Below are 57,671 nucleotides of genomic sequence, written 5' to 3'. Positions count from 1 at the left end.
CTTTATTTTAAACGCTGACGATACGCATCATTTAACCCTGTGACAACCAATGCAAGCATTTCACTATCTCCTTCTCTGGCAGCTTTACGCATTAGCTTTGAGGGAGCATGGGTCAAAGTTTGGGTTAAACGCCGAGTCAACTCGGTCATAATAGCTTCAGGTGACTCATTGCCCTGTCTAAGCTGAACTAAGGACTCTGCTAATAACTGCTCTGCTCGACTGTGCGCAGCATTTCTATATTCATGAATCTCACTACCCACCTGACGCACTTGAAAACGATGCTCAATTTCCACCACCAGATGACTGACCAGAAGCTCTGCTTCAACCGCAGCCTGACGACGTTGCTCCAGATTGCCTTCGATGACATGTTGTAAATCATCAATGGAGTATAGATACACATCATCCATACGACTAACGGCAGGCTCAATATCGCGAGGCACAGCTAAATCTACCATTAACATTGGCTGATAACGACGCTGTTTTAGTGCATGACGTGTCATATTTTTATCAATCAGAGCATCCATACTACCACTACAACTGCTGACAATATCTGCCTGTGGTAAGACTTCAGCCAGTTGTGATAATGGATAAACTTCAATATGCCTACCTGCTCTGGCAAGCTGGTCAGCTAATAATTGCGCACGCTCAGGGCTACGATTACAAATAATAATCCGAGAGACACCAAGCTCTGCAATATGGGTTGCGACCAGACGGTTCATCTCACCAGCCGCCACAACCAACAGTGTGGTATGCTCTGGCTTATCAAAAATCTGTGTCACCAACTTGGCAGCAGCAAAACCTAAAGAGACTGCCTGTGAGCCAACTTCCGTATCATTACGGACTTGTTTGGCAGCACCAAAAATTTGCTCAATCACCCAGTGCATCTCACTGGACATATCACGCACTTGTTGTGCCAGATTCACGGCTTGTTTTATCTGACCAAATATCTGTGGCTCACCCAGAATCATTGAGTCTAAACCAGCTGCCACCCGCAACCAGTGATTTAATGCTTGTGTGGTGGTATGGATATATAAATAGGGCTTAACATCTTCAATAGTCAGTCCCTTAAAGTGAGCTAACCACTCAATCAGCCGTGTAATGGTGGCTTTTATCAAAACCTCATAGCCACCATGTCCATCTTGTATATATGCTGTCTCAGACGCTATCTTCTTATCTGGCTGTTTATTTTGAGAAGTTGCTGACTCATTTAAAGCAGATAAAGATAAGGGTGCAAGGGCGTAAATCTCTGTACGATTACACGTAGAGACAATCACGCTACCATCGGTAAAATGGTCGATTTGTTGTAAGGCTGTCGTCAGTTCATCACCCACAAATGCCAAGCGCTCACGCAAAGCAACAGGCGCTGTTTTGTGATTAACCCCAATGACCACTAATCTCATATGCGAAATAGACCATATCGATGTCAGTTATAGTAATTTTTTAAATATCTATCCAATATTTAAAAATTTAGCCAAAATTAAAATGAATTGATAAAAACATGTTAAATTAAAAACTGCCAATTATACCACTGAATAAATAAGGAGTTCATAATATTACAGGTTGTTAACCTTATCAGTGTTTATCTTAACAAGTTCACTATTGTATCCCACATCCATAATTATATAATGCCAATTGGTCTGTCAGCTTTTATTTTACTTATGTCTTTATCAACTTTATCTTCTCATCCACAGCACCAGCCTAAACATCTTCTTGGGCAGGCAACAGCTATTGGGCTAAAAAACAGACTGTCTTTGCCCAACACAGCAACATCTTCCCAAATAATAGATGGTGAAAACTCCTCTCAAAAAAAACTTATGCCATTCATGATGGGGATTTGTATCACACTAAGTAGCAGTTTTTATCCAAGCCATGCCCAAGCCAATGTATTTGACTCATTGTTAAGAATCTTACTGCCCTCTTATTCACAAGGTAACCAAACAGATACTGACCAGCCTGATACAGATAGCCAGCAACACACAACCCAAAATGATAATACCGAGAGTGGCGGCATCCGTAGTGTAGCAAATCCTACAACAGATGTAATGAATGACTCCTCTCAACAAACAACAAGCCAGACTTCAGCAAATATAATACCTACTCGCCAACCCAGCTTATATGCACTGTTGCAGGCTGAGTTTGATGCTGATCGTGGAGATATTACTAAGGCTCTACAAATCTATAAACAGCAAGCTTTTAATGATAACGCCACCGCTGTCTTTGAGCGCGCATTAAATCTATCATTAAAAAATGAGCCTGTCCAAGAGTCACTTGCATTTGCTCAAGCATGGCAACAACAAAACCCTGATCACATTCCTGCATGGTTTTATGTTGCGCACTTAGCACTCAAAGCCCATGATTACAATACTGCCAGTGATGCGCTTAACCAAATACTTACCTATGATCCACAAGCAGATTTAAGTGAAATATTAATTGGTATTTATCCCAATAATGCAAGTGACCAACAGCAACTATTATCCTTATTACAACAGTTGCCTGATCATGAAAATCCATCACTACTTGTTATGCAAGCTGGTTTACAATTGCAGTTCGGTCAACCAGAGCTTGCTTTAGTTAATATTAGTAAAGCACTAAAGCATCAACCGGATAATGAACCTTTTATTACCCTAAAAGCAGATATTTTACAAAAAATATTGCCTGCTACGGATGTCATTGACTATATCAGTACAGAAAGGCAACGACTACCAGATAGTAAGGGATTATATCTTTATGAAATCCGCTATCGACTTGCACGAAAGCAGTCTCAGCAAGCATGGGAGCTACTTCTACAAGCGCATCAACGCTTTAAACAAGATGAAGAGATTACCCTGCTGGCAGCCTTAGTGGGTATTGATATCGAAGCTTACTCACAAGCGGACGAGTTACTACTTGATTTAGCAACCTCACCATATTACCTAGATCAGGCATATTACTATCTTGGCATCAGTGCTGAACGGCAACATAACTATGCCATGGCTGAGCGCTATCTATCGAAAGTGATGCAAGAGGATTTAGTGCTATCTGCACGGCGCAAAGTGGTCGCTATCCAACTGCTTAATAATGACCCTGATGCAGCACTAGCAACACTTGATAAACTGAGCGCACAGTTTGATATTTATGCTCCCGAAAGTGCTGTTTTACAGGCTGAGATACTTCGGCATTTGGACAAAACAGAGCAAGCACAGCAAGTATTACAAGAAGCTAGCCAGCGCTACCCTGACGATGTGGACGTTCTATTTGCTCAAGCACAACTATTTGATAATAAAGCAGACTATGATGCAAAACAAAAGGTACTATCGCACTTGTTGGCATTAGACCCAGAAAATACAGAATACCGACTGGCATATGCTACTTTATTATTTGAATCGGGCAAAGACAGCGCACAAGGATTGCGCATTGCTCGTGATATCGTTGCGATTCCTTTTGGTAATCCAAACTATGATAGCGATAGCTATTTGCAAGCGCTTAATTTATTAGCATCAGATGCGTTAGCCCAATCAAAATACCAAGAAGTCATTGACCGACTCAGTATTCCTTACGAAGTCATGCCAACCTTAAAAACAGGTGTCTTACTGTTACGTGCTTATCAAGGCTTAGGCAACGATGAACAAGTCAGCGTACTGCTACAAGATTTGCAAAACCGCTTTGCCTTTGGACAAAAAAATGTCGCTGACCAAATACAGTCATATTAACGCAAAGCTCTAAAATACTCACACTAAACCACTCTAAATACACTTAACACTTCATATGATTTTAGGATGATTTTGACCATGTATGATATAACCCACAAAAATATACATCAACGCTATGCTTCTCTTATTCAGCCTATTCTTAAACACAGTCGCTTGGTTATTACAGCCTCCATGTTTGGACTCCTTGGACTAACTGGATGCCAAACCACAACTGGTTTACATCAGCCAACTGCAACCAGCACCTTAGCTGATAGCAAGACGCCCAGCCGTCTACAGGCTTTCAGTATCCGTGGAAAAATTGGTATTATCGTGCCACAAAATACCCAAAACAATGCACAGTCAGGCAGTGCTTTTTATGTGTGGGCGCAAGATGGTGACCGCTTTACCATAGATCTCACGGGAGCTTTAGGCATTGGGCATACCGTCATAGAGTATAATGGTCAAACGGCAACACTAATCAATGAACAAGCAGGTACCATCACTGCCAATAGTCCTGAAGAACTGCTACAACAAGCCACTGGCTGGCAAGCACCCATCTCTCAACTTCCCTACTGGATATCTGGGCGCCCAACGCCTTCGGATAGTGACCTAGACTTTAATAATCAGAATCAGCTAACCAGCGCAACCAATGGTGACTGGGTTGCCAGCTTCGAATACCCGAACAGCAATACACCTAATACGACACTACCCAATCGAATTACAGTCAAAAAACAAGATGGTCATAAGGTGGTTATGACCATTACGCATAGTGAACCAGATTTTCAAACTGCCAATGAGCCTACATCAACACAAGAAAACAGCATCCCTGATACTGCTAATACTGATATCTCGGGTGATGACGAATAATGAAACAGTTTGATACGCCACCATCATTACACATGCGAAGTGTTGCTAAACTCAACCTGTTTCTACATATTACAGGGCGACGTGATGATGGTTATCACAACCTACAAACGGTCTTTCGTTTATTAGACTGGGGCGATACCTTATCATTTTGGCAGACTTCACACTATATAAGCCCGAACTTAACACCCGTGAATGATGCTACAGAGCTAAGTACACAACTCATCACACTACACTGTGATATTGAGCTAACGACCAACCCGCAAGACAACCTAATTATCAAAGCAACACAACATCTGTTGCAGTGGCTATACAAACACCAGTGTCTACCGACACAGCTGCCTATTATCAAGATTCATCTTGATAAACAGCTACCAACCGGCGCAGGTCTGGGTGGAGGCTCATCTAATGCCGCCAGCACACTACTGGCGCTAAATCAGCTTTGGCAACTTAATTTAACCACCAAACAACTGCAACAAATCGGCGCATCCGTCGGTGCAGATGTACCTATCTTTTTATATGGTCAAGATGCCATTGCTGAGGGGATTGGTGAAAAGTTAACTGCCATCCACCTACCAGCACAGCACTACGTCTTGCTCACACCTCAAGCTCACATTAGTACTGCGCAGCTATTTGCCCACCCCGATTTATGTCGCAACATGTCGTCTGTGCCACTGACAGACATTCACCATCAATATACAGACTATCTATATCAGCTCAATCCACCGTATTGCAATGTGTTTGAGCCTGTCGTATGCCAACTTAGTAACCCTGTCCAACAGGCACTAGACTACTTACGCACACTTGAAGGTATTACCCATAGCACAGCACGAATGACTGGCTCAGGTAGCTGTGTCTTCTTGCCTTTTGAGGCACAATATTTGAGCGATATCAAAGATGCCATCCATCAAGCTCCCTGCACAGCGATAATTACAAACACAATCACCAATACTTTCAGTCAAAAGTAAAATAGCAACTTTTGACAATAAAGAACCTATTAATAAGATAAAAATGTGATAACACCAGATTAAAAAACTTGCAATCAAAAAAAATATATGTATAATAGGTCGCCCATACAGGGGTATAGCCAAGTTGGTAAGGCACCAGGTTTTGATCCTGGCATTCGTTGGTTCGAGTCCAGCTACCCCTGCCATTTATACTTTTTTGTATCACCCATCACAGTAGTTAAGCAAAATTAACCACTATGATTGACAACTTAGTCCTAAGTTCGGTATAGTTCGCAACGAACGCCACTAGGAATTATTACAGTATAATGTCTATATTAGACTCTGTAATAATAAGTTTTCCAACCTTTACAGGGGTATAGCCAAGTTGGTAAGGCACCAGGTTTTGATCCTGGCATTCGTTGGTTCGAGTCCAGCTACCCCTGCCATTTTTATCATCCTTTGCGTTCAGTATACTTTTCTAATCATATTTCTTATTTTGAGCAGTTAGACACTGCTTAGTCGTCACTGCTTGAGTCAATCAATAGGACGTTTGTCATGCCTTATTTGGCGATTTTTACTGGTAATGCCCACCCCGAACTGGCAAAAACCGTTGCCGACCACCTTCATATACCCCTTGGTAAAGCTGATGTTACTCGATTTTCTGATGGCGAAATTGCTGTCGAAATCAAAGAACATGTTCGTGGTAAAGACGTTTTTATCCTACAGCCTACCTGCGCGCCTACCAATGATAATTTGATGGAAATCATGGTCATGGCAGATGCGTTGCGTCGCTCTAGTGCTGGGCGTATCACTGCGGTCATGCCTTACTTTGGTTATGCTCGCCAAGACCGCCGTCCCCGCTCTGCTCGTGTACCTATCTCTGCCAAAGTCGTTGCTGATATGTTAAACATCGTTAGCATTGACCGTGTCATGACTGTAGATTTACATTCAGACCAAATTCAGGGATTCTTTGATATTCCAGTCGATAATATCTACGGCACACCTGTGTTATTAAGAGACTTATTACAGCAAGACTATGATAACTTAATGGTTGTCTCACCGGATGTTGGCGGTGTGGTGCGCGCCCGTGCCATGGCAAAACAGCTTGGTGATACCGATCTGGCGATTATTGATAAACGTCGCGCACGTGCAAATGAGTCACAAGTGATGAATATCATCGGTGATGTTCGTGATCGTGATTGTGTGATTGTCGATGATATGGTCGATACCGCAGGAACTCTGTGCAAAGCAGCGCAAGCGCTAAAAGATAATGGCGCACGCCGAGTACTTGGCTACATCACTCATCCTGTTTTATCTGGTAATGCCCTAAAAAATATCAGTGAATCAGCACTGGATGAGATTGTGGTCACAGACACTATCCCATTATCTGCTGAAGCCAAAGCCTGTGATAAAATCCGTCAAGTAAGCATTGCCTCAATGCTGGCAGAAAGTTTACGCCGGATCAATAACGAAGAGTCTATCAGTGCGATGTTTGAATATATCAACTAAGCACGACTCATAAACACAATTCAAGTGCTTTAAAACGAGTTATAAAAACCGTTATCTCTTATAGATAGCGGTTTTTTATTGGATTCTTTTTAATAAAAGGCGTATAATACCGCCTCTTCTTTTATCCAAGTATCAGCAACTGCGAGCTTGGGTATGTATGCCGATGCAAGATACACTTATCCTAGCTGATAACTCATATCCATCGCATGCAACAACTTTTGATGTACACAATAGCAAAGCTGGTCGCAAGTTTTATATTAAGTGCATCCCCTTTCATAAATTAAGGATACTCCCATGAGTAACGAACTATACACTGTAACGGGCATTGCTCGTACTAAAGAACAGCAGGGCAAAGGTGCGAGCCGCCGCCTGCGTAAGCAAAACCTAATTCCTGCCATCATCTATGGTGGTAATGAAGAGCCAACTGCTATCGCTATCCGTGCCAATGAGCTAGTTAAACTTCTTGATAACGAAGCATTCTTCTCAAACATTCTAACCATCAATGCTGATGGCGAAGAACATCAAGCAGTTATCAAAGACTTACAACGCCACCCAGCCAAAGGCTACCCAATGCATGCTGACTTCCAGCGCGTTGTAAAAGGTCAGAAGATTCACATGAATGTTCCAGTTCACTTTGTGGGCAAAGAAGAAGCGCCTGGTACAAAAGAAGGTGGTATCTTATCTACATTGGTATCAGATATCGAAATCGTTTGTATCCCATCACAACTGCCAGAATACTTGGAAATCGACGTATCAGGTATGTCTATTGGTGATTCTTACCACTTGTCAGACATCAAGCTACCAGAAGGCGTTGTTATTCATGAGCTTGAAATTGAAGACGGTACAGACCGTACTATCGTCAACATGCAGCCACCTACTGTGGAAGAAGTTGATGAGCCTGCTGAAGATGTTGATGCAGATGAAGTACCAGCCACTGAGCAAGGTGGTGACAGCGCTGAAGACAGCGAAGGTGATGACGCAGAATAATCATTCTGTATATTTCACAATATCGTAAATAGCATTACTTGCAAAAGTACTGTCATTTATCTGTCGTTTTATCTTGGTCAAGTCTCATACTTGACCCCACTAAAGGCATATGGATATGATATGCCTTTAGTTGTATCTACCTTTTATAAAAATATTTCGTTTGGAAGTCAGCATGTCACCATTAAAACTTATCGTTGGTCTAGGCAATCCAGGGCAACAATATGCACAGACTCGTCACAATGCAGGATTTTGGTTTGTCGAGCAACTGGCAGATAAGTTTAATATTGACTTATCACTCGACAAAAAATTTCACGGGCTGACTGGACGTGGGCGGATTTTTGACCATGATGTGCGCTTATTATTGCCCGTCACATTTATGAACAAGTCCGGACAGTCTGTTGTACCAATGGTAAATTTTTATGATATTGCCAATACCCAAATTTTGATTGCGCATGATGAGTTAGATATTCCTGCTGGTAGCATTAAGCTAAAAACAGGGGGTGGACACGGAGGTCATAATGGACTGCGTGACATCACACCACATATTGGCAATGATTTTCATCGTTTACGCATCGGTATTGGGCATCCAGGTCATAAGTCCAAAGTCAGTGGTCATGTTCTTTCAAAGCCATCACCTGATGATCAGGTTGCCATTAATTCTGCCCTAGATGCTGCTCATGATGCACTATCGCTACTTATCAGCGGTGATATTGAAAAAGCACGCAACCACATTAACGGCTTTAAGCTTCCAGATTAGTACCACAGTCCACCAAGCCTATCATGATGTATAATGATGATAGTAGCAAATGACTTTAAATCTCAAATGCTACCCCCATAAAGAAGTTACTACCACCACTTTTCCACATCGTGTTATTGTTTTACTACTCTTTGTGTACCCTATCAAGGAAACCCTTATGTTACTTACCATGCTCAAATGCAAGCTACATCGCGCCCGTGTCACTCATGCAGACCTCCATTATGAAGGCTCTTGTGGCATTGATGGTAATCTTTTAGATTTGGCTGGCATTAAAGAAAATGAGTCTATTGACATCTATAACGTCAATAATGGCAAGCGTTTTCGTACTTATGCCATCCGTGCTGAAGCTGGCTCAGGTATCATCTCTTTAAATGGTGCTGCGGCACATATGGCTGACCTTGGTGATATTGTGATTATCTGTGCCTATGCACAGCTTGATGAAGCTGAAGCAGATAACCATAAGCCAAAGCTGGTTTATTGCAATGAAGACAATACAGTGAAAGATACTGCCAATATCATCCCTGTACAAGTGGCTTAAACGACATTTTGTACGCTCCCAATTAAAAAGCCATTTACTTATTTAGTAAATGGCTTTTTTGCTGTTATTCACCTATGCTCTTCATATCCCTACCTAAAATACATGTGGTAAGGCTACAACTGCTTACTTACTCGCTGGCATGTGCTTTTTCGTATTCTTCATGCTCGACTTGATATAATGCACCCAAACGCTGCTGTAAGTCTGTATCGAGGATTTTTTTGGCTTGTTTGAAAAACTCATCTTCCTCTTCTTTGAGGTGATGGCGCACTTTATCAATCAGCTTGGCACATGCTTCATCCCAAGTCTCTTGCCCGACTCGTCCATCTTCTAAGGTTTCAATCAGCTCATCCATCTCATGATGCTCTGTAATGGCATGACGAGATAACTCTAAGCCCTCATCATGTTGCATCACAGGGATATACAAATGACGCTCTTCAGCGGCAGCATGGGCATGTAACTCTAGCTTTAGCTCAGAAAATATGGCTTTGCGCTTTTGGAAATCTTGCTCACTTTCTAACTGCTCACACATATCACGCTGTACTTCGTGATTGGCAATCAATGCTGCAAAAATATCTTGTTCTAAATCAACACTGGCTTGCTTATTCATGGCTATTTCCTCTCTTCGCTAGAATATATCGCTAAAAAAGATACTATAGCTGATTTACACAATAAACACTGTCATGACATTACTTCAGTTTTATGTGAAAGTGTGAGTAACGCAAGCCATTCTTATTTATATTAGTGCTAAGCGCTATCACATGCGATAGTCTATGAGCTGCCAGACATCATTTATTCTTTTTTTTGCGATTTTTAAAGGATTGCCATAAGCTTTCATGCTGAATTTTTGGCATTTTCAAGGTCACGGTATTGGATAATATGTCATGCACTGCCAATCCGCGCCGATTAAACAGACAAAAGGCATAGTTAAAAATTAATCCAAAAAAAGCACTGCTTAACATGGCTGCCCGTGCTTCACTAGAAAAACCATGCAATAAACCAGCAACGATGGCACACAGTACAGGTATCACACACGCTGATAAAATACGTTTGATAGTTTGCCCCCAGTCAAGTAATTTGCCTTGAGCTGTCACCGTTTTTAATCGCCATGTTTGCATGCCTAATGTCTGTCCAGAGCGCCGCCAAAATACGCCATAAAATCCAATCAAGGTTAATACAAACGAAGGGGTCATCACCAAGTTTTGGTACCAATTTGGTAGCTCTTGTGCCTCATCAGAGTTAACGCCGATATCCATCGTTAAGTTTGTACCAATGACAGTTAATACTGTACCAACCAAAAAAAGCAACGCCAAAATCAACATACCATCGTATACAATGGCAATCATTCGTGTACTAGCACGAGCAATTTTTGGCTCATCGGATGTATTTCTACGAGACGTCTGCATAGATGGTAACCTAAAAGAGAGTCAGGCGTATCAATAGCCTGATAAAGGGGTTATATGGTATGAAAAATTATATGCGTTGATACGCGTTGGATTATAGCAACTCTGGCATAGAGAAACCAATCCTTCGTATCAAGTGCATCTTGAAGAGTATGATGATGAGCTAATAATTTTTAGACACAAAAAAATCGCCGAAGTCATTAACTGGCGATTCAATATCATCATATATGATGGGTGTATTTAGCAAATGGTGCGCCCGGAGAGATTCGAACTCCCGACCCCTTAGTTCGTAGCCAAGTGCTCTATCCAGCTGAGCTACGGGCGCATGATATTGCTATTTTCATTATCTGTTATCAAATATTAATTTTGATTACTGGATAATGAGTTGGTTATTATAGTGATTATTTTCACTGTGTCAACCACTTTTTACTCTATTTTTTATTTTAACCGTTATAAATAACACTCTGTCTATTTATAACTTGATAAAATCATCAAATAGATAAATGGCGGTGAAGGAGGGATTCGAACCCTCGATACGCGATTAACGTATGCACCCTTAGCAGGGGTGTGGTTTCAGCCACTCACCCACTTCACCGTGGTCAGTTATGTTGTTATGATTAACTCATATCATCATATGCTGTGGGCGTGTATTATAACAAAGCAAAAATAAATTGCAAGTGTTGTGCTAAGATTTCTAATAAATGACTTCTCGTAAATATGGGTATTTTACCTTTATAGTTGAAGAATACGAAAACAGATACTTTTAAACTTTATATCAAAGGAGGATTTATGCGTCCAGTTGTGTTGTGTTTTTCAGGATTAGACCCCTCTGGTGGGGCAGGTTTACAGGCTGATATTGAAGCCATCGGTGCAAGTGGCGCACATGCAACAGTGGCATGTACTGCCATTACCGTTCAAAGCTCTCAGCAAGTCTTTGGCTTTGAGACCTGCTCGGCAGAGTTAGTCAAACAACAAGCACAAGCTGTCCTTGATGACTTACCTGTCGCTGCCATTAAGTCAGGCATGCTCGGCTCAACCGATAATATCACCATGCTTACTGAGCTATTTCGCTCAGGCGTTATTCCCACATCGACACCTTTTGTATTAGACCCTGTGTTAGTTGCCAATAGTGGGGGTAGTCTTGGTGATGAAAAGACCTTAGTTACTGCCTTTGCAGAGTTGCTCCCCTATGCAACTTTAATAACACCCAACACTCACGAGTTACGCGCCTTGAGTGGTGAGCAAGACTTACATATGGCAGCAAAAAAACTATGCTCTCAGGGTGTCAAGGCGGTATTGGTCAAAACGTCACATGACTTTGAGACTGGAGATATTGACCAATATTTATATGTGAATGGTGAGATGGTACATCACAGTGTTTTGACTCGATTACAGGGTGAGTTTCACGGCTCTGGCTGTTCACTTGCCAGCTATCTGGCAGGACGCTTGGCTCAGGGAGAAGCATTGATTGAGGCTGTTAAACAGGCAGATAACTGGATACATCATGTCTTATCACATGCTGATGTGCCACATCCACAAGATGATAAAGCACAGCTAATACCCAATCGCTTTGCGCATCATACAGAAACTATCTGATACTGTCTTTCATTCGGTATGTCTGCAATAACCTACCAACCAAGATTTGAAGAATAAAATAAGGCGTGGTAACTATTTTATTACCACGCCTCTATAAAAATCCATTGTATTGTTAAGTATGATTAGCCAAGCATTGGAATCATATTACTACCCACGGTACGTATGACTATCTCTGCCAAATAGATGACAAAGAAGGCAACGATGGGTGATAAGTCCAACATACCAAGATTGGGGGTAATCCGACGAAACGGTGCTAAAATTGGCTCAGCCAACTGCATGATGATACCTAAAATGGGGTGCATCTTTTGGGTAAAAACCACAATCCAACTGATAATGATAGAGCCCATAATCAGATATCGACACATACTTAAAAAGTCTAAGGCTAATGTGGTGGTGGCAAAGAAAAACAGCTCAATTGGTGAAACACCCTGCCCGCCCAATGCAGCATTACCAGAGATGCTAATCAGACGTAATAAGAACATCAAGACAATCGCCGCTAAACTGACCCGACCTTGGGCGATGGTTGGAAAAATACGCCCAAACAAATCCACTACCTGTGTTGCTTTATATGCTGGCATTGCATAAGGGTTACGACGGTCTATACCCGCAAACTGCAACATAAAACGTATAAAAATCAGCAACATGGCAAACCTAATGACCATGTTAAATATATCACTCAAAATACTATCCATTCATGCTTACTCATCATCTGGTTTGATTAATTGTAACTTTTTCTTCGTTCATATTTAGTCATGATTATGATAACTAATTCATCTCATCACTAATCTGCTGACTACGTGTATAGCATGCTTGCATGGCTTTTTGAATCAATGCACCAACTTCATCGCTTTGCATCGATTCAATGGCAGCTTGGGTTGTACCATTGGGTGAGGTCACATTTCGACGTAATTTTTCAGGTGTATCCTCACTGGTGATGCTCATCTGTGCTGCACCCAATACGGTTTGCATTGCCAATGCTGATGCCTGTTTGCGAGATAAACCAAGCTCAACGCCACCTTCAATCATCGACTCAATAAAGTAAAAGATATAAGCAGGGGCTGAGCCAGAAACTGCGGTCACGGCATGCATATGCGCTTCGTCTTCTACCCATAGCACCAATCCAGATGCCGCCATCACTTCTGTCGCCAGTTGCTTTTGCTCACTACTGATATCATCTGTGGCATATAGCCCTGTTGCACCCATTTGAATCATTGCTGGGGTATTTGGCATGGCACGAACAATTTGTGTATAACCACCAAGCATCTGGCTCAAGCTTTGAGTTGATAAGCCAGCAGCAACAGAGATAACCAACTGATTATTTAATGCTGAAGCAAACTCTGCAACCACACTTTTCATCACTTGCGGTTTGACTGCCAATACGACAACATCCGCACCTTCAATGGCTTGGGCAATACATTCTTCTGGTGTCGCAGTATTAAGCCCTTTATTCTGTAGATATTCTCTTTTATCCAAGTTTGGGTCAACGACGGTGATATGCTTGGGTGGCACGCCTTTGCCCAATAAACCACTAATCAGTGCCTGAGCCATATTGCCACCACCAATAAAGCTGATTTTTTTATCTTCCAACATAGTGCTTTGCCCCTAAGTTTATATTAAAAACTTTACAATCAAACAAAATATCACCAGATATTGCATAGGTTACATCGTTACTCATATCCAAGTTGATATCTTGTCAAAATGGCGTTTAGTGTAGCATATCGCAGGTTACTTCGTCATGAACATCAACCGTGAGCATCAACTTGTGAAATAAGCTGATGGGACTGCACCAATGCGCTTAACTGCTCTGCATAGTCGCTTTGTAAAACTGCAATACCTGTGATACTGACAAGAAACAAAGGTTGCCACTTCTGTATATCATACTTGTCTACTTTGTCCTGCTCTGTATTTTCTTGCACACATAATGAGCATAATACGACTGAAGGACGATAAAATACGGGCTGATGTAGTGCTTGCAGTAGCTTTTTTCCCGACTTGCTACCTTTACGCCCTGCCAGTCTTAATGGCAAGTCTTTGGGCAATGGCTCAAACTTTAATCGTATCTCCCTAGGCTTTGACTGAGCGCATATCTCAGTCAGATAGACCAGTTGAGACATACCTTGGATAGACCACTCTATCTGGATGCTATCACAACGGGCAGTTTTTAAAAGGACGCTATCCATCATCTGTGACTTTTGGGGCGTTAGTACAAGCTGTTGCTCATTTGGTCGCTGTGCTAACCAGTCTTCCCATTCAGCCCGAAGCCGATATAACTGCCCTTGATGACGGCGAATATGATACGACTGCGTGCCACTTTGCCAATATAGACAGGTTTGGTGGTCACCATCTGTACGCTGACACAGCCGTAGAACATCATCGACCAGACGTTTTGGCGGTGGCAATCCCACCATCAATGCCGATGAAGAAGCACGATTTTGACACTGCGGGGTAAGCCATAAATGCACCAATGCAGACTGACGAGCAGATGGCAACTGTAGCAAGGCTTCAATATCCAGCACTGCTTGCCAGTCAGCAAGCTGTCGATTCTGTCGATGCCCTAGCTCTGTTAGCTTCTGTTTATCGGCTTGCACCTGCTCAGTGACTATCTGACTGGCATCAAGGCACAATAATGCACTACGGGCAATGTTATTACTCAACTGTGGGTAACGTTGGTGCAACTGTGGCAAAATAACACTGCGCAACCATGCACGCTCATTACCTTGCTCTGCTATGCGCTGAGCATTCATTTCTATTTGTGGTGTTGGGTCTGCTAATGTGTTGGTCGGGTCATCAATATAAGGGAGATTGGCTTGCTGAGCATAAGCAGTAATTTGCGCTCGGCTGACTGTTAACCACGGTCGCCATAGACAAATGTGTCTTCCTGCGTGGCTTTTGCTTGACCATGTGCGCATACCTGCCAGTCCTGATACCCCTGCCCCATTAAATAAGCGCATCAGCACCGTCTCAGCTTGGTCGTCACTATGATGCGCCAATATAAGTACATCCTCTTGGTTCATCACCTGCATCATGGCAGTATAACGCCCCTCTCTGGCTGACTGCTCATTGCTTCCTGTCAACTGCGCCTCTAATACACGGCACGGCAATCCCTGCGACTGCGCCCATGCTTGCACCTGTGTCGCCCATGTGGCATTGGCAGACTGCAAGCCATGATTGACATGCAGTAGCTGTGGCAAAAATGGCAACTGCCCCGCCAGATATAACTGCTGACAAATGGCTGACAAACTGAGCGAATCCCGTCCGCCACTACACGCCAGCCACACTCGCCTACCCCGCAACTGCTGACGATGTGCCTTTACACTGTCCAGCAATGCTGTCAACAACGGCATGGCTGTGCGCTCTTTATACATCTGAGAAATCGCAATCTCGGTCATATTGGCATCCTCATCGGAGGGCATAAACTGGCAATCCCATACTGGAAAACCTATAGTCGGCTAGTCGGCTCAATATAAATCAATACAAAACTATTACATCGTCAAAGTCGCTTGCAGTACCTGCTTTTATAAGAATATAAGAGCTGTTACACCTACGCTCGTTTTGCTGATAACAGTATTATCTTGAATTGACTATATCATATAAAACCATGAAGCTGTGTTGAACTCTGGACAGCAAAGCCCCATTAAATATCTAATTCCTGAAAATATATTTTCACAAAAACCATTTTAGCATTGAATGAGAAATTATGACGCAAACACAAGCAACTCACAGCCCACTTCCTGCCACCAATGACTTACGTCAGCGTTTTTTTGTGCAGAACTCACCTGTTCGTGGTGATGTCGTACGCCTAGAGCGCAGTTATGGCAGTATCATTGCACAAAAAGACTATCCCGAAGCCATCAAACGCCTACTTGGTGAGATGCTCACTGCATCAAGCCTACTTATCGGCACACTCAAAATCAACGGCAGGCTCTCAATACAGCTCCAGTCCTCTGACCCTGACAGCCTACTTAACTGGGCAATGGCAGAATGTGACAATACAGGTATTATCCGTGCGCTTGCCAGTTGGAAACATGAAACCGATGCACAAGCGGACGCATGGCAACAAAAAACCACGGCTAATGAAGCCTTTGCTGAGCTTGGTGCAGTGGGGCAAGGGGTATTATTTATCAACATCCAGCCTGAAAAAGGGGAAGCCTATCAAGGCATCGTTGAGCGTGGTCATGACAATCTGGCAGACTGTCTGGCACACTATCAATACCAATCAGCACAAATCCCGACCCTAATTTCTCTTACCTGTGATGGCTTGCAAGCAGGGGGCATATTGGTACAGATGCTACCGCAAACTGCCGAAGAAAAAAGAGATGCCGAGCTGAATGAAGGCATCAGCGAAGACGATGATTTATGGTCACGCCTGACCATGCTCACACGCACGGTCAAAGACAGCGAGCTAACCCAAGAGACTGCCAACGAAATACTCTATCGCCTCTATCATGAGGAAGACGTCGTTGTTCCTGAGGCAGTGGCATTACAATTTGGCTGTACCTGCTCAGAAGAAAAGTGCCAAACTGCCATTATCCAGATTGGTCAAGCCGAAGCCTTAGATATCTGCGTAGAGCAAGGCGGAATTGAAATGGATTGCGGATTTTGTGGGGCGTTATATCACTTTAATCAGACACAAATAAATGCTTTATTTGCTGATGACTAGGGTCTATTGAGCCTTACCTTTTACTGGCTTAATAAAATAAAGGTAGGATAAAAGTGGGTGGGAAAAAAGTAGGATGCAAATAGGATAAAAGTAGGATAAAAGTGCAACAAAGCCTAAATAAGCTGTATAAACATGACAACAACAACCACACTTTTTTCACTCTATTTTTATCCCATTCACTCCAATCAGTCCAATCAGCCCAATCACTGCATTTACCGCATTCACTACATTCACTTTTGTGGCTAAGTGAGGCTAACTACTAAGCATTTATTTAATCCCAACCCATTCTTCTACGAAACTCTTCTATTTCTCTTGTATCTTGCCTGTATTGCTCAGCATTCTGCCTGTGTTGCTCAGCATTCTGCCTGTGTTGGTCTATTGTGTCATAGACACTGATATCTCCGAGCATTTCTCTATTATATCTTCCCCGTATGTCACTGGTATTGTCGCCATTTGTTAGCATCTGTGCATCTATCGTTGCCCTTTGTTCAGCCGTCAGTAGACTTGGTATAAAAAATTGTCCATCTTTTACCATATCTTCCCACATAAAATCTCTGAGTGCCAAAGTGCAGTATCTTAAGATTTTCTGCTCACTAAGGTCTGGATATTTTTGTTTTAAGGCGGTGCCATACACCGTCTTAAACGCTATCGTCCCTTGTGGCTTATCTGTTAACAAAAACGCAAACAATGAGCGTGCATCATCCTCAATCGGGTCATTGGTCGCTGGTAGGGCATCAAGCTGTTGGCGTAACTGTGCTATTTGTTGTATCTCTGCGGGGGTGAGATTGCTTGTGATAGTTGTAGTGGTAGACGTTGGATTGGCAGTATTAGTATTGTTGGTATTGGCATTAGCACTGTTAGTATTAGCATTGGCACTGCTAAACGCTAACGGCATGGCAACTGCCAGCATACATAGCCCTGCTTTTATCACGGCTGGTCTGCGTGGTTGGCTGTTTATCATGTTTAGCATGTTTAGCATGTTTAGCATGTTTAGCATGTTTAGCATGTTTAGCATGTTTAGCATGTTTAGCATCGGCTGTTTTATCGTATACTTTTTCATAATGTGGTTACTCATATTGGTCATAAGCATTGTTATAGACAATCAAGCTCTGTACTTTTTATTGCTTATGGACTTTTGATTAAATTTAGGGGCTATGGTCATTTTAAGCAACAGACATAACAAATAATTTGATAAATTGCTGAATAGACGCTTTAGGGCCTGCTGAACTTTCACCACGTCAGGTTAATATCTGAAAGGGATGTAGCTATTTTGTACTTTCATGTAAAAATTGGCTAAATTTGCCTTATTCTGCGTTAATGAACTTGTTAATATCTCGATATTACCTGCATTCATTGCCTTGACTAAGTCACTTCTTGCTAAAATCAGTATCTCAATTTTTCCTATGAAGGTGAATGTTCAACAGACCCTAATAAAAAACTTAAAAGACATTAAAATATTTTATAACACGTTTTGTTAGTTGATAACAGGATAGAATAGGTAAAATAACAAACCATCAGCAAACGCATAAGAACAATGTATAAAAACAGTATAAAAACATGGTTAGTTTATTATCCAAACTTTTTTAATCGGTGATTGAGCATGTTAAATCAAGTGAGTAATTATTTTGAGCTGGATTTGGGGGCATGGCAATTAACCGATGTCAGTCAGCAGTCGTTTCGGGTTGCCCCAAAGCGTAAAAACTGGTCGGGCTATGGTGATTATCACTTTTTAAACAACGGCTTATTGCTTGGGCGGGGGGATATTTATAACGGTACTGGCGTGGTTGAAGAGAGTATGCCGTTTCGCTGTTTTTTTGGGATTCATATTCTAATTGATGCCAATTATGATTTAACTGCCAGTAATCTAAAACAGACAATATCAGCACGTCCAAAACAGATTTGGGGACGTTATGGAAATTTTGGTGAGATTTGTACCACTTGGCAAGAAAACAGCCGTCAGCAAGTGGTCAGCCTAGATTTCCCCGAAGAATTATTGCTACGTTGGCAAGAGGACTTTGCCCTACCCGATTGGCTCAATCTACCCAAGCATGGTATGAGGGGTGATGATGGCGGTCTGATGTTGTTGTCTGATTTGCCCATCAAGCCTGCACTGATATTACAAGCTTTACGAATTATCAATCAGCCAAGCGATACGTTGACAGATGTGCTGACCTTAGAGAGTTTAGCGTTGTCATTATGTGGTCGATTGTTATCACCATCATCTGATGGTGCATCTTCAAGTCAGACGCAAACCACGACTAAAAAATCGCTACTGATTAAAAATAAAGTCGATGATGTAATCGATATTATCCATGAGCAGTATCATTTACCGTTGACCATTTCGGGGTTGGCTCGGCAAGTGGGGATTAATGAATGTTACCTAAAACAGGGCTTTAAGGCACGCACAGGGCAGACAATAGCGACTTATATCCGCCAGTTACGCTTGCAACAGGCGTTGCGATTATTGCTTGATGAGGGTATGAGTGTTCAGCAAACGGCGTATTATGTGGGCTATCGCGATGTGGGGCATTTTAGTCAGATTTTTAAAAAAGCGTTTGGTTATTTGCCAAGTGAGTTGTGAGGGGTGGGTTTATAGGGCGTATTTGTCATCGTGTGACATGTCAGTTTTATAGTATTAATCACGATACAGGGCTATGCTATCTATAGTGCCATATATCTTAATCTTCGTTAATTGCATGATAAAAAAGCTGTTCCACACTCAGAACAAAACTCAATAAAATAGGGTAAATCAATATGAAAGATATTAAGCCCATGTGGCATGAACCTCCTATCAGTCACAAGGATATAAAGAAGTTTATTGATAGTTTTAAATATCGTTTACCAGAAAGTTTTATTAGTGTCGTAAGCAAGTATGACTTACTTACTCCAGTTAACAATATTTTTGATTTTACTAATGTTTATAATCAACCTGATGAGAGAGATGTAAACTTTTTAAGTCTAAAAGAAGAAGAGTTAGAAAATATTTACGAATCTCAGTATGTTTCTAATCCTTTGCATTATGGAACTCCGCATCTAGTTGCATTTGGTATATGTGCAAACGGTGATAATATCTGCTTTGATTATAGAGATAATCCAACAGGTAATAACCCCAAGGTTGTTCTTGTTTACCATGATGATTATCAGGAAAAAGATGATGGAACCAGTTATGCAACGATTAATCATGTAGCAGACTCTTTTGAAGAATTTATGGATATGTTACATGAATAGTCAATTATTTAAGAGATGAAACCAAAGGATTTGTTAGTCTGAGGAATATACTGGACAAATGATTCGTCCAGTAAAGGACGAGAAGTCGCTTACCCTTTATTTTAATAAAGTATCATACATCACAATATAGATAGCAGTATCACAGAGTCAGGTAATAGACAGAACCAGATCATGAATTAACTAGCAATGAAAAAAAGAACTGTAAAATAATGCTACAACTTATAGAGTTAGCAAAAGATATTTGTACTGCTGGGAGAACATATCGAGGTAAGAATACCACAACACAAATAGTAAACGATACTAAAAATATTTATAAAGCAAAAATATATAGTTTAGACAGTCATAGGGCAAACCCAACTAATGATGGTTATAATAAAAAAGGTGTAAATAAATTTATTGATGATAATATTAAAAAATAAGGAGATTGAGGTTGAATGAAAAATCCAACAGGTGAGGTCGAAGTTTTTTTAAAGTGTGTAGGTAAGTCAGAAGGTGATTCTAGTATTTTAGATGCGATGGTTTTACCCGGAACTAACTTTATAATTGATTCAATGTGTATTGACGGATTAGAGTACGATACATATATGTTTTTAGACAATGGGATTGAATTTAGTTTTGAAGATAAAATTCTTAAGGCTATATTTATATATGCAGTTAAAGTAAAAAAATATAGCCAGTATTATTTTATTAATAGACTATTTGATAATGTTATCAACATTCATGATAAAGACTCAATAATAAAATCAATTGGCAATCCAGATATAATGATAAATAACTATATAAAATATTACATAGACAAAAATAAATATATTCATTTTGAGTTTGAAGGCTCTAAAAGGCTAAAAATGATTACTATAGGTATAGTTACATAATAAGCATAAACTAGAAACTCCCCCTTATCCCCTATATATTAAGGTCATTAGTATGGACAATTCATGATGATTTCATGGATTATGAAGGTAGTAGTAGTCACAATCCAGTCTTTTCTCTGCTTCTTTTGAAACTGGTATTACTATAATCCTGCTTTTCATCATCTACTTCCCATTTATTTTTATTAGCACGTATAAAATATGCTAATCATGCTACCCCACTATATTGTAGCAACTTTTCCCATTTCCCCCATCATTTTTCCCAATTGCCCATGATGGTTTTATTGAGAATAAATATCATTTACCTGTAGAATGGTTATTTAGAATAATAACTGTAGGTGATGATATGAGCCAGTCCACAACAACAAAATCTTCCCAACCACCATCAAATAATTCATCAAAAGATCCTTCAAAACCATCTGCAAAATCCCCTTCACATTGGCAAATCATTGAGCCAGTGAAGTCAGGAATTTATGTGGCGATGGCATTTGCGGTGCTTGGGGTGGCGTGTTCGTTGGGGGCAATGCTGGCGTTGGCGTTTTTGTTTCGCTCGTCCTTTGCTGGTTCTGGTGCTGATTTTGGGATTGGTTCGGCGGACGCTGTGGTGCAGTGGCATTGGTTTTGGTGGGCAGTTGGCTTTGTAGTGCTGGGGTTTTTGTTTCGGGGCTTGGCGTTTAGGCGGTCGCATTTATCAGCGTTTCGGTTAGAGGTGGTGCTACGTGAGCAGTTAAGTGAGCATTTGGCTCGCTTGCCGTTGGGGACATTAAGTATGCAGGGAACGTCTGCGTTGTCTAAGGTGTTGCAAGATGATGTGAAGGATTTGCACGCTTTTGTGGCGGATAGTACGCCGTTATATGCTCGGGCGTATGCGTCGCCATTGTTGGCGTTTGCGTTGATGTTATGGATAGATTGGCGGTTGGCTTTGGTGGCGTTGGCGGTGCTGGTGGTGGGTATGGTTGGGCTGTCGCTGGTGATGAGCCAGTCGGTCGATATTCAAAAAGAATATAATTCGGCTCGTGAGCAGGTGGTGCAGGCGGTGGTTGAGTTTGTGCAGGCGATGCCTGTGGTACGTACGTTTGATGGCGGGCAAGCCTCGTTTGGGCGTTATGAGCAGGCGTTAAGCCATTATTTGCAGATTTTGATGACGTGGTGGAAACGCTCGGGGACGGCATCTCGGTTGTCGATGATTGTGTTGCACCCGTTGCCAACGTTGGTGGCGATATTATGGGCTGGGCTGTATTGGTGGTGGCATGGGCAGTTGGCGTTTGATACGTGGCTGGCGATTTTGCTATTGGGCACGGGTATGGCTGAGGCGATTATGCCGTATATGGCGTTGTATCATTTGATTGAGCAAGCGAAGGTAGGGATTGCTCGGATTGTTGAGGTGCAAAATTTGGCAGAGTTACCAATTTGTCGCAATCCCCAAACGCCACAAGATGGGTCGGTGGTGTTTGAGCAGGTGAGTTTTTGTTATGAAAATCGGCAAAAAAATGCGTTAAATGAGGTCAGTTTTAGGGTGCCTAGTGGCAGTTTTACGGCTTTGGTGGGTGGCTCTGGGGCAGGTAAAAGTACGGTGGCTCGTTTAATCCCACGTTTTTGGGACGTGGATAGTGGTGCGGTAAAGGTGGGCGGGGTTGATGTGCGTGAGATTGCCCCTGAGGTGCTGATGCAACAGGTGGCGTTTGTATTTCAGGATAATTTTTTGTTTTCGGGCAGTATTTTGGACAATATCCGTTTGGGTTTGCCCGATAAGTCGCTTGATGAGGTGATACAGGCTTCAAAGTTGGCTCAAGCTGATGAGTTTATTCAGGCGTTGCCACAAGGTTATGACACGCTGGTCGGTGAGCGTGGGGCGAGTTTATCTGGTGGGCAACGGCAACGTATCACCATTGCAAGGGCGATTTTGCAAGACCGTCCGATATTGGTGCTTGATGAGGCAACGGCATTTGCTGATGCGGAAAATGAGGCACTACTCATGCAAGCATTGCACAATTTAATGCAGGGCAAAACGGTGTTGATGATTGCTCACCGTTTAGCAAGTGTGCAGGACGCTGACCAAATTTTGGTGTTTGATAAGGGCAATTTGGTTGAGGCAGGCACGCCACAGCAACTTTTGGCTCAAGATGGGGCGTATGCGGATTTATGGCAGGCGTACCAACAAGCCCAACATTGGCAGATTGGTGAGCCTTGTTAAACTGCTGATTTAATTGGGGTTTGAACGCTATTTTTGCCATATTTCCTCTTTTTTGCCCTCCCCCAGCCCCTCCCTTAGGGAGTGGAGAAAGTTCCCTCCACATTCGGGGGAAGGTTCAGGGAGGGGGCAAGATACTTTTGATAACTTGATGAACTCAATATAAGGACAATCATCATGTCTTATTCTCAAAATCTAAAAAATAACCATACGCAAGCCAATACAACAACGCCCAAAACTTTACCGCCCTCACAAACAAACATTGGTCAGTTATGGCATATCATCATGCAATCGGCTGGCGAGCAAGCTCCGATATTAAAACGCTGTATTGCCATTAGTGTTTTAACGGCGGTGTTGCGAGGTATGGCGTTTACTTGTTTTATTCCGCTATTTTTGGCAGTGGCAAGTCGTGATGGTGGGCAGTTACTATTGTGGGCAGGAGTGATGACGGCATTGATTGTGCTATCGAGTATCAGTGATTGGTTTAGCCGAGATTATGATTATAAAGGTCATGCTGCCCTTGCCAGCGATAAAATGCGGCGTGAATTGGGGCAACATTTACGCCGTATCCCATTGCAAAAGTTGTATGCCAAACGCTCAGGCGAGCTGACTGCCACCATTGCAGGCAATGTTGATGATGTCATTCAATATACAATGACGCTGGCACTTATGTTGATTGCGGCGGTGGTGACACCGATTGTGGTGGGGTTATTGGCGATTGCATACGACTGGCGGTTGGGCGTGGCAATTTTGTTGTTATTTCCCAGTATTTTGCCGATTTATTTTTATGTGTTGCCTCGTCTTAACGCCAATAAACAAAGGCTGTTGGGGGTGTTAAGTGAGCTAAGTGCCGAGACGGTGGAATATTTGCAAGGCTTACCTGTATTAAAAGCCACTGGTAGCTTGCAAGACAAAGCCTCACGCTATATGCAAACGGTCAAACATATTGAGCAAGAGCAAATCACTGCGATGAAAGATGAAACCTTACCCAATCTGGCATTAACCTCTGCGGTAGAATTAGGGGTGATGTTGATTGTGGCATTGGGGCTTTGGTTGGTCAGTCAAGGCGATATACAACTTATGTTGATGGCAGGGCTTTTGGTGGCGGTGGTTCGTTTTGCCGAGCCGTTATCAACCTTTATTAGTATGATGAGTGTCTTTGAGATGGTGCGGTCAGGTTATGCCCGTTTGCAAGCGTTACTTGCCATTGAGCCATTACCCCAACGTCAGCCAATACAAACGCCTGATAACTTTAATGTGCATTTTGAGCAGGTAAGTTTTGCGTATGAAAATAGCGATAATCCTGTTCAACCCATTCACCCCATTCAAGTTGGTCAAGCTAGTCAAGCTAACCAAAACACCCCTGTTTTAAATCAACTTAGCCTAGATATTCCTGCCAATGCCATGACGGCGTTGGTCGGTGCATCAGGTTGTGGTAAGACCACCCTTATTCGTTTGCTAATGCGATATGCCGACCCTCAGCAAGGCAGTGTTAGCATTGGTGGGGTTGATATTCGTAATATTGAGCCTGAACAGCTAAATCATCTGATGGCGGTGGTGTTTCAAGATGTGTATCTGTTTGATGATACCATCATTGCTAATATTCGTATGGGCAGGCAAGACGCCAGTGATGAGGAAGTGATAATGGCTGCCAAATCCGCCCAATGTCATGACTTTATTGAGCAGTTGCCTGATGGCTATCAAACCCGAGTCGGTGATATTGGTAATAATCTATCAGGGGGAGAAAAACAACGTCTATCCATTGCCCGAGCATTGCTAAAAGATGCCCCGATTATCATTTTGGACGAACCCACCGCCGCCTTAGATACCCATAGCGAACGAGCAGTGCAAAAAGCGATTGACGTGCTGGTACAAAATAAAACGGTGATTGTTGTTGCCCATCGTCTATCAACCATTGTTGGGGCAAAAAATATCGTGGTGCTGGATAATGGCACGGTGGCAGAGCAAGGCACTCACCAACAGCTATTGGCAAAACAAGGGATTTATGCGAAATTGTGGGGATTGCAGGGACAGTGATGGGATTGTAAAAATAGGTTGGAGTTGGTAGATTAGCAGTTATTATTGAGCAATATATTTATAGAAAGCTAATACTAAAAGTAAAGTAAATAACCATTTAGCCCATATACATATCATAAGAATGGCACAGGCTAAATGATAAATATAAGATTGATAATTAACTATAAGGTAAAAAATAGAATTTAACCAGTGTTTATTTATTTTTTAGTTGCTGATTTAATCAGCATTTGAGTTCCAAACCAACCCCAATATATTCGATGATGCTGTATTTTATCATTTTCAATATCCATTAGTTCCAAAATATCAATTTGATTTCCTGTTGGTGTTTCTCTTGGGTACTCCCAAACTAAAGTATTTCCATTTACTAAATAATTGTCAGTTCTGTACCACTTTACTAATTCATTTGGTCGTCTTTTTGTTCCTTCGATTAAAAATTCGAGTATTTCATCTCGCCCATTTAGGATACCATTATTTTTTTTCATAATTATTGGCACTAATGGGCTTTCAAAAATAGCATTATGGGCATATAACTCGATTAAATTTTCTGTTTGTCGTGTCTTTGCGAACTCATGCCACTCTTTATAAATTTTTTCAGCTATGTTTTTCATTTTTTAATGTTCTCTTGGTTTGTAGATAACAAAAAGTAGTCTTATATCAATAATATAACAGTTTTCTATTAAAGTATGACCAAATTGATTTAATACATCTTGATTTTGATTGTATAATCCTAAAACAAAACAGGTGTCTAATATAGTCACTCCTTAACTATACCTGCTCTACGCCACACTTGCCTGCCATTGATACTCACCCAGTACTAGCTTTAGCTTATCCCCTGCCTTTAGCATACCTACGCCTGCTGGCGTACCTGTCATCACTACATCACCCGCTTGTAGTCCAAACGCATGGCTAATATCAACCAACAGCTCATACACAGGAAACAGCATCAGGGCTGTATCACCATCTTGAGTTAAGGTGTCATTGATATATAGCTGATACTGCACATCGGTAAAGTCGCCAAAGCTCTCAGGACTGACCCACTCACCTAATACACATGAGCCAACAAAGCATTTTGCCCGCTCCCACGGATGTGCTTTATCTTTAAGCTTGGTTTGTAAGTCACGTAGAGTCAAATCCAGTCCCACTGTGACTGCACTGATGGCGTCTTTAACCTCATTAATACTGGCATTATTTAGATTTTTACCAATTTGTATACACAGCTCTGTTTCATAATGCACATCGTATTTATGGTTACGTGGGATATCATCAAAACTAGAAGCAATCGACGCTTGACTAAATGCACACACACTAGAAGCAGGTTTGATAAACAATAATGGCTGAGTAGGCACTTCATTGCCAAGCTCAGCTGCATGTGCTACATAGTTACGCCCCACGCACACTACTTTACCGATATCTATCGCCAAATCTGTCATTATTTTATCTGCCCTATCTATACTGTGAAGCCATATCATCAATAGCCAATCAGACGATTTATATTATGGAATGGTACTGGTTGCTACATCTGGTGGTACATAGCTGGTATGACGATTCATACGCTTTTCTAAGAAACGGAAAGTCAGCAAAATCACCCATGACAACACCAGATAAATAATACCTGCTGCAAAATATATTTCTATCGGAGTGTAAGTTTTTGAGCTGATGTATTTTGCTTGTCCAGTCACATCCATTAGTGCAATGGTCATCGCCAAAGCACTACCTTTAAGCATAAAAATCACTTCGTTACTATAAGCAGGTAGCATGATACCAAACGCACGTGGCAACATAATACGGGTCAGCTTTTGACGATAAGACATACCAATAGCATCAGCCGCTTCTAGCTCACCTTTTGGAATAGATTGAATCGCACCACGGATAATCTCAGCAATATAAGCACTGGTGTTTAGAGTAAAGGCAATGATGGCACACCAAAACGGCTGTTTGAGTACAGGCTCCCATAAAAAGGATTCTTTAATAAAATCAAACTGCCCCAACCCAAAATAGATTAAGAAGATCTGTACCAGCAGGGGCGTACCACGAAAAAAGAAAATATAGGCAAAAGGCAATGCACGTACAAGTGGGTTGGACGAGATACGCAGCAATGCCAGTATCAAACCCAGCCCTAATCCTAAGATACCTGATATTAATACCAACTGTACCGTTAGCGGAACACCGCTTAGCAATGTTGGGAAATAATCAAAAATAACTTGCCAGCTCCAATCCATAACAACGCCTCCTAAACTTTACTCGTGGGTGGGTTCACACCCTTGTTCATTTGGTTTTTGAGACGTTTACTATAACGCTCGGCAGGATTGGCTCGCCATTCTAACCACATCATCACCCCTGTAACAATCACTGTTAAACCCAAATAAAGAACGGCGGCTGCCATATAAAAAGTAAAAGGCTCTTGAGTTGCCTGCCTACCACGTGTTGCCTGATACATAATGTCATGTAAACCAATAACAGATACTAGTGCTGTATCTTTGAGTAGTACCAAAAATAGATTACCTAACCCTGGTAGTGCCAAACGCCACACTTGTGGAATGATGATACGAAAATAGATTTGCATCGGACGCATACCGACGGCTTGTGCTGCTTCCCACTGACCATCAGGTATCTCTTGAATTGCCATGCGAAATACTTCGGTCGCATAAGCACCAAAAGCCAGAGATAAAGCGGCTACCCCTGCAATAAATGGGTTAATATCAATGTACTCGTTATAGCCAAAACGTGACATGACACTCATCAGAATGATAGAGCCACCATAATATAAAAATAGTACTAAAAGCAGCTCAGGGATACCACGCATTGTCGAAGTATATATCGTTGCTAACTTACGAAAAATCCATACCTTCGATAACTTAGCCGTTGCACCAAGTAGTCCAAAAATTAGACCGATGACTAAGCTAGCTAAAGCCAGCTCAATGGTCACAACCGTACCTTTGAGCAAGAGATGACCAAAACCTTGTAAATCAAACACGGGGAAGACCTATCTTGAGTGAAAAAGTATCAATGCAAAAGGAATTTGCACAGCATATATAAAGATCAATGCAGTATGGTTTATCTGATATGTTCAAAGAAAAATTGCACATACTGGCTTTAAATACTGGCATTGTCATTGATATATAGAGCAGAGCAGCGATTTTAGCATAATTGTTAAGTTTGTTACTAATCTAGAGCTGAACACAACAGGTGATATTTGCAACAAATAGCTACATTGACTGTATTAACCTAGCCCTATCCCCTACTCTAAAAATAATTTTAATCTATTTTTTATCAATAAATAAAAAAGACGTGCAGCATTTGCTAGACACGTCTTTAGTTGATGACTTAAGCAATACAAATATCAATGTTAATAGCAGAGTCTATTAAACATTAGCACCAATTATAAATGCAGTTTAGTTCGCCGTATCTGTCGCCGTATTACTGTCTGCATTATCTAGATTAAAATAAGACTGACCAATTTGATCATACTGACCATTGGCTTTTATCTCTGCCAATGCAGCATTAAACTGACCAACTAATGGATCACCTTTGCGTAACGCAATCCCCATCGTATCGTCACCAGTATTAATCTCATTACCTTTTACTTCAAAGTCTAGACCCGGCTCTGTTTTTAACCAATCCAAACCAATCACTTTATCAGACAGCAAACCACGAATACGTCCAGAAGTTAAATCTAGATAGGCACTATCTTGACTATCATACAGCTTAACATCTGCTTTTGGATAAGTATCTTCTAAATATTGCGAAGAGATAGTAGAGCGCTGCGCACCCACTGGTACACCATCCGTGTCTGCCAAATCTTCAATTTTTAAATCATCACCTTTTTTGGTAATAAATATCAAACTATTTTCGAAGTAAGGGTCCGTAAAATCAACCACTTCTTGACGCTCAGGGGTAATTGACATGCCAGCGATAATGGCATCAAACTTTTTCGCTTTTAGCCCCGGAATCAGACCATCCCAGTCTTGAGAGATAATCTCACACTTGGCTTTCATTTGCTCACAAAGTGCATTGGCAAGGTCAATCTCATAACCAATAAGCTTGCCATCAGCGTCTGTATAGCTAAATGGTTTATAGCTAGATTCTGTCGCAATGGTAATCTCTTGTCCTTCAGTAGCAGTTGCTTCAGGGGAAGCTTGTGCATCTGTTGCTTCCGTATTTTGGCTACTATTACAGCCTGCAAACAGCAGTGCTGATAAAGTAATAGGAAGTAAAGCAAGTTTGTATGACATGATAATATCCTTAATACAGGTCAGCCAGAGCAAATCAAAACATCAATATATTTGCTATTTGTCTCTGACTGATAAAAAATTGTTGCATTCTTTCTTGATAACAATATGCTGGTACAACTAAGCTCATAAGATAAGCTCATTAACCTTATTGACCAAAGTTAGCTTGTTCAAGTTTTGCTAACTCACCATTTTCACGGATAGCAGTTAATGCCTGATCAAACTCTGCTTTTAATCCATCACCTTTACGTACAGCGATGGCAATATTGTCATTATTGTCAATTTCATCACCAATAATGGCAAAATCAGGATTATTTTTAAGCCAATCTTTTGCAGATACTTTCTCTGCCAATACAGCATCATTACGACCAGAAGCCAAATCTAAATAAGCATTATCATAACTATCATACAAGTTAACATGGTTGCCATTTTGACCTTCGTAGTTTTCTTGTAGATAAGTACCGGGTGTGGTTGAACGCTGTCCACCTAAGTTTTTATCACTAACATTAGCAGGATCAAAACCACTATCACCTTTGGCTAGCCACACCATCGTATTAGCAAAATAAGGCTCTGTAAAATCTACCTTTTCTAAGCGCTCAGGTGTGATAGACATACCTGCAACCACAGCATCATATTTTTTAGCTAATAGTCCAGGAATGATACCATCCCAATCTTGAGCCACAATCTCACACTTAGCCTGCATCTGATCACACAAAGCCTGTGCAACTTCAACATCAAAACCACTCAAACTACCATCAGGATTGGTATAGTTAAATGGAGGGTATGCACCTTCTGTTGCAATACGAAGTGTTTTTTTCGCACTTGCTGCATCATCGGCTGTTGCTGATGCTGACTGTTCCTCTGTCGCCGAGTTACATGCACTCATACTCAATGCACCAGCCATCAATAATGATGACCACAATACCTTAGACTTCAACATAGAATAGAATCCTTATCCAAATAAAAAACCACTGTCAATAAACCCCAGTGTCGGTGTCATGACTAAAAATAATACCTGAGCGCTGTTGCAAAAACAAACGATTTAATAAATTAAGTTCACTAAACTGTCATAAAACAATGATAAATCACCCACTCAACACACCATTGCCTTCTTTATCCATCTTCTTCAGCAATAAATACAAAATAGTACAGTTGTATAGAAACGGTTATACAAGCAGTGAGGACAACACCATCGCTGTTGAATCATTCTTTAACTGTAGCTACCGTTATATCCCAGCTTATAGAGTCTACACTTGATACTAGAACACAAAAATGAACAACCATAAAAAATGCCACGAAGACTTTCATGGCATGATAAATCATAACAATTGTACTAATATCTAACTATAAAAAACGATAGGTAGTCTTTAATACTTATGAGCCACTACTGATGTGACGACATAAAGTCGCGTACCCGTTGTGACGTTGGGTTATCAAATACTTGCTCAGGAGTGCCTATTTCCTCAATCCGCCCTTGATGTAAAAACACCACTTGGCTGGAGACTTCTCGAGCAAAGCGCATCTCATGGGTAACAATAAGCATGGTACGCCCTTCTTCGGCAAGCTCTCGCATTACTGCCAATACTTCATTGACCAGCTCAGGGTCAAGTGCAGAGGTCGGCTCATCAAATAAAAGCACTTGCGGACGCATCGCTAAAGCACGGGCAATGGCAACACGCTGACGTTGACCACCTGACAAGTTAGCAGGATACGCATCTTTTTTATCAAGTAGCCCGACTTTATCCAATAGTTTTTCAGCATCACTAATGGCTTGGTCTTTACTGATTTTTAAAACTTGTGTTGGTCCTTCAATGATATTTTTTAAAATAGTCATGTGTGGCCATAGGTTAAAGTTTTGGAATACAAAACCGACCTTAGCACGCAACTGCTCAAGTTGGCGCTTATTAGCAGCCCTTAACTCTCCTGACTTATCAGCAACTAGTTGTAAAGACTCATTACCTACCGTAATTGCCCCTTGTGTTGGATGCTCTAGCAAATTGATACAACGCAACAAAGTAGATTTTCCAGAGCCGGAAGACCCCAAAATTGAAATTACGTCACCATCATATGCTGTCAATGAAACCCCTTTTAGCACTTCAAGTGAGCCGTAGCTTTTATGAATGTTTTGTAAGTCAAGAGCAACAGGACGTTTGGCTAAAGTATGTGAGGTATCAAGCATGGGGTAGACGGATTCCATTGGCTAAAAAAGAAGGTAAAAACACTGTATTGTCTCATAAAATAGGACTATTTGAAATATGGAATATATTTATGGCAACGATAGTCTCTCATTTTAGTATCACTGAATTTACCCATCATACAGTGTATATATACTAAAAAAGCCAGCAATATGCTGACTTTTCTGATGTAACTAATTCTAGGCAACGAATTAAGTACCTGATATATGCTACTGTATAGTCATTATATAACAAACATAAAACAGGGTACTAATCAAGGATTAGTGTTGAACACCACCTGCACCGTGGATATGACCATGGCTTAGCTCGTCTTCAGTAGCTGCACGTACTTCGACAATCTCAACATCAAAAGTCAAGGTTTTACCAGCTAGTGGATGGTTTGCATCAACGATGACAACATCATCTTGAACATCTTTAACTGTCACTAACATCACCTGACCGCCTGCTTGTGATTGAAACTGCATACCCGGCTGAATATCTTCAACACCTTGGAAGTTTTCACGAGGTACTTCTTGTACTGCTTGCTCTTGATACTCACCATAAGCTTGTGCAGGCTCTACAACAGCTTTTAGCTTTTCACCAGCAGACTTACCTTCAAGCTGTGCTTCAAGACCTGGAATAATGTTGTTATGACCATGCAAATACGCTAATGGCTCACCTTGTGACTGGTCAAGAACGTTACCGTCCTCATCAGTTAATGTATAATTAAATAATACCGCAGTATCTTTTGTAATAGTCGTCATAAAAAATCCTAGTTTAGAGAAAAAGTTCAGATAAAATTAAGAATGTGCTGATATACAGCTACAGCATACTAAACTTGCATAATAAAAAAAACCGTCGAATCCATCTAATTTCATTGAATCCATGTCATTATTTTTATGGCAGGTAAGCATGAATAAGATAGGGTATCTTCAGATACCTAATATCATATATATCATACAGCAATCTATCCTAATTACTGCTATTAATTGTGATGATTATGATGAGTTTCAAGAAAAAACACTAAAAAATTAGCAATAAATCTACTAGAATTGATAAAAGACACACTTTTAGTTTCTAAAATTACCAGTATCCATACAAACTTAAGATAATGAGCTATGACACAACAAACCTCCCATAATCCCCAAGCAACAGCCAACCAAACTCCCCACTACCAAATCAGCTTTGAGCGATTTACTCAGCATTTGGTTGATGTCACCCTCACCTTTATTGCGGATACTGACAGTCCAGTATTGTGGCTACCCTCATGGATTCCCGGTAGCTATCTGATGCGTGAGTTCTCTCGTCATATCACTGCGGTGCATTATCATAACTTTAATACTGATTCTGACAAAACCGAAATATCCACCCACCTTGCCCCCAAAATCAGCAAAAATGAATGGCTACTCACCAACGTACAAGCAGGTGATAGTGTCAGTGTGCATTATGAAGTGTACAGCTATGATTTGTCGGTGCGTACCGCTTATGTTGACCAGTTTCGCCTGTTTGGTAACTTTACCTCATTGGCACTTGCCATTGAAGGGCAAGAACAACAAGCGGTTAATGTCACTTTAAGCGTACCCAAGAGCTTTTATCAATTTAATATTAATCAGTCTGATGATAGCCAAGACAGTGATATTAATAAAAATGATATCAAATTTGCTTGTGGCTTACCTTATACCCACCTGCAAAGCTCTGATTCTAGTAACAATGACCAACAGCACTATCATCTACAAGCGGATAGCTATGAGCATTTGATTGATTATCCTTTTGAAATCGCCAAACAAGATGAGTTTCACTTTATCATCAATGACAATCAGCAAAGCACCTTACCGCACCGCTTTTTTATCTCAGGCACACACCATGCCGACTTAGGGCGACTGCAAACCGATGTCACCAAAATTTGCCAAAGCTATCTTAACTGGCTTGGTGACGCACCATTTAGTGATTATACCTTTTTGACTTATGCCAGTGGCAATGACTACGGCGGGCTTGAGCATATCAACTCCACTAGCCTGATTACCCCCCGAGATGATTTGCCCAAAACCAATGAGCCAAGCGAGCCATCCGAGAACTACCAACGCTTTTTGGGCTTATGTAGTCACGAATATTTTCATGCGTGGTGGGTAAAAACCGTGCGCCCTGATGTGATGATGGAAGTGGATTTACGGGCTGAGGCTTACACGCCTTTGCTATGGGTATTTGAAGGCTTTACCTCATATATTGATGATTTTATGCTACAAGCCTCAGGTGTTATCAGCCCTGATAGTTATCTAAAACTGCTGGCAGGGCAAATCAACCGCTATCAACAAACGCATGGACGTACCCAACAAAGTGTGGCGGACTCAAGTTTTGACGCATGGATAAAACTCTACCGTAGCGATGAAAATACAGGCAATGCAGGTATTAGCTACTATAACAAAGGGGCATTGGTTGCCTTATGTCTGGACTTGACCTTACTTGAGCTAAGCGAGGGTAAATATCGCTTATTTGATGTGGTCAAAGCCTTTTATACGCAAGCCAAACAGCAAGATAACCGCCGTATTGGTATGACAGATAGCAATCTTGCGGAGGTGATTCATCAATTTATTGACCCTGCCGACTGGCGTTATTTTGTTGAGCATTATATTAATGGTGTCAGTGAACTGCCCTTACAGCGATTATTGCAAAATAATGGTGTGAGTCTAAATCATGACAAAACAGATGATGAAACAAATCAACTGCCGTGGGGCATTCGAGTTGAAGAAACGGCAATGGGGTTAAAAGTTGCCCGAGTCTTACGTGACAGTGTTGCAAGTCAAGCAGGGCTATCAGCAAATGATGTCATCATTGCCATTGATGGGCTAAAAGCCAATAAAAAACAACTACAACGGGTTGCCGAGCGTCAACAAGCTAACTTGGAAACTGGCAATGAAGATGGCAATATCACTTGCCATGCCTTTCGCCGAGATGAGCTTTTAACCTTAAATGTGCCTGCCAAAACTGAGTCAGGACAAACCGCCAATCCTAGCTTAGATAAGGTGACTTTGAGCTTACAAAAAGATGGTTGGCAGACGTGGCTTAACTATATTAGGTAAAAGCGATTAGGTAAAAGTAAAAAAATAGCTAAGCGTAAAAAGGCAATGATACATGATTTGTATCATTGCCTTTTATTTTTAAGATGATTATTGATGCTTTTTAGCTTCTTCTAATGCCCGTTCAATATAGTCTTGTTTGATATAGGGTACAAAGCCCATTCGATTACCTTGCTTAAAGTTTTCAAGATACTCGGCTAGTTGTGTGGTCTGTCCTGCTATAGCTAATGATGCTAAGTGATAAACAGGGTAAGTTCCTTTGGAATCGGTTGGCAACTCACGGTATTTCTGTAACCCCGCTTCTATATCCTGCTGTTGTGCCCATGTTTCGATTTTTTGTAGATAGTCTTCGACAATTTGTCTTGTCGGTACTTTGACGTCAATACCTTGTTCTATCCCTCCATCAAAAATACTATTAATTATACAAGAATGTACGATTCTTCTTGACTTTTTATTGTGGCGTATATATTCAGCTATTTTACTAAATTCTTTGGTACTCACACCTGGTATCATAATAATCTTATATTTATCTATCAATTTTTTAATATTAGGTATGAGTTGTATTTGTCGGTCAGATAATTGCTTATAAGCACAGTCATCAATGCCTTTGCGTATCGTCCAACCGTTATCTATTAGAATGTTGTATAGCTCTGCTTTAGTCATTGTTTAATCCTCATCATTACCTATCTTTCAGTTCGAGCAAAGGTAAGGTCATAAACTGCTCCATACCATATTCAAAATCATGGTCTAGTTTGTCTTCATCAATTACTTCATCAAGAGTCATAACTTTCTCTTTTAGCATCTGATAGCAGGTTCTAACGCCCTCAGCAATATATGTACGTAACTGTGTATCGGTTTTGTTTTGCCAACGCTCTTCAGGTATGGCAAAGTCAATGGTATAAACATTTCGACTATCCGATTTTTGTAGAAACTCCGCCCCTTCAGAGCCAAAATCTCTATGTTTGCCACTGACTCGCAATACTATCGATAAAAACAGTAAGGTCTTAAAATAATCACTACTATCTTGCTTTTGATAGAATATTCTATTGAGAAGAACATGGTAATGAGCTATTGCTTTGCCAGCTTGGGAACTACCACATTGAGCACCAAATTGAATCATATACATTGGCTTATCTCACTCCATTATTCATCAATTATTGATGTTATTTTGTATATAGGGTGATATATAGCATTCATAAGGCAGGTTAACAAATACATGACCACCACATTAAGCAGTTAACTTGGTGAGTTATTAGCAATATTAAACAAAAACACCTTTGATGTAAAATATATAAAAAACATAAGCAAATACACTCAAAAGAGAAGCAGTGATGAAATAGAAAAAATAATCCAACTTTGAACTTACTTTATAGAAAAAAATTATTCCTAAAAATAAAAAAGCTATTGATGAAAGTATTCCATATAAACACACACTCATTAAAATAATAAGAAACACAATTAATTTGGTAATTTTCTTATGAAGAAAGATATTTTGGTAAATAAATGGAATACACAATAAAACCAACCAAGCATACTCTATTGCATAAAAATACGTACATCGCCTCATTGGACAGCAACTGTTAATTAGCATTACTGATATACAGCATAATAAAATATAATAAACAATTAGTGAAAAAACACTTTGCATATATAGAGACTTTTGCTTTTAAAAAATCTACTATACTAGACCTCTTGCAAAAATCATAGAGAGATTTCAAAATTAATAAAATCAGCAAATAGCTTCATTCTGAGGTCATAATGCTGACAGCGATTCCGATACCTATTAGCAACAATCTTGAACAGCTTAATTAAACCAATTTTATGTTCAACCGTAATACGAAACTTAGCAAAATATTGATTAGCGTGCTTACATAAGTCTAATAACTGACCATCACAAGGTTTTTTAAAAGATGTAAAAGCATGTTTTCCTATCTGATAGAAGTAGGCTTGTTATTTTAAATCCCTACGCTACTTTTGTAAGAGGTATATCGCTATACAATCCCAACCTTTTAAATCAATATCATAGTTTTTTCCATCAATTATTGAGTTGATTTCATCTTCTACAAAATTCCTTGCGGTTCTCATTTCATGACCAATATCACCACTGTACTCTGCACTCATCCATAATTTCATATTATCTACCTTCTAGCTTGGGTAAAGGTATATTCATAAACTGCTCCATGCCATACTCAAATAGGATAAATTATTATCCTTAGAGCATCATTAGAGACTGCATAATATATCAAACTTCAGCTTTAAGGTTGTGCGATTGCTAACCCGCCCTAGCTGTACTGTTTAACGCCATTGAGTAAGTACTAGATTTCTTATTTCATTTGGGTATTTTTGAATTTTCTAATATCTCCATTTTATATGCTATTAGTAAGTCACGAAAAACTCATCAATACAATTTAGGCTGTTATCTAAATACAGCTTGTATGATGCAATGATATTTTTTTGGCTTAAAAAACTTACTGATAAAATATGGACTGGCATCTCATAATATTCTGTATTGATATGATATTGTATCTGCCAATCACTTTTATCTAATTGAGACACCTCACAGGGTAAATCTAAGTCCTGATAACTATGATTTCTCAGCATGCCAGTTAGATTTTTTTCTGCAATTTTTAGAAGCTGTTTATTTTTTAAAATCATATAAAACCCAAAAAAGGCTAGTAGACACTAGCCCTCTGTAAATAAATAGCTTTTCTTTATATAACCTGAATTTAGAATAAGCACCCCAGAACACATAAAAAGCTCCAAAATGACAGGCTGAGAATCCCGAATAATTAGCAGGTCAAAATATGAATAAAATATGGATAACCTAACTGAATTATATTACTACATAAACAACTACTATCAGCCAACCTAAACAAACTTTAAAAAATGAATATAAATGGATGCAAACGGTTAAAATGATACAAAATAAGTACCTCAGAAATCATAACCATATTGGTATTATTTCATCAACTAAGATATCGGATTATAATTTTCAATCTAAAAAATTTGAAAACCTAAAAATCAAGATTTAAAGAGTTTGGCCATGGAATATCAGTCTTTCCATAAAGCCAACCTCTATCAGTGTAATAAACCATGGCTTTTTTATGAGGTGTATAAATATGAAAACTCTCTTCATTATGGTTCAATGATAAAAATTCTATTAAAACTTCATTATCAAGGTGTAGTACTAAATCAAGATTTCTTTCAAAAGTAACTTTCTTTAATCTACCGAAATCAATCTTTTGTAGCATAGAGTCCATACTCTTATCCTGAAAGCTACTTCCTCCTCCAAGTAAAACCTTGTCATTTTTTACTATTCTCCAAAATCTACTATAAGTTCCAAAACTCCATTCTCCAACAAACGAATCTAATCTATTATTTTTTCCATGATAGATTTTATTACCATATTCGACTATTAAAGTTTGTCCATCTGCTATACGTTTTCTGCAACATTTTTGCCCATAACTTTTTTGAATTAGTGGAAGTAACTGTTTAAATGTATACATAGTTATCTTTTAAATACCTAAAGCTCTTTTAACTACTTAGGAGAAGGACAAAACTAGTCATTGTAATTAGTAATAGCGTAACCCACTAAACCTTTAACACTTTTAGGTTACGCTATTATCCTATATTGGGCTTATTTCACTATAATAGAAACTTATCCTAACCCCGCACTTCCCCATGTCCATAAACAATCCATTTTTGAGAGGTTAAGCCCTCCAAACCGACAGGTCCTCGGGCATGGATTTTGTCAGTAGAAATGCCAATTTCTGCCCCCAATCCATACTCAAAGCCATCAGCAAAACGACTTGAGGCATTAATCATCACGCTTGAAGAGTCCACTTCTCGCAAAAAGCATTGCGATTTTGTGTAGTTATTGGTGATGATAACGTCGGTATGGTGACTGCCGTGGGTGTTGATATGCTCTATCGCCTCATCAAGTCCTGATACCACTTTGACTGCCAAAATTGGGGCAAGATATTCAGTATCCCAGTCCTCATCGGTGGCATCGCTTAGATGGTCAGTTAAGGCAGATTCATTTGCCAAGATAGCTTTGGCTTGGGTGTCAACACGCAGTTGCATGGCGTTGTCTGCTTCGACAATGGCAGTGGCGATTTTGGGTAATAGGCTGTCGGCAATGGCAGTATCGACCAATAAGGTTTCCATGGTGTTGCAAGTGCCATAGCGTTGGGTTTTGGCATTAACGCTAACCTTGATGGCAATCTCAGGGTCGGCATCAGCGTCAATATAAGTGTGGCAGTTACCATCCAAATGCTTAATCACTGGCACACGAGCATCACGGCTAATGCGTTCGATTAGTCCTTTACCGCCTCGTGGCACAATAACGTCCACATAGTCAGTCATGGTGATAAGCTCACCCACCGCCGCACGGTCAGTGGTAGATAATACTTGTACGCCATGCTCAGGTAGTCCTGCTTTTTGTAATCCTTGCATGATACAACGGGCGATGGCTTGATTGGATTCGAACGCCTCTGAACCACCTCGCAAAATGATGGCATTACCTGATTTTAATGCCAGTGATGCCGCCTCTAAGGTAACGTTAGGACGAGATTCGTAAATCATACCGACCACACCCAAAGGCACACGCATTTTGCCCAGTTGGATACCTGATGGGCGGAAAGTCATGTCAGTCACTTCACCGATGGGGTCAGGCAGGTTTGCCACGTCTTTTAGCCCTTGTAGCATACCGTCAAATCGGCTGTCGGTCAGCTCTAGGCGGTCTAATAAGGCAGACTCTAGGTTATTTTTACGTCCATTGTCCATGTCGATTTGGTTTGCCGCTAAGATATCGTCTTTGGCAGACAGCAGTTCATCATAAATGGCAAGCAAGGCATTGTTTTTATCGCCTGTATTGACAGCAGCGAGTTGGCGTGAGGCAGCTTTGGCTTGTTTGCCAACCTGTTGCATATAGGCTTGAATGTCGTTAGGGGTGTTGGCTTGACTCATATAAAACTCCTATTTTAAAAATATGTTAAAAAACTTTATATAAAAATGCTTGTTATAAAAGTTGGCTATTCACCATTGATATTAATATTACAAAACTGTCATAAATTGATTGGGGTTAGTTTGCCAATTAGTCTATGAGTTTATCAGCCTATAGTCAAACGCCCATAAATTAGTTATAGTAAATAAAGATATGAGGATTGTGAAAAGTTCTAATCCTATTATCTGTTAGCCATGACTTTAATAAAGCATCTAACATTAAAATTTATTACGATTTTATTATATAAGGACTTTAATATGAAAACAGTTATAAAAACAGCCGTACAAAATAAAACCACTTTAGCCGTTTCTATCCTTAGTGCAAGTTTGGCACTGACTGCTTTAGCGGGGTGCTCTAATAGCAAACCATTACCCAAGCCCACGCAAGGTAATATTGCGGTCGCTCATGCTAACGACCAAGCCATGGTGGGAGCAATCCAAGCTCAAGAAGCACAAAGAAGTAGAGCGGCGGTGGCTCATGCCAACGACCAAGCGATGATTGGAGCAATTAAAGCTCGTGAAGAACAAAAATTGCGTCAACAGCAACAGCCCACCCAAGGCGATATTAACTATGCTAAAGAAAATGACCAAACCATGATTGGGGCTATTGAAGACCAAGAAATCAATGGTGAATAACCTTTTATAACTTTATAAGATAAGCTATATCAGTTGTTAAGTCGCTCAAAACCATTATTGGCAAGTAGACAAAACCTTTGCATATGGCAATAACCGCTCATTAATACGTCTTAATTGCGTACATAAAATAAGCTGGGTTTGCTGTAAGTCATGATTGGATTGGTGCTGGCTGGTTGGCTTATTGGATTGAGTATTGTTAGTTTGAGTATCATTGCAATTAATGTCATCAGGTTGAGCAAAGTTTGAGCTTTGCTCAACCTGTTTTTGTTGTTGCTTATCAGTTTGTTTATTCAGTTGTTCTAGCCTTTCAGCTTGCTTTTGTAATTGGGTGATGGCTTGTCCAATATCAGCAATGGCTTGTTCAAGCTCGCTTAATTGCTCTTTATCCATCTGTTGCATAAGAGCGACCATCTCATCACCAATGGCAAAAAATTGAGGAAGAAATTGGATATTGTGATTATCATTAGAACTGGTTAAATCATTAGGCTGGTTACTTTCTAAATTTTGTGGCTCTATTTGAGTTTCGACCTGCTCACGCAATGCCCCTAGTGCTGAAATACTACTAATTAATGAATAATTAAGCTGTAACAGTTGAAAGCCTTTAGGTAGTTTATCAGCATATTTTTTCGGTTCAATCGACATATCTGAGACAGTATTACTAAGCGATGATGCCCGCTCATGTGCCTCACGCCTTGCTACCCGATAAGACAAATGCTCAGTATATCCTTGCCGAAATTGCTGTAACACTTGTTGTAAATAACCAGAATCAGCTTGTATCGCTTTCAATCCTGTTTTGCTCAACGTCAAATAGTGCCAATCTGCCCAAATATATGTCACTGCAAACCATGCCAGCCCAGAGCCAATAATGGTATCTAAAATTCGTGAATACATTGCAACATGGGTATCAATACCAATTAATGAGAAACCCACCAAGACCTGAATGGTAATAAAAAAAGTAGAAAAGCTATAACGAGCTGTTCGAAACACAAAAAAGAATGTGGTAGCGATTACAATCACCAATAACTGACTAACAAAGGATAACTGTAAATAAGCCAATGACGAGCCAACAATAACCCCCAAAACTGTTCCCAACACTCGCTGTTGTAATCGGCTGGTGGTCGCTGAATAATTAGGCTGACATACCAAAACTGCTGTTAGCAAAATCCAATAACCAAAATGCAGATTTAGCCCCTCGACCAAAATACAGCTTATCCCTGTTATCAATGCCATACGCACTGCATGACGAAACACCGCAGAATTGACGGTCAAATTACGACCAATAATCCGCCAACCATCACGCAAACTTTCTACATCCTGTCCCGCAATACGGCTACCCACCGTATCTTGCATATCACTAAACTTCACATTTTCTATGCGCTGTAACTGCTCACTGATGCTTAAAATATTGGCAACCAACTGCTGTAAACTATGTAAATGCAACTGTCCTTTTGTCTCAACATCAACTGTATTTTCATCAATATAGCGTTGCAACGCTTGCTTTAAACCACGACTGGCTCGCTGTAATACTTTATCCGTGACAAAGTGTTGCTGGGTATATAGCGCCTCTGCCATTTGCTGACATGCCTGCGCTTGCAATACAATCAAACGCTGGATACGATAAATCAAATCACTATGTTGTAGCTCACGTGCAAATGTTTGATAGTCCACATGACTGGAGCTGATACGCTCATGAATATTTTGAGCAATCAGATAATATTGCAACATTCGTACTGTTACAGGATGACGATATTGACTACGTAAACGATAAAATAATGCACTGCGACACTCATTAAAAGCCGTCACCACTGCTGTATTTTTCATTGCCAAAGGCACTTCTTTATCTGCCAAAAAATCGGCTTCATCTGGGTCAAAAAACTGCGCCTTAACCATCATATAAGCAGATAAACTACGGTACGCTCGTACCATACTTATTTGTACAGGACGATGAGGCATCAAAATATAAAATATCAGATTGCACACACTATATAACAGTGTGCCACAGACAATCATCATTGGATTTAGATACCACGGAATATGAGGCAAATAGGTTAATAATGTATAAATCATTACTAACAACGTACCAAATGCAATGGTACGATAACGCATATCCAATGCCCCAGCCATGGTAATAATAAACGCCGATGCTGTTAATAATATAACCAGCACACCTGAATGATTAATAGAAAGCTGAATTGCCAATGATGCCAGTGCAAAAAGTAGCAAGGTTGCAAACGTATTACGCAGTCGTCCAGTAAAACGGTTATCCAAGTCAACCAAACCACCAGCGATAATACCCAAAAACAATGCCATACTTTCATCAATGGCATGAAAATACCAAACACCCAAAGATGCCAGCACCATACTGACAAACAAAGGCAGATTGCTTAAATAACGGCTATTAAATGTATTAAAAACAGTCAGAAATGATGAAAACTGGTGCGCCATTTAGCATCCTTAAAGTGTTTAACTTTTATAATCATTAGAATTCATTAGTGCATAGAAAATAACACAATATAATTAGGAACCTCATGATAGCAACCAACACAACAGCAGAAGTGTCATAGTTTAACCCAAATGATAACAGACTCTAAAAAATTTTCTCTTATTAGTATGACGACCTCATAAAAACACTTAAAAACCTTTATGAAAATACTACAAAACACCTAACTTTAATACCCTTCCTAGTGATACCCTTTTTAAAATAATACACCAGATGTAATAATATTTATTCTGTATCCTATTATTTTATATTTAAAGTTTATATAAAAAGGAAAGTAAATCATGCCATATACCAACAAACACACATCTAACATACAAAAAAAACATCCAAGCAAAACCACACTCACTGCCAGTCTAATAGCACTATTATTTATCACTGCCTGTAGCCAAAAAGAAGAAGCAATTGACCACGTCTCGCAGGACACTATCCTTGCTAAGGAAGTCATTACTACCCAAGAAGCCCCTCATGCCACTGATATGGCAGCACCTGCGCACCTCTCTCGCTCAGCGATGATTGCACCTATCAGTCCACCAGAGCTTACGACCCAACAACAAAATACTGAAAACTATCAAAAAATCACCCCCAATGCTGTACATAAAACCAGTGAAGATGCCATTGCTACTCTAAGTATTGACACAGATACTGGCAGTTATGCCAATATGCGTCGTTTTATCAATCAAGGACAATTGCCCCCTAGCGATGCGGTGCGTATCGAAGAGTTGATTAACTACTTCCATTATGACTTTAGTCATGCCATCAAAAAAGCAGGCGTACCATTTTTGGTTGATACCCAAGTTGTAGAAGCTCCATGGCATACCTCTAACCGTATTGTCAAAATTGGTATTCAAGCCAGTGATACCACCACTGAACAAGCCTCCAGTAGCCAGACTCTTCCCCCTGCCAATCTAGTATTCTTAGTGGATGTATCAGGCTCAATGTCTGACCCTGACAAACTAGAACTGGCAAAATCTAGCCTGAAGATGCTCAGTAAACAGCTCCGTGCCGAAGATACCATTACCCTAATCACCTACGCAGGTAACACCGAAATAGTACTGCCTGCCACCAAAGGTAATGAAACGCAGACCATTCTAAACGCCATCGATAACCTCAATGCAGGTGGCTCAACCAATGGTGAGGCTGCCATCAAGCTTGCCTATCAACAAGCTGGTAAAAACTTTAAAGATAACGGCATTAACCGTATCTTGATGCTGACCGATGGTGACTTTAACGTTGGTGTTTCAAGTGTAGATGAGATGCTCGATATTATCCGCAACAATCGTGATAAAGGTATTTCACTATCGACACTTGGGTTTGGACAAGGCAACTATAATGACTATATGATGGAGCAGGTTGCTGATAATGGTAATGGCAACTACAGCTATATTGATTCTTTATCTGAAGCTAAAAAAGTATTGATTGACGAGATGTCAGCGACCTTTAACACTGTTGCTAAAGATGTCAAAGTACAAGTGGAGTTTAACCCTGCCGTTGTATCTGAATGGCGATTGATTGGCTATGAAAACCGTGTACTCGCTACCGAAGATTTTAATAATGACAAAGTCGATGCAGGCGAGCTGGGTGCAGGAAAGTCTGTAGTTGCCCTATTTGAAGTTACCCCAGTTGGTGCACAAGGGCTACTTGATGACAGTCGCTATCAGCAAGCTTCTGCCACATCTAGCAATACCAATAATGACAAATCCAATGAGCTTGGATTTTTAAAGATTCGCTATAAAGCACCAGATGGAGATACGTCAAAACTGGTCACTTATCCGATTGCCAATCAGGTCAGTACAGCCAATAGTGATACCAAATTTGCCATGGCAGTGGCAGGTTATGGTCAACTACTCAGCAACAGCAAATATATCCATAACTGGACGTATGCCGATAGCAAGCAGTTAGCACAACAAGGCATTGGAACAGACAGTACAGGCAGTCGTGGTGAGTTTGTCAAACTGGTTGAGTTAGCAGGTGCTTTGCAGTAGTTAATAACTAAAGTTACTCACTAATCAAAAGCGAGGATTTATTCAGCCCTCGCTTTTATTACATTTTGCTTAATTTATACCAGTTAAGCTGTACCACTCAAAAACTGCTTTGCACTTTTTTGTATCTCTTGCTTAAACCAATCTTGAAGCACTACCTTTTTTATCTTGGTGAAATGATTTGGCAGAAAATAGAAATGGACATACCTCGTTTATCTTTTTAATAACCACTGCTGAGTATGCCATAAGCCATAAAATACCACTGCATATTGAATTATTAGGCTAAAAACGACCCCTATAAATAGCATAATATTCATACCAATACCTAAGTCAGTAAGCACCCGCCAATCTAAACCTACTGAATTAAAAAATATCGACAAATATATAAGAATCGTTATTAATCCAACCGTCGTGGTAATAATACCAATACGGCTACATTCTATTTTTTCTAATGCTCTGTGATGACGGGCCTTGAAGAGATAAACCACCAAAACACTACTAATAAAAACCATGACTAATAAAGCCAATAAACCACCAGTTAGGGCATTAAGATAACCTAAGTTTTCTAACCATAAGCGTATTAATATAATGGCAATATAAGGAAGCGCATAAATTGATAAAGCCCGAAATGGCAGAGTTTTCTCGGTAATACGCATGATAGAATTAGTCATAATGGTCTATTAGTTTGAAGTAGATAATTTTATTATTAACCATCATTATATCAGCTTTAGGCAGATATAATGCACCGATTCTCGAAATCAAGGCGTGTTTATGATTATAATCTTACCTGCTGAGCCTTTTTTGATACATTTTGAGCTACTAGAAAAGACCAGACTGGATAAAACCCAAAATATTTATAAATTTTCATTAACTTTTACCCATTATGATAATGAAAAAATAACTTTTGCTTTGCCTGAAAACTACCAGACACATTTTCACTCTTCAGATTTGTTAAGGCTTATTAATTTCTTATCAGATAAAATAGAAAAACTTATCCAATATAGCCATACAACAGAAGATATAGAGCTTAATAAAAACAGCTTTGTAAACTCTGAGTATGATATAGAGATTATAGCTGATACAGGTGCGTATCATCCTATTGAAAAATTAGGCATATTAGATTTGATTTTTTTCTTTAATATCAATGTGGCATATCACCATCAAGGAGCAAGTATGATAGGATTGCGAGCAAGAGTAGATACAGAAGAGATAGAAAATTTCTTAAACAGCTTAAATAAATTATTGTAATTAGTATGACTAAATAAGAAGAAATTAGATAGTAATATAGATATATTTATACAACCACATTTAAATTATAAGCTCTTAGCATCTCAAGAATAATATTCTTTTCTGGGAAACTATTTTTATAAAAATCACGCCATATAATTTGAACATCATTTATGTCATAGGTATCAAAGCAATCAGCAAAGCCATCTAAATCAGACCCAAAGTAGCCACCAACACCAATTAGCTGTTCTGAAAACTCACATAAAAAGTCATTTTTTGTTTTTATAAACCGACCATCAATTGTGATATTTTTATTATAAGATTTATGATGTCTATTATAAAAATAGCAACTTCTTAACCAATGAAATTTTTTATCTTCATTACCACCAAGCCATAATCTATATTTGCGCATCAAAATCATATTTATATTTTCAAAAATATTATTTCCAAATATGTAGTCTGTATCCATACTTTCTATAAAATCAATATAAACATAGAAGTTTTTGATAGAAACTTTGTTTATATTAGCAGATATTATTTTAGATGTGACTTCTAGATTATTTTTTACAAAAACTTCAATCCTATTAAAATCAGGTAGGGATTCCTGTTGTAATTTTTTGTTTAGCAATAATATCGTCAGTTTACCTTTATATGGATAAGAAATATTCACTGATGAAAATACCATCCTATTTTGATTAGAAAATAAATATATCTTATACATTTAAGTCTCTTCTAATTTTTTATAAGTTTTTCACTATCTGGATAACAATATTTATTAATGATAATATGTATTTTGTGCCAATTTCAACAATATAATTTATAAGGTGTTAAAAATATATCTTCCTAGACACAACTATACTATAGAATAAAAACTTATATACAGTATTTCTAAACCATCTATGCGATGGATAACTTAGGCGAGTTGCGTGATGAAGATACGATTGATTTCTAAACCATCTATGCGATGGATAACTTAAACCATTCTTTAGCCGTCTTGGAGATGTTTTTCTAAACCATCTATGCGATGGATAACAAACGCTACATACAGCATAACCCCCCTGAAATTTTCTAAACCATCTATGCGATGGATAACAGAAGTATACTACCAAGAAGTTAATCATAACAAGACATTCGGGGCAAAACCCTTATTTCACCCTTTAATTAACCTTAAATTTCAAGTCATTGATTGTATTGATTATTTTTATAAGCATAAAAAAAGGGTATTTTATTAAGAGCTCTAAAGCAGTTGACATCAAAATAAGTTGATAAGGAATGGTGTTTGGTGAAATTGAATGCTAATAAAAATAAAGGCAACAAATTAAAAACTCATTGCCTTCATTTTTACTATGAAAAATATATCAGTGAATACTAGATACTAACTTTTAACTTTATGTACCACAAAGCCAAGCTCACTCATGGTGCTTTCTTTATCATAGGGTGCAAGCACTGCCTTACTATGTGCTTTATCTAGCAGATAGGTCGTTGCCACTCGTTGTAAATCGGCTAAAGTAACCGCTAGAATATTAGCACGCATTTGCTGTTGCCACTGTGCATCACGCCCATGCAATCCACTAAAGCAAGCTTTGACTGCCTCACCAGCAGGTGAGCCCGGTTTGTCCATCGCTGAGATAATACCAAGTATTGCTTCTTCTAGTTGCGCATCATTTTGTGGCTCATTCAGTAGCCAATGTACGCTTTGCTCAAAGTGAGCAAAAGTCTCACTACAATGCGGATCACGGTAGCTAAAGAATTTAAAAGCACAGGCGTTAGCATCGTAGCCTGCCCCACCACCATAAGCACCGCCTTTTTCACGAATAGCACTGTGTAGATAACCATTGCGTAAGTAAGGGGCAAGTACCATCAACGGTGCAGTATCTGGATGGTCAGCAGGCACAGCAGGATAGACAGAAGCATTGTGATAAACATTGGTCGCTACTAACCACGCTATGTCTTCATCTAAAACAACTTCATCTGCTATCTCTGCTAATGCCAGCTCACAAAACTCTTCTGGAATGCCAGTATTGATTTCGTTACTAACACTATTCGCTTTAGCAGGTGTTGTTTCTTGCCAGCTTTGGACAATTAAATCACTGAGACGCTGGGTTTGGTCAGCTTCGCAGATAATCAAAGCATGCTTGGGTAAGTTAATAATATGTTGATGCAATGCCATCAGACTATTTGCCAATGTGTCCCATTTGCTGTCATCTTCTTTTGCATCTGCCAAAAATGCAGTGAGTGCATTGAGCGCAGGTAGACCACTGCGTACATATTCAAGCTGTGCTTGACGACTCATATTACGACTGGCAGTTTGTAGTGCATAAGCATGTCCAGCATTAGCTAAACGCGACTGCCAACCTGCTTGTTTTTGACGCAATAACTCTTTGATACGAGCCTGTTCACTAAAGACAGTATGCATCATGACTTCTTTAAGCAAATCTACCGCTTCTGTTTTACGATTAAGCGCACGTGTTGCCATCACAAAATAACTGGCAATCTGATTGCTTTCATCAATACTGGTACGCTGACTGATACGTGCAGTAACACCTGATGAATGTGCCGCTTGCAAAGCCTGCATTTCACGCGCACTCATGGTATCTGTACCTAACTCAGAAAGTAAGCCTAAATATAAAGGTAATAATGGGTGATTAATAACATCGTCTGCTGGTAGCTGATGGGCACTATCTGCACTGACCAGAACCTTTGAGTTTAGGGGAATAATGACTTGGTAGTAATACAGTCCATTCGTCCCTGCTTCATATTGAAATAAGGTGCTATCTCGCCCTTCAAGTTTGACCGTTTTTTGCACACCCTCACTAAGCTTCACAGTTTCAGGAACATCTTCAATACCAACTTTAGGAAGCAAGCTCAAGTCATCTTCTGCATTTTGTCGTGCTTCTAGCGCTAATGCTTGCTCACGTAACTGTTGTTTTTCTGCATCTGATAAAGAAGCAACCAATGTATCTAAGCGCGCTTGCTCTGCCGCCGCGATTTTTGCTGATTTTTGTGCATCTGGTGTCAAGGTAACCCGCACACGATGTGGGTTATCAAGTAGATGAGCTTGAATCAAACTTGGTAGCCAGCTTGGGTCTTTAACCTGCTCACGTAGCCATGCCAGATGCTCATCAACTTCCCAAACATCAATCGGATTGCCATCATGAATGGCGGTGCTAAAGCCTTCCAACATTAAGTTTAGACCATAAGGCATGCTGTCACCACCGATGTGGCGTTGGTCAATCTCAATCTGGTGTAAAATTGTTTCGATACTTTCATCATCAATCGGATTGTCTGCTACTTGCTTGAGTAAATCCAATATCCCCTGCTCTACCGCTTCAGCATGCTCTGGATCTGAGCCACGTAGCCCTGTATAAAACACCATTTCATAATGGCTGTCATCAAGCCCAAGCAATGGACTGGGCGCACTACCAAGCTCATGGCTATCTAAATATGCACGTAATGGTGACCCTGCATGTTCAATCAACAGCCCTTCAAGTAAACGCAACGCCAAACGCTGTTTTGGGTCAGTAATAGCAGGCAATAACCATGCAATAACATGATGCGTCTTGCCAGCACCTTCTTCCTCTGCGGTATAGGTTTCTGTCACAGCAATCGGAGCAGTAAAACGATGCTCTGGACGGGAAATATGTTTTTTACCAGTTTCAAACTGCTTTAACGCATCTTCATGTAGCCGTGTCTGAGTCTCCACAGCAGGAATATTACCAAAGCTCATAATCACACTATTTGAAGGATGATAATGACTTTGATGAAAATCAATCAATTCAGGGTGAGTCAAATCAGGAATATCCGCAGGGTCACCACCTGAGTTATAGTGATAGGTTGTTGTTGGAAATAGATGATGCGCTACGGTATGATATAGCTGGTCAATTTCACCACTCATCGCCCCTTTCATTTCATTAAACACAATGCCTTTAAACTGCGCATTGTCATTTTCATCTAGCTCAACACGGATACCCTCTTGCGCAAAATCTAACGGATGAATATTGGGAAAGAAGGACGCATCTAAATATACTGACAGCAAGTTAAAATAGTCATTTTTATTTTGGGTAGCAAAAGGATAAGCTGTCCAGTCTGCAGCCGTCATCGCATTCATAAAAGTATTTAACGAACGCTTAATCATCGAAAAAAACGGATCACGTACAGGGTATTTTTTTGAGCCACACAATGCCACATGCTCCAAAATATGTGCCTCACCTTTAGAATCCATCGGCTGAGTACGAAAACCTACCAAAAACGCATTTTCACTACTTGGATGCGCTAGATGATAATGCATCGCTCCCGTCTGGCTATGCTGACTAATCAACACATCTAATGACAACGCATCAATGTGACGATGCTCAATGAGTTTAAAAGCAGGGTGTAGTGTGAGGTCTGGAGAAAAATCTGTGTCAATCATACCTATCCTTAAATGTGGACTCAGTCAGTAAGTATTACTACCCATACTGGCTTGAAGTCGCTAAATTGTCTAAAACTTAGGGCTGGTTCATAGTTACTTTGTCATTCTTGTCTCTTTACTACCTTATCTGATTAACTTACTACTGTGTAGAGTTAATGTTTGCAAAGGCTTATAAAAGCACCGCAACGCATGTAACCGTCCCTATCTGGAGTTGTTTGATTTTTTGTCAATACAATAAAAAATACCCCTACTCTATCGTATCAATCAGAACCTGCCTAATTAATGCGATAAATGATGGGGTTTGGGTAATCTTAATTGCGACAATGAAGCTTAAACTATAGAAATCATCTATAAAGTGTCGGTAAAGGTTTGCCTAGTGTGTTATGTATTTATGTATAACGAAAACGCCATAAAATAAATCTGATGCTATCTGCCACCATGAGCCATAGCACCGCATATCATAACATTTTTAATATACTCTCACAAAAGCTAGATGTATTTTATATCTATTTTTCTCAGCTTATACCGATAGAAGCTTGATTTATCTGGGATTGACTTAGGCTCTATAACCAATTCAAGATAATATAGACCTAGGGTCTGTTGAATATTCATAGAAAAAATTGAGGGAAATTTGCCTTAGTCAAGGCAATGAACGCAGGTAGCTCTTGTTAATAAAAGCAGAGATATTAACCAGTTCATTAACGCAGAATAAGGCAAATTTAGCCAATTTTTACACAAAAGTAAAAAAACAACTGTATCCTTTGAAAATACTAGATTAACGGGGTGAATGTTCAACAGATCCTAGTATCTTAAGCATAAGTATTTTATATTAAAGTATATTCAGCACTTCAAAATAGGACAAAGGATAAGGGAATATGAGCACTTTAAAACAGCCCGTACAAACTGACCAAACTACTGATGTCGCCAAATTTATGGACAGTGCCACTTATCAGCAAAAACTCAGCGACACCCCAACCACCTATGAGCTACTCAAAACAGGGCATGACATCGACCCCACCGCCCCTGCGTTAAGCTACTTTTTGCAAGCCACTGATGATAATTACCAAACGCATGAATCGCTCAGCTATGCTCAGTTTTTGGCACAAGTACATCAAGTGGGCAACTTTATCGACTCACTTAACCTTGAAAATGATGCCGTCATTGCCATGCTATTGCCCAATCTGCCCGAAGCCTTTATTAGCATCTTTGGGGTACAAACTCGCCATATCATCATGCCAATCAACCCTTTGCTAGAACCTGAAGTTATCAGTGACCTACTCAGCACCGCTCAAGCTCGAGCATTGATTACCCTTGCTCCCTTCCCCAAAGTTGAGATTTGGCAAAAGGCACAATACATCGCCAAGCATGTGCCGACATTGGCTCACATTATTACCATCAATCTGGCTGACCATGTACTGGGTAAAAAATCCTTACCTGCCAAACTACTACAATACAAGCAAAGCCTAGCAGAAAATGGCTGGCAATCGCTACTATTTGGCTATGAAGCAGGACTGCCTACACACATTCAGCATCATCACTGGACAATCGCCCTAGCGACACAACCCAAAGACAAACTCACCTTTGCCAATAATCCACAAAAACACCGTCATGCTGAAAGTTTCTCTTCATTTTTCTGTACGGGAGGCACAACAGGTCGCCCCAAAATCGCCATGCGTCAGCACAAAAATGAAGTTTCCAATGTGTTGCAAGTACGAGCAGTATTAGGTGATGATGTGGTCGGACATGGCAAAACGGTCATGTGTGGTTTGCCATTGTTTCACGTCAATGCGTTAATGGTGACAGGTGCATTACCTTTGTCTGTAGGCGGGCATATTCTGCTAGCCACACCTCAAGGCTACCGTGGCGAAGGTATGATTGATAACTTTTGGCGTATCATTGAATATTATCGGGTCAATTTCTTTAGTGGTGTGCCGACCCTATACAGTGCCTTACTGAATGTAGCGAGCGAAGGGTGCGATGTCAGCAGTTTGGAGTATTGCCTCTGTGGTGCCGCTCCGATGCCAGTTGAAGTGTTTAAACAGTTTGAAGCACAAACGGGCATCACCATTTTGGAAGCCTACGGCATGACCGAAGGTAACTGCGGAAGCTCAACCAACCCCAAAGATGGTCAACGTAAAATTGGCTCAATCGGCAGACCTTTCCCCTATCAGCCAATGACGGTTGCCATTATTGATGACTCGGGCAACTTTGAGCGTCATGCCAATGTAGATGAAGTTGGCGTGGTTGCCATTCGTGGTGATAATGTGTTTGTCGGCTATTATATTGACAGCCAAAATGCTGATATTTGGTTTACTGATGATGCAGGTAATCGATGGCTTAATACAGGCGACTTAGGCTACCAAGACAGTGATGGATTTTTCTTTTTAACTGGGCGTAAAAAAGAGCTGATTATCCGTGGTGGGCATAATATCGACCCCAAACTTATCGAAGGGCCAGTGTATCAGTTTGAGGGGGTGGCGTTGTGTGCCGCTATCGGTAAGCCTGATGTCTATGCAGGGGAGTTACCAATTTTGTATGTGCAACCCAAACCTGATACCACCATCGACATTGAGGCACTACAAACCTACTGCCAAACAAACATTGGTGAACGTGCCGCTATCCCCAAAGAGATTCATATTATTGATGAAATGCCACTAACGCCAGTGGGTAAAGTGTTTAAGCCTGCCCTCAAACGTTTGGCAAATGTCGCCACCGTAGAGCAGATGCTTAGCGAGCATAATATCAAGGCTACTATTAGCACACCTGAACATGCCAAATATGGATTTATTACCAAAGTGGTTGTGGATAACCGAGAACAGCTAGAGCAAGCCCAACATCTGATTGGGCAGTTAACCATAGCCAGTGAAGTCAGTTAGCTTATACCTATAGTCAGCGAAGTTATAAACTGGTACAAGGCAGGCGAGTGCAGATAGTACGGTTGTACAGCAAGCGAGCCTAACACCGTAACAGTTATCAAGTTCGTTGACTATACACCCTATATCTATATCTTTTTGCCCTGCATCTTTAATGGCAAACCAAGCGAACTGGCTTGTAATAACTCCAAATTACTGAATGTCTCGGCTGGGGTGGCATTAGACAGCACCTCACCCTGACTCAATACAATGACCCTATCACAAATATCTAGCACCAAATCAAGGTCATGCGTGGCTATCAACTGGCTATGGGTAAATGCGGTTAACTGCTCCAATAGGTTTTCTCGGGCTTGCGGGTCTAGGGCATTGCTCGGCTCATCTAGCACCAATACCGATGGCTCCATCACCAAAATCCCTGCCAATGCTACTGACCGCTTTTGTCCACCTGATAAGCGATACGGTGGACGCTCTGCCAAATGCTCCACCCCAACTCGACGCAAGGCTGACATAACTTGTCGCTCCAAGTCTTCCCCTTCAACGCCCATATTTACCAAGCCAAACGCCACATCATCAAACACAGTCGGCATAAATAACTGGTCATCAGGGTTTTGAAACGTAAAACCAATCGTACGTCTTACAGTCTCAATGGTGGCAGGCGTTACCTTAATATCACCCAACGCAATATAGCCTGAGCTGGGCTGATAAAAGCCTGATAGCAAATTAATCAGCGTTGACTTCCCTGCCCCATTTGCCCCAACCAACGCCACTTTTTCGCCATGATGTATCTGAAAGCTGACCCCTTTTAATACCTGTGTGCCATCTGGATAACTAAAACAAACATCCGAAAACGTAATTAAATGATGGCTCACTGGCTCTCCTTAACTTGTATAAACATAAAACAAATAACACCCACCCAAATAAACCAGCGACAGCCCCAACCACGCCAGCGACGCATAACGGTCATACTTGCGGTGCTGATACAAACGACCATCAAACCCGCGACACTGCATCGCTTGATGGATACGATTACTACGCAACCAACTACGGATAAAAAACGCCTTGAGTATCTCTTGGTAATCTCGCCATGCAATGCGTTGCTTTTTGGAAAATTTACGGAGCAAATACGCCTTTTGTACCTGTGCCATATCTTGCAACAATAATGAAAAATAATTGTAAATAAAATATAGCGTCAAACAAAACACTTTGGGGAATTTCAGCTTTCGCAAACCCTCACTAATACCGATAATGCCACAGCTTGCCAACAAAATAATACCCAATGACACACACAATATGGCACGTAACGTAATAGAAACTAAGGTTAGCCAGCCAACGGATAGCGAATAACCCAACACCTCAAACTGCTGACCTCGCTCTAGCCACGGACTAAAAATCCCAATAAACAACACAAAAGGTAAAATAATGGCAATCCGCCGTACCAGCCAACGTAAAGACATGCCAACCAATTTGGCTTGTAGCAGTATATAAGGAAAAAACAACAAAAGTTGCTGAGGGCGATGAGGTGAGGACAGCACAATCATAAAGACAAACAAAAATGTCAAAACAAGCTGGACTCTGGGGTCGACTTCTGAGAGTAGATGACGACGCAACGCATAATCATCTACCTTTTGCCAAGCGATATGGGCTTTTTGCAAGTCTAGCATGCTCTTATAAAACTCCTAAGCCCAACTTTTATCATGATTGTATGCTGTCTTGTACTGGTGTCATGTAATGGTGTAAGTTACTTATTTCGCTATCTTTTTACGTCGAGATAAATAAATACCACCGCTAATGACACTTAAAAATGCCACCATAATCATTGAGCCAATCAAAGCAATCAGCATATAATTCACCTGCTCCGCAGTATCTGACTCTGCTTCACTACCAAACGTATAATCTGGCATGATGGTCGTTTTCTCTTGTAGATTTTGGGCAAATTGATGTATCGCTGTCGGTGGTGCATCTTCAGCAAGCTGAGCAGAGCTACGCTCCAATGACCACTCCAAACCATCAGGCTGAGAAGACGCAAACCATGTCAACGCAATCACAGGTATCATCAGCCCGACCACAGCCCCAATCACAGTAGATTTTTTGAGTGGTTGGCGGGTCAGATTATCATTTTGAATCATATTTTGTTGCATGGCAAACCACACCACCGCCGAAGTAATCAGCCCCTCACCCAAACCAATCAATACATGAATGGGTATCATCAATAAGACAAACTCGGTCAATGGAATCTGAGCAATACCACTAATATAAGTTTCAACCACCACACCCAATGCTCCCATCGACATCGCTAACATACCTGCGACACAACTGGCGATAAGCACCTTTTTGCGAGTGAGATTTTGACCAACGATGGTTTTCCACACCAATGGATAAATAATAAAACATGGCACAATACCCATATTAATAATATTTGTACCCAGTGCTAAGATACCACCATCACCAAATAGCAGTGCTTGGATGACCAAAATCGAGCTGATAATAATAATCGCCGCTGACGGGCCTAAAATAATTGCCAGCATCAGTGAGCCTGCAATATGCCCACTCGACCCCGTACCAGGAATGGCAAAGTTAATCATCTGTGCCACAAAAACAAATGCCCCCATAATGCCAATAAGTGGCAACTTTTGTAGCATGTCTTCTTGTTTATCCAGTTTCATTCCATGATAAGCCACCACTGCTGCGGCAATGGCAATCCCCGTCAATCCAACCTCTGGGGAAATTAGTGCATCACTCATGTGCATGATATATTCCTCAAAATCTTCAAAATGATAAATAAAAAGTTAAATCAAATAGTTAGATAATAAATATACTGTAAAATATCTACTAAATTTTATTCAAATAAAAACCGCCTGATATTATCAGCAACTCTTAACAATCTAACAAGTGAAATTTTACCTATCATCCAGTAATTGATGATAACCATTTATTTATTTTGATAATTTAGAGGCTAAATATCTGTTAAAAAATCACAGCTATAGTCAAAGAAGAGTGAGGTCTGTTAAACATTCACCACGTTAGGCTAATATCCATAAGGGATATGGCTGTTTTTGACTTTCACTACCTTAATCATGACACCATTAACTAACGTAACGCTTTACGTGTACTAGCTCAAACCTAATCTGACAGTACCCCCAAATTGACGGTCAAGATGTCAGGTTATATTTGAGCTAAATTCTTTTGTGCCCAAACGGATTTACCCTCAGTAAGCGTTTGCATAGGTGTTCTACCACAGCACATCTTACCTTGATGAGTTCTTTCATAATTATAATAAACAAGCCAATCATCTAAATCAGCTTGTAGAGACTCTAGATTATCGTAAATCTTCTTTCGAAAAGCAATTTGATAAAACTCTTGTAAGATAGTCTTATGAAACCGCTCACAAATACCATTGGTTTGCGGGGATTTGGCTTTAGTCTTAGTATGATCTATATCATTGATAGCCAAATAAAGCTCATAATCATGTTGTTCTACCTTACCGCAATACTCAGTACCTCTATCTGTTAATATTCTAAGCATCGGTAACTCATGCTCTTGATAAAACGGCAATACCTTATCATTGAGTAAATCAGCAGCTGTAATCGGTGTTTTGGTATTATATAACTTAGCATGTGCTACCTTCGAATAAGTATCTACAAAGGTCTGCATATAAACACGTCCAACGCCTTTTAAATGACCGACATAGAAAGTATCTTGTGAGCCTAGGTAGCCTGGATGTGCTGTTTCAATCTCACCAGATGCTTCATCGTCTAGTTTTTTCTTTTCAAGTGCTGATATTTGCTCATCAGATAAGAGGATGCCTTCGGCTTCTACTTTTGCCTCTAATGCCTTTAAACGTTTATTGAAGTTTTCTAGGTTGTGTCTTAACCATATAGAACGTACACCACTGCCTGAAACAAAAATACCTACTTTTCTAAGTTCATTAGAGGTTCTGTGCTGACCGTGAGCAGGATAGTCTATGGCATGTTGTATGACAGCTTGTTCTGTGGACTCATCAACTCGATTCTTAAGGTTAGGTACTCGCCTTGATTGATTCACTAATGCGCCTATACCGCCGTTGTCTGCCATTTCTTTATAGCGATAAAAGGTGTCTCGAGAGACCCCCATTATTTTACAAGCTTTAGAGACGTTACCTAGCTCTTGAGCTAAGTTTAGTAAGCCTGCTCTGTGTTTGATGATTGGATTACTATTTGTGCTAGAATGGTTCATGTGTGTTATTCCTTATTTGATAAAGTTTAGACATCTTCATCAATTTGGGTAACACACTCTTTTTTAAAGTGTGATTGTCAGATTAGGTTGAGACTAGTACA

General features: G+C 40.3%; 49 protein-coding genes, 4 tRNA genes and 1 pseudogene. 23 read left to right on the top strand and 31 right to left on the bottom strand.

Features of this window, described 5'->3' with window-relative positions; translation table 11 throughout:
* Positions 1-2 precede the first annotated feature (2 nt).
* Positions 3-1,400, bottom strand: coding sequence for a glutamyl-tRNA reductase (gene hemA, locus FHK88_RS03335; RefSeq protein ID WP_227429369.1), 1,398 nt, complete (start codon positions 1,398-1,400; stop codon positions 3-5).
* Between the two features lie 258 nt (positions 1,401-1,658).
* Here hemA and FHK88_RS03330 point away from each other — a divergent pair, with 258 nt between their 5' ends.
* The 9 genes from FHK88_RS03330 (at position 1,659) to panD (ending at position 9,270) form a co-directional block, all read left to right on the top strand.
* Positions 1,659-3,689, top strand: coding sequence for a tetratricopeptide repeat protein (locus FHK88_RS03330; RefSeq protein ID WP_227429368.1), 2,031 nt, complete (start codon positions 1,659-1,661; stop codon positions 3,687-3,689).
* A gap of 78 nt (positions 3,690-3,767) precedes the next feature.
* Positions 3,768-4,535, top strand: coding sequence for a lipoprotein insertase outer membrane protein LolB (lolB, locus tag FHK88_RS03325; protein WP_227429367.1), 768 nt, complete (start codon positions 3,768-3,770; stop codon positions 4,533-4,535).
* A complete protein-coding gene (gene ispE, locus FHK88_RS03320) occupies positions 4,535-5,500 on the top strand; it encodes a 4-(cytidine 5'-diphospho)-2-C-methyl-D-erythritol kinase (RefSeq protein ID WP_227429366.1) in 966 nt (321 codons plus the stop codon). Before lolB ends, ispE begins: the two co-directional genes overlap by 1 nt.
* 109 nt (positions 5,501-5,609) lie before the next feature.
* Positions 5,610-5,685 (top strand) — tRNA-Gln (locus tag FHK88_RS03315).
* A gap of 164 nt (positions 5,686-5,849) precedes the next feature.
* Positions 5,850-5,925, top strand: a tRNA-Gln gene (locus FHK88_RS03310).
* Positions 5,926-6,034: 109 nt separating this feature from the next.
* Entirely contained in the window at positions 6,035-6,988 is a 954-nt protein-coding gene (locus tag FHK88_RS03305) for a ribose-phosphate pyrophosphokinase (protein WP_227429365.1), read from the top strand.
* A 294-nt stretch (positions 6,989-7,282) separates the two neighbouring features.
* Positions 7,283-7,975, top strand: coding sequence for a 50S ribosomal protein L25/general stress protein Ctc (locus tag FHK88_RS03300; protein WP_227429364.1), 693 nt, complete (start codon positions 7,283-7,285; stop codon positions 7,973-7,975).
* Between the two features lie 172 nt (positions 7,976-8,147).
* On the top strand, positions 8,148-8,732 hold the full coding sequence (gene pth / locus FHK88_RS03295; RefSeq protein ID WP_227429363.1) for an aminoacyl-tRNA hydrolase: 585 nt from the start codon (positions 8,148-8,150) through the stop codon (positions 8,730-8,732).
* A gap of 157 nt (positions 8,733-8,889) precedes the next feature.
* Positions 8,890-9,270: an aspartate 1-decarboxylase gene (gene panD, locus FHK88_RS03290; RefSeq protein WP_227429362.1), complete on the top strand. Its 381-nt coding sequence runs from the start codon at positions 8,890-8,892 to the stop codon at positions 9,268-9,270.
* Positions 9,271-9,397: 127 nt separating this feature from the next.
* Here the strand turns inward: panD and FHK88_RS03285 are convergent, their stop codons facing one another.
* From FHK88_RS03285 to FHK88_RS03270, 4 genes are all read right to left on the bottom strand, one after another.
* A complete protein-coding gene (locus tag FHK88_RS03285) occupies positions 9,398-9,877 on the bottom strand; it encodes a hemerythrin domain-containing protein (RefSeq protein WP_227429361.1) in 480 nt (159 codons plus the stop codon).
* A gap of 178 nt (positions 9,878-10,055) precedes the next feature.
* Positions 10,056-10,673, bottom strand: coding sequence for an RDD family protein (locus tag FHK88_RS03280; protein ID WP_227429360.1), 618 nt, complete (start codon positions 10,671-10,673; stop codon positions 10,056-10,058).
* 245 nt (positions 10,674-10,918) lie between these two features.
* Positions 10,919-10,995: transfer RNA gene (locus FHK88_RS03275), tRNA-Arg, on the bottom strand.
* 179 nt (positions 10,996-11,174) lie between these two features.
* A tRNA-Ser gene (locus FHK88_RS03270) sits at positions 11,175-11,265 on the bottom strand.
* 194 nt (positions 11,266-11,459) lie between these two features.
* On the opposite strand from FHK88_RS03270, the gene FHK88_RS03265 reads away from it, so the two are divergent.
* Positions 11,460-12,266 carry a hydroxymethylpyrimidine/phosphomethylpyrimidine kinase gene (locus FHK88_RS03265; protein ID WP_227429359.1) on the top strand — a complete coding sequence of 269 codons (807 nt, stop codon included), beginning with the start codon at positions 11,460-11,462 and terminating at the stop codon, positions 12,264-12,266.
* Between the two features lie 122 nt (positions 12,267-12,388).
* Here FHK88_RS03265 and FHK88_RS03260 read toward each other — a convergent pair whose 3' ends face one another.
* The 3 genes from FHK88_RS03260 to tilS form a co-directional block, all read right to left on the bottom strand.
* On the bottom strand, positions 12,389-12,946 hold the full coding sequence (locus FHK88_RS03260; RefSeq protein ID WP_227429358.1) for a YggT family protein: 558 nt from the start codon (positions 12,944-12,946) through the stop codon (positions 12,389-12,391).
* Between the two features lie 85 nt (positions 12,947-13,031).
* A complete protein-coding gene (gene proC, locus FHK88_RS03255) occupies positions 13,032-13,856 on the bottom strand; it encodes a pyrroline-5-carboxylate reductase (protein WP_227429357.1) in 825 nt (274 codons plus the stop codon).
* A gap of 152 nt (positions 13,857-14,008) precedes the next feature.
* Positions 14,009-15,679 carry a tRNA lysidine(34) synthetase TilS gene (gene tilS, locus FHK88_RS03250; RefSeq protein ID WP_227429356.1) on the bottom strand — a complete coding sequence of 557 codons (1,671 nt, stop codon included), beginning with the start codon at positions 15,677-15,679 and terminating at the stop codon, positions 14,009-14,011.
* Positions 15,680-15,963: 284 nt separating this feature from the next.
* Between tilS and FHK88_RS03245 the strand changes: the two genes are divergently transcribed.
* Entirely contained in the window at positions 15,964-16,926 is a 963-nt protein-coding gene (locus FHK88_RS03245) for an Hsp33 family molecular chaperone HslO (protein WP_227429355.1), read from the top strand.
* Between the two features lie 271 nt (positions 16,927-17,197).
* On the opposite strand, the gene FHK88_RS03240 is transcribed toward FHK88_RS03245, so the two are convergent.
* A complete protein-coding gene (locus tag FHK88_RS03240) occupies positions 17,198-17,986 on the bottom strand; it encodes a hypothetical protein (RefSeq protein ID WP_227429354.1) in 789 nt (262 codons plus the stop codon).
* A 540-nt stretch (positions 17,987-18,526) separates the two neighbouring features.
* Here FHK88_RS03240 and FHK88_RS03235 point away from each other — a divergent pair.
* The 6 genes from FHK88_RS03235 (at position 18,527) to FHK88_RS03210 (ending at position 25,251) form a co-directional block, all read left to right on the top strand.
* The gene (locus FHK88_RS03235) at positions 18,527-19,507 is read left to right on the top strand and encodes a helix-turn-helix transcriptional regulator (protein ID WP_227429353.1); all 981 of its coding nucleotides are present in this window, start codon (positions 18,527-18,529) and stop codon (positions 19,505-19,507) included.
* A 173-nt stretch (positions 19,508-19,680) separates the two neighbouring features.
* Positions 19,681-20,154, top strand: coding sequence for an SMI1/KNR4 family protein (locus FHK88_RS03230; protein ID WP_227429352.1), 474 nt, complete (start codon positions 19,681-19,683; stop codon positions 20,152-20,154).
* Positions 20,155-20,363: 209 nt separating this feature from the next.
* Entirely contained in the window at positions 20,364-20,573 is a 210-nt protein-coding gene (locus FHK88_RS03225; RefSeq protein WP_227429351.1) for a hypothetical protein, read from the top strand.
* A 15-nt stretch (positions 20,574-20,588) separates the two neighbouring features.
* The gene (locus FHK88_RS03220) at positions 20,589-21,026 is read left to right on the top strand and encodes a hypothetical protein (protein ID WP_227429350.1); all 438 of its coding nucleotides are present in this window, start codon (positions 20,589-20,591) and stop codon (positions 21,024-21,026) included.
* Positions 21,027-21,369: 343 nt separating this feature from the next.
* Positions 21,370-23,217 carry an ABC transporter ATP-binding protein gene (locus FHK88_RS03215; protein WP_264480588.1) on the top strand — a complete coding sequence of 616 codons (1,848 nt, stop codon included), beginning with the start codon at positions 21,370-21,372 and terminating at the stop codon, positions 23,215-23,217.
* A gap of 174 nt (positions 23,218-23,391) precedes the next feature.
* The gene (locus tag FHK88_RS03210) at positions 23,392-25,251 is read left to right on the top strand and encodes an ABC transporter ATP-binding protein (RefSeq protein ID WP_227429349.1); all 1,860 of its coding nucleotides are present in this window, start codon (positions 23,392-23,394) and stop codon (positions 25,249-25,251) included.
* Positions 25,252-25,448: 197 nt separating this feature from the next.
* Here FHK88_RS03210 and FHK88_RS03205 read toward each other — a convergent pair whose 3' ends face one another.
* The 8 genes from FHK88_RS03205 to FHK88_RS03170 all read right to left on the bottom strand — a co-directional run bounded on the left by FHK88_RS03205 (position 25,449) and on the right by FHK88_RS03170 (position 32,418).
* The gene (locus tag FHK88_RS03205) at positions 25,449-25,859 is read right to left on the bottom strand and encodes a nuclear transport factor 2 family protein (RefSeq protein WP_227429348.1); all 411 of its coding nucleotides are present in this window, start codon (positions 25,857-25,859) and stop codon (positions 25,449-25,451) included.
* 168 nt (positions 25,860-26,027) lie between these two features.
* On the bottom strand, positions 26,028-26,681 hold the full coding sequence (locus FHK88_RS03200) for a fumarylacetoacetate hydrolase family protein (RefSeq protein ID WP_227429347.1): 654 nt from the start codon (positions 26,679-26,681) through the stop codon (positions 26,028-26,030).
* Between the two features lie 63 nt (positions 26,682-26,744).
* On the bottom strand, positions 26,745-27,470 hold the full coding sequence (locus FHK88_RS03195) for an ABC transporter permease (RefSeq protein ID WP_227429346.1): 726 nt from the start codon (positions 27,468-27,470) through the stop codon (positions 26,745-26,747).
* An 11-nt stretch (positions 27,471-27,481) separates the two neighbouring features.
* On the bottom strand, positions 27,482-28,225 hold the full coding sequence (locus tag FHK88_RS03190; protein ID WP_227429345.1) for an ABC transporter permease: 744 nt from the start codon (positions 28,223-28,225) through the stop codon (positions 27,482-27,484).
* A gap of 418 nt (positions 28,226-28,643) precedes the next feature.
* Positions 28,644-29,483, bottom strand: a complete 840-nt coding sequence (locus FHK88_RS03185; protein ID WP_227429344.1) for a transporter substrate-binding domain-containing protein — start codon at positions 29,481-29,483, stop codon at positions 28,644-28,646.
* Positions 29,484-29,628: 145 nt separating this feature from the next.
* Positions 29,629-30,420, bottom strand: a complete 792-nt coding sequence (locus FHK88_RS03180; protein WP_227429343.1) for a transporter substrate-binding domain-containing protein — start codon at positions 30,418-30,420, stop codon at positions 29,629-29,631.
* A gap of 444 nt (positions 30,421-30,864) precedes the next feature.
* Positions 30,865-31,659, bottom strand: a complete 795-nt coding sequence (locus FHK88_RS03175) for an ABC transporter ATP-binding protein (RefSeq protein ID WP_227429342.1) — start codon at positions 31,657-31,659, stop codon at positions 30,865-30,867.
* A gap of 276 nt (positions 31,660-31,935) precedes the next feature.
* Positions 31,936-32,418 carry an FKBP-type peptidyl-prolyl cis-trans isomerase gene (locus tag FHK88_RS03170; RefSeq protein ID WP_227429341.1) on the bottom strand — a complete coding sequence of 161 codons (483 nt, stop codon included), beginning with the start codon at positions 32,416-32,418 and terminating at the stop codon, positions 31,936-31,938.
* Positions 32,419-32,772: 354 nt separating this feature from the next.
* On the opposite strand from FHK88_RS03170, the gene FHK88_RS03165 reads away from it, so the two are divergent.
* Complete coding sequence (locus tag FHK88_RS03165) at positions 32,773-34,731, top strand: M61 family metallopeptidase (protein WP_227429340.1); 1,959 nt, start codon at positions 32,773-32,775, stop codon at positions 34,729-34,731.
* 87 nt (positions 34,732-34,818) lie between these two features.
* On the opposite strand, the gene FHK88_RS03160 is transcribed toward FHK88_RS03165, so the two are convergent.
* From FHK88_RS03160 to FHK88_RS03145, 4 genes are all read right to left on the bottom strand, one after another.
* Entirely contained in the window at positions 34,819-35,391 is a 573-nt protein-coding gene (locus FHK88_RS03160; protein WP_227429339.1) for a DUF6990 domain-containing protein, read from the bottom strand.
* Between the two features lie 16 nt (positions 35,392-35,407).
* Positions 35,408-35,848 carry a hypothetical protein gene (locus tag FHK88_RS03155; RefSeq protein ID WP_227429338.1) on the bottom strand — a complete coding sequence of 147 codons (441 nt, stop codon included), beginning with the start codon at positions 35,846-35,848 and terminating at the stop codon, positions 35,408-35,410.
* 848 nt (positions 35,849-36,696) lie between these two features.
* Entirely contained in the window at positions 36,697-36,861 is a 165-nt protein-coding gene (locus tag FHK88_RS03150) for a hypothetical protein (protein ID WP_227429337.1), read from the bottom strand.
* Positions 36,862-37,104: 243 nt separating this feature from the next.
* Positions 37,105-37,383, bottom strand: a complete 279-nt coding sequence (locus FHK88_RS03145; RefSeq protein ID WP_227429336.1) for a hypothetical protein — start codon at positions 37,381-37,383, stop codon at positions 37,105-37,107.
* Positions 37,384-37,543: 160 nt separating this feature from the next.
* Here FHK88_RS03145 and FHK88_RS03140 point away from each other — a divergent pair.
* Positions 37,544-37,710: pseudogene (locus FHK88_RS03140) on the top strand (IS982 family transposase); the annotation flags it as partial.
* Between the two features lie 32 nt (positions 37,711-37,742).
* Here the strand turns inward: FHK88_RS03140 and FHK88_RS03135 are convergent.
* Positions 37,743-38,234, bottom strand: a complete 492-nt coding sequence (locus tag FHK88_RS03135; RefSeq protein ID WP_227429335.1) for a hypothetical protein — start codon at positions 38,232-38,234, stop codon at positions 37,743-37,745.
* Positions 38,235-38,391: 157 nt separating this feature from the next.
* Positions 38,392-39,696: a glutamate-5-semialdehyde dehydrogenase gene (locus FHK88_RS03130; protein ID WP_227429334.1), complete on the bottom strand. Its 1,305-nt coding sequence runs from the start codon at positions 39,694-39,696 to the stop codon at positions 38,392-38,394.
* A gap of 294 nt (positions 39,697-39,990) precedes the next feature.
* Here FHK88_RS03130 and FHK88_RS03125 point away from each other — a divergent pair, with 294 nt between their 5' ends.
* Complete coding sequence (locus FHK88_RS03125; RefSeq protein WP_227429333.1) at positions 39,991-40,368, top strand: hypothetical protein; 378 nt, start codon at positions 39,991-39,993, stop codon at positions 40,366-40,368.
* Between the two features lie 54 nt (positions 40,369-40,422).
* On the opposite strand, the gene yccS is transcribed toward FHK88_RS03125, so the two are convergent.
* Complete coding sequence (gene yccS, locus FHK88_RS03120) at positions 40,423-42,813, bottom strand: YccS family putative transporter (RefSeq protein ID WP_227429332.1); 2,391 nt, start codon at positions 42,811-42,813, stop codon at positions 40,423-40,425.
* A 336-nt stretch (positions 42,814-43,149) separates the two neighbouring features.
* Here yccS and FHK88_RS03115 point away from each other — a divergent pair, with 336 nt between their 5' ends.
* The gene (locus FHK88_RS03115; RefSeq protein ID WP_227429331.1) at positions 43,150-44,850 is read left to right on the top strand and encodes a vWA domain-containing protein; all 1,701 of its coding nucleotides are present in this window, start codon (positions 43,150-43,152) and stop codon (positions 44,848-44,850) included.
* 209 nt (positions 44,851-45,059) lie between these two features.
* Here FHK88_RS03115 and FHK88_RS03110 read toward each other — a convergent pair whose 3' ends face one another.
* Positions 45,060-45,518, bottom strand: coding sequence for a hypothetical protein (locus FHK88_RS03110; protein ID WP_227429330.1), 459 nt, complete (start codon positions 45,516-45,518; stop codon positions 45,060-45,062).
* A gap of 100 nt (positions 45,519-45,618) precedes the next feature.
* Between FHK88_RS03110 and FHK88_RS03105 the strand changes: the two genes are divergently transcribed.
* Positions 45,619-46,095: a hypothetical protein gene (locus FHK88_RS03105; RefSeq protein WP_227429329.1), complete on the top strand. Its 477-nt coding sequence runs from the start codon at positions 45,619-45,621 to the stop codon at positions 46,093-46,095.
* A 46-nt stretch (positions 46,096-46,141) separates the two neighbouring features.
* On the opposite strand, the gene FHK88_RS03100 is transcribed toward FHK88_RS03105, so the two are convergent.
* Together FHK88_RS03100 and FHK88_RS03095 are read right to left on the bottom strand one after the other, a co-directional pair.
* Entirely contained in the window at positions 46,142-46,795 is a 654-nt protein-coding gene (locus tag FHK88_RS03100; RefSeq protein ID WP_227429328.1) for a barstar family protein, read from the bottom strand.
* A gap of 654 nt (positions 46,796-47,449) precedes the next feature.
* Positions 47,450-50,485, bottom strand: a complete 3,036-nt coding sequence (locus tag FHK88_RS03095) for an insulinase family protein (protein ID WP_227429327.1) — start codon at positions 50,483-50,485, stop codon at positions 47,450-47,452.
* Positions 50,486-51,360: 875 nt separating this feature from the next.
* On the opposite strand from FHK88_RS03095, the gene FHK88_RS03090 reads away from it, so the two are divergent.
* Positions 51,361-53,361 (top strand): acyl-CoA synthetase, encoded by a 2,001-nt coding sequence (locus FHK88_RS03090; protein ID WP_227429326.1) that lies wholly within the window; start codon positions 51,361-51,363, stop codon positions 53,359-53,361.
* 125 nt (positions 53,362-53,486) lie between these two features.
* On the opposite strand, the gene FHK88_RS03085 is transcribed toward FHK88_RS03090, so the two are convergent.
* From FHK88_RS03085 to FHK88_RS03070, 4 genes are all read right to left on the bottom strand, one after another.
* The gene (locus tag FHK88_RS03085) at positions 53,487-54,227 is read right to left on the bottom strand and encodes an energy-coupling factor ABC transporter ATP-binding protein (RefSeq protein ID WP_227429325.1); all 741 of its coding nucleotides are present in this window, start codon (positions 54,225-54,227) and stop codon (positions 53,487-53,489) included.
* A 9-nt stretch (positions 54,228-54,236) separates the two neighbouring features.
* On the bottom strand, positions 54,237-55,019 hold the full coding sequence (locus FHK88_RS03080; RefSeq protein ID WP_227429324.1) for an energy-coupling factor transporter transmembrane component T family protein: 783 nt from the start codon (positions 55,017-55,019) through the stop codon (positions 54,237-54,239).
* 81 nt (positions 55,020-55,100) lie between these two features.
* Complete coding sequence (locus tag FHK88_RS03075; protein WP_227429323.1) at positions 55,101-56,105, bottom strand: energy-coupling factor ABC transporter permease; 1,005 nt, start codon at positions 56,103-56,105, stop codon at positions 55,101-55,103.
* Positions 56,106-56,520: 415 nt separating this feature from the next.
* Positions 56,521-57,570, bottom strand: a complete 1,050-nt coding sequence (locus tag FHK88_RS03070; protein WP_227429178.1) for an IS481 family transposase — start codon at positions 57,568-57,570, stop codon at positions 56,521-56,523.
* Positions 57,571-57,671 lie beyond the last annotated feature (101 nt).

This window comes from Psychrobacter sp. I-STPA6b (assembly GCF_020662265.1).
In the GTDB taxonomy this organism is placed as follows: Bacteria; Pseudomonadota; Gammaproteobacteria; order Pseudomonadales; family Moraxellaceae; genus Psychrobacter.
This window is presented reverse-complemented; position numbering and strand designations above follow the sequence as displayed.

Excerpts from the sequence above, each read along its gene's own strand:
- FHK88_RS03215 (WP_264480588.1), top strand. The coding sequence starts at position 21,370 with ATGAGCCAGTCCACAACAACAAAATCTTCCCAACCACCATCAAATAAT.
- FHK88_RS03220 (WP_227429350.1), top strand. The coding sequence starts at position 20,589 with ATGAAAAATCCAACAGGTGAGGTCGAAGTTTTTTTAAAGTGTGTAGGT.
- ispE (WP_227429366.1), top strand. The coding sequence starts at position 4,535 with ATGAAACAGTTTGATACGCCACCATCATTACACATGCGAAGTGTTGCT.
- proC (WP_227429357.1), bottom strand. The coding sequence starts at position 13,856 with ATGTTGGAAGATAAAAAAATCAGCTTTATTGGTGGTGGCAATATGGCT.
- yccS (WP_227429332.1), bottom strand. The coding sequence starts at position 42,813 with ATGGCGCACCAGTTTTCATCATTTCTGACTGTTTTTAATACATTTAAT.
- FHK88_RS03195 (WP_227429346.1), bottom strand. The coding sequence starts at position 27,470 with ATGGATTGGAGCTGGCAAGTTATTTTTGATTATTTCCCAACATTGCTA.
- FHK88_RS03185 (WP_227429344.1), bottom strand. The coding sequence starts at position 29,483 with ATGTCATACAAACTTGCTTTACTTCCTATTACTTTATCAGCACTGCTG.
- FHK88_RS03075 (WP_227429323.1), bottom strand. The coding sequence starts at position 56,105 with ATGCACATGAGTGATGCACTAATTTCCCCAGAGGTTGGATTGACGGGG.
- FHK88_RS03245 (WP_227429355.1), top strand. The coding sequence starts at position 15,964 with ATGACGCAAACACAAGCAACTCACAGCCCACTTCCTGCCACCAATGAC.
- FHK88_RS03200 (WP_227429347.1), bottom strand. The coding sequence starts at position 26,681 with ATGACAGATTTGGCGATAGATATCGGTAAAGTAGTGTGCGTGGGGCGT.
- FHK88_RS03235 (WP_227429353.1), top strand. The coding sequence starts at position 18,527 with ATGTTAAATCAAGTGAGTAATTATTTTGAGCTGGATTTGGGGGCATGG.
- pth (WP_227429363.1), top strand. The coding sequence starts at position 8,148 with ATGTCACCATTAAAACTTATCGTTGGTCTAGGCAATCCAGGGCAACAA.
- FHK88_RS03300 (WP_227429364.1), top strand. The coding sequence starts at position 7,283 with ATGAGTAACGAACTATACACTGTAACGGGCATTGCTCGTACTAAAGAA.
- FHK88_RS03180 (WP_227429343.1), bottom strand. The coding sequence starts at position 30,420 with ATGTTGAAGTCTAAGGTATTGTGGTCATCATTATTGATGGCTGGTGCA.
- FHK88_RS03305 (WP_227429365.1), top strand. The coding sequence starts at position 6,035 with ATGCCTTATTTGGCGATTTTTACTGGTAATGCCCACCCCGAACTGGCA.
- FHK88_RS03240 (WP_227429354.1), bottom strand. The coding sequence starts at position 17,986 with ATGAAAAAGTATACGATAAAACAGCCGATGCTAAACATGCTAAACATG.
- tilS (WP_227429356.1), bottom strand. The coding sequence starts at position 15,679 with ATGCCCTCCGATGAGGATGCCAATATGACCGAGATTGCGATTTCTCAG.
- FHK88_RS03095 (WP_227429327.1), bottom strand. The coding sequence starts at position 50,485 with ATGATTGACACAGATTTTTCTCCAGACCTCACACTACACCCTGCTTTT.
- FHK88_RS03165 (WP_227429340.1), top strand. The coding sequence starts at position 32,773 with ATGACACAACAAACCTCCCATAATCCCCAAGCAACAGCCAACCAAACT.
- FHK88_RS03160 (WP_227429339.1), bottom strand. The coding sequence starts at position 35,391 with ATGACTAAAGCAGAGCTATACAACATTCTAATAGATAACGGTTGGACG.
- FHK88_RS03175 (WP_227429342.1), bottom strand. The coding sequence starts at position 31,659 with ATGCTTGATACCTCACATACTTTAGCCAAACGTCCTGTTGCTCTTGAC.
- FHK88_RS03100 (WP_227429328.1), bottom strand. The coding sequence starts at position 46,795 with ATGTATAAGATATATTTATTTTCTAATCAAAATAGGATGGTATTTTCA.
- FHK88_RS03130 (WP_227429334.1), bottom strand. The coding sequence starts at position 39,696 with ATGAGTCAAGCCAACACCCCTAACGACATTCAAGCCTATATGCAACAG.
- FHK88_RS03210 (WP_227429349.1), top strand. The coding sequence starts at position 23,392 with ATGTCTTATTCTCAAAATCTAAAAAATAACCATACGCAAGCCAATACA.
- FHK88_RS03330 (WP_227429368.1), top strand. The coding sequence starts at position 1,659 with ATGTCTTTATCAACTTTATCTTCTCATCCACAGCACCAGCCTAAACAT.
- FHK88_RS03145 (WP_227429336.1), bottom strand. The coding sequence starts at position 37,383 with ATGATTTTAAAAAATAAACAGCTTCTAAAAATTGCAGAAAAAAATCTA.
- lolB (WP_227429367.1), top strand. The coding sequence starts at position 3,768 with ATGTATGATATAACCCACAAAAATATACATCAACGCTATGCTTCTCTT.
- FHK88_RS03135 (WP_227429335.1), bottom strand. The coding sequence starts at position 38,234 with ATGTATACATTTAAACAGTTACTTCCACTAATTCAAAAAAGTTATGGG.
- FHK88_RS03205 (WP_227429348.1), bottom strand. The coding sequence starts at position 25,859 with ATGAAAAACATAGCTGAAAAAATTTATAAAGAGTGGCATGAGTTCGCA.
- FHK88_RS03155 (WP_227429338.1), bottom strand. The coding sequence starts at position 35,848 with ATGATTCAATTTGGTGCTCAATGTGGTAGTTCCCAAGCTGGCAAAGCA.
- FHK88_RS03280 (WP_227429360.1), bottom strand. The coding sequence starts at position 10,673 with ATGCAGACGTCTCGTAGAAATACATCCGATGAGCCAAAAATTGCTCGT.
- FHK88_RS03080 (WP_227429324.1), bottom strand. The coding sequence starts at position 55,019 with ATGCTAGACTTGCAAAAAGCCCATATCGCTTGGCAAAAGGTAGATGAT.
- FHK88_RS03110 (WP_227429330.1), bottom strand. The coding sequence starts at position 45,518 with ATGACTAATTCTATCATGCGTATTACCGAGAAAACTCTGCCATTTCGG.
- FHK88_RS03125 (WP_227429333.1), top strand. The coding sequence starts at position 39,991 with ATGAAAACAGTTATAAAAACAGCCGTACAAAATAAAACCACTTTAGCC.
- FHK88_RS03115 (WP_227429331.1), top strand. The coding sequence starts at position 43,150 with ATGCCATATACCAACAAACACACATCTAACATACAAAAAAAACATCCA.
- FHK88_RS03225 (WP_227429351.1), top strand. The coding sequence starts at position 20,364 with ATGCTACAACTTATAGAGTTAGCAAAAGATATTTGTACTGCTGGGAGA.
- panD (WP_227429362.1), top strand. The coding sequence starts at position 8,890 with ATGTTACTTACCATGCTCAAATGCAAGCTACATCGCGCCCGTGTCACT.
- FHK88_RS03070 (WP_227429178.1), bottom strand. The coding sequence starts at position 57,570 with ATGAACCATTCTAGCACAAATAGTAATCCAATCATCAAACACAGAGCA.
- FHK88_RS03150 (WP_227429337.1), bottom strand. The coding sequence starts at position 36,861 with ATGAAATTATGGATGAGTGCAGAGTACAGTGGTGATATTGGTCATGAA.
- FHK88_RS03265 (WP_227429359.1), top strand. The coding sequence starts at position 11,460 with ATGCGTCCAGTTGTGTTGTGTTTTTCAGGATTAGACCCCTCTGGTGGG.
- FHK88_RS03230 (WP_227429352.1), top strand. The coding sequence starts at position 19,681 with ATGAAAGATATTAAGCCCATGTGGCATGAACCTCCTATCAGTCACAAG.
- FHK88_RS03170 (WP_227429341.1), bottom strand. The coding sequence starts at position 32,418 with ATGACGACTATTACAAAAGATACTGCGGTATTATTTAATTATACATTA.
- hemA (WP_227429369.1), bottom strand. The coding sequence starts at position 1,400 with ATGAGATTAGTGGTCATTGGGGTTAATCACAAAACAGCGCCTGTTGCT.
- FHK88_RS03105 (WP_227429329.1), top strand. The coding sequence starts at position 45,619 with ATGATTATAATCTTACCTGCTGAGCCTTTTTTGATACATTTTGAGCTA.
- FHK88_RS03285 (WP_227429361.1), bottom strand. The coding sequence starts at position 9,877 with ATGAATAAGCAAGCCAGTGTTGATTTAGAACAAGATATTTTTGCAGCA.
- FHK88_RS03090 (WP_227429326.1), top strand. The coding sequence starts at position 51,361 with ATGAGCACTTTAAAACAGCCCGTACAAACTGACCAAACTACTGATGTC.